Source organism: Bifidobacterium [indicum] DSM 20214 = LMG 11587 (assembly GCF_000706765.1).
In the GTDB taxonomy this organism is placed as follows: domain Bacteria; phylum Actinomycetota; class Actinomycetes; order Actinomycetales; family Bifidobacteriaceae; genus Bombiscardovia; species Bombiscardovia coryneformis.
Genome location: NZ_CP006018.1, coordinates 1,381,955 through 1,438,442, shown reverse-complemented (window position 1 = coordinate 1,438,442; position 56,488 = coordinate 1,381,955). Strand labels below are relative to the sequence as shown.

The following is a 56,488-nucleotide window of genomic DNA, read 5'->3' as shown; positions in this document are numbered from 1 at the left end:
CACTACGAAGGTGGCACCCCAGAGACCTCGTCCCTCTTCAAGGACATGACCGAGCTGATTGCCCCCAAGATCAACGACTTTACGATTGAACGGAAAATCGTTCTTGGATGCTACATCGAGCCCTCCGCCCAGCTGCTGGGGGAGAGCCTGACCATCCTGGACAGGATGGAGGCCGGGCCGACCGGCAATGATCTGCTGGATGCCATGGCAGGAGACCAGGAGGCCTCTGCCAGGCTCAGGGGCGAGTCCGTACCTGAGTACAGTCCTTTCGATGCCGACCCGCACAGTGAATTCGAGGCCGGAGACGTTGATAACCAGGTCAGGTATGCCGCCCAACTGGTTGGCTCGGGCCACAGCGTCCTCCTGGATGAACAGACCGGTCGGGAGAGCGCGGAAGATGCCCTGGCCATCGCAGCCCGCTGTGTCGCGGCGGGGCGGACGGTTCTCTACGTGCCCTGTGTGGTTGAGCAGAAGCGTCGGTTCCAGCACCGGCTTGAGGCCAACGGCATGGCTGATATGGTCCTTGATATGACCGACGGTCAGTTCAGTCAAGCCCTGGATCGACGTCTGATTGATGCTGTGGGCTTCAAGCCCGGTAAGGCGACCGAACACTTCGACCAGGTGGCCGACGAGTTGGTGGGCGTGCGTACCCGGCTCACCCGGTACCTGGGCGACCTGCACGGTGTGGACACGGGTTGGGGAGTCTCGGCCTACCAGACCATCCAGAACCTTGCCCAGATTGCCAACCTTCCCTCCCATCCTGTGACCAGGGTCCGCCTGAGTGCGGCTACGGCCCACTCCCTCCAGGCGCAGATGGATGTCTGGGCCGAGAAGTTGGAGCGTGCGGCTCAGCTGGGTGAATTCACCATCGGGCCCGACGACACCCCCTGGTTCGGGGCCACCCTGACCAGCGAGAATGAGGCCGTGGACGCCTATGCCAGGGTCGTCCGCCTCCTTCAGCGGCTTCTGCCCGCCACCCGTGAGCAGGTCAAGTCCACCGTGGAGACCTGCGGTTTTCCGGTGCCTGCCACTGTTCGTGACTGGGGGAAGCAGGTGGTTGTCCTGAAGAACCTGCGCCGGGTCCTCGACGTGTTCCAGCCAGCCATTTTCGAGCGTGATATTCCGGCCATGATCGAGGCCACCAAGTCCAAGGCCGACCGAAAGGCCAACGGAACCAATCTTGGCTTCTGGGAACGCCGTCGACTGGTCAAGGAGGCCAAGAGCCTGCTCAGGCCGGGTGCCCAGGCCGAAGACCTGCATGCGGCACTTCAGGTGGTGGCCAAGCAGGCCGACCAATGGCGCACCTTTGTTCCCCATGGCGGCTGGCCCGTTCTTCCGCCCAAGCTGGATACGATAATCGACACCCAGGATGCCCTGATCCAGGACATGACGGCCCTGGATACGGTCCTGACCACCACGCCCAGCGGCGGCGACCTGGAAATCATGGAATTCAACAAGGTGGAGGAGAGGCTCAAGGCCCTCTTTGATGACCACCTGTCCCTGGATACCCTGCCGGAGCGTTGCTCCCTGGAAGGGGAGTTCAAGGCTGTTGGGCTGGATGATCTTGTTCAGGACCTCCGCACCCGGCAGGTGGAGCGCGAGGCCGTCCGAGGAGAGCTGGGGCTGGCCTGGTGGACCACGGTCTTCGATGACATCATGCACTCCTCCCAGATCATCTCCAACCAGGATGGCTCGGCCCTGTCCAATGCCGCCGAGCGTTTCAACCAGGTTGATGCACAGCACGTGGACAGTGTTGGACCCATGGTGGCCCAGGAGAGCGAGAAGCGTCTTTCGGAGCTGCTCTTCTCCCGCACCCAGGAGGCCAACCAGTTCCATACCATGCTGGCCGGGAACCCCAGCGCATCCCTGTCGGCCTTCCAGCAGGCGCATCCCGGCATTCTGGCAGCTACAAAGCCCATCATCATCGCCACCCCTGCAACCCTGGCCACCCGGACCAATCCGACTCAGCTGGCCGATACGGTCATCATCGATGCCGGGGCCCATATGCCCTCCATCCAGGTCCTGACCGTCCTGGCCAGGGCCGGGCAGGTGGCGGTCATCGCCCATCGTCCGACCATTACCTCGGAGGGTCTCCTCCAGCTGGTCGACCAGCTGGTTCCGGTCCAGGCCCCCGCCCGCCCGTCCAGACGCAGCCCGCTCCTGTCCGGCTTCCTCCAGGGGCATGGGTATGGAACCCTTCCCGCTTCGCTGCCTTGTGAACGATCCTGCGGAAGGGTCAGGCTGACCAGGGTCGAAGGTACCGGTGTGCCAGTCATGGCGACCGGCCTGGTCGAGTCCAACCAGCAGGAGGTGATGGCCGTTGTGGACCTCCTCCGGCAGCGGGCGGCCTCCTTCTCCATCGTGCCTGCCTCATACATCCTGACTGTCGTGACCCTCTCCTCCAACCACCGTTCCAGGTTGGGGGCCGAGTTGAAGGCCGCGGCCGCCAAAGATCAGGCTTTCGGCAAGTTCCTCCGACATGTACGCATCATCGGTATCGATGAGGTATGCGGGGCCAAGGCCACGGATGTGGTGCTGACCCTGGGCTTTGCCAAGACCTCCCATGGTCGTCTCCTGCAGCAATTCGGCGAGCTGGAGGGTGACGGCGGCAGCGGAATGCTCCTGGATGCTCTGGCCTTGGCTGACCGTGACCTGGATATCATCACTGCGTTCGAATCCCAGGACCTGGAGGACGATCGTCTCCACCAGCCTGGCCCCAAGCTCCTGAAGGAGCTCCTGGCCTGGGTTGAGGGCCTGGGTGATGAAGAACCCCAGCCGGGTTCGGCATCCGAATCGACCAACGTCCTCTTCCGTGACCTGGCCCAGCGTCTGCGCTCGCGTGGATTGGATGTTGCGGTCGACTACGGATATGAGGATTCCCCCAGGATTCCGCTGGTGGTTGGTCTCAAGGACAAGCCCTACGCCCTGGCCGTCCTGACCGATAATGTCGAATTCATGCATACCCAGTCCACCCGTGAGCGCCATCGCTTCAACACGGAGGACCTGCAAAGGCTGGGTTGGTCCGTCATGACCGTCTGGAGCGTCTCGACCTTCGTCAATCCGGATAAGGAAGCCGACCGTATCGTCGCCCGCTTGGCGGATATCTACCAGCAGGCCCACTGATGGTAGAAGCGGAAAGTCCTGGTCGTCCCCGCCGACACCGTCGTGTGGTGCGCACGGGGACGGAACGGTTCGATGCCGACAGCACCTTCATGGATTCCACGGATAGGCAGACCGAAGAGGACCGACGGAGCGAGGATGACCGTCGCATCCTGGACGAGCTTCCTCCCCACTGGGGTCTCTTCCCGGCTGAGGGCAAGGACTGAGCATCGGATGGCCGACTCTTTGTCTGCGGGCCGCTCTCCGGACCGGGAGTCCGTTTGAGTACTGAAAGTCCCTGCCTGCAACCGGTTGTTCTGGTTGCAGGCAGGGACTCTTTTTGAAATCCGGCCCCCGTCGGGAGCGTTCCCCTCGGGGCTCACCTTGCCATGATTCCAGGCTGTTTGAAATTCACAGGCTGGATTCGGGACGCTCTGCAGCATGCTCACCCTGGTTTTCATCCGTCCGGGTTGCGCGGATGTCGGCGGCAATCTGCTGCAGGAGCTGGAGGGTCTGGTCCTCGGTGGAGGGGGTTCCGGGCTTGTCCTTGACCCCTGAGGCCGCCCTGCTGATCTGCCGCAGCTTGTTGATCGGCAGGATGATGCAGAAATAGACGGCAAGGGCGATGAGGAAGAAGTTCAGCAGGGCCGTGAGCACCGCACCGAAGGATATGGTGGCGTTCCGGTAGGTGATGGTCAGTAGTCCCGACAGGTCCGGCTTGCCGAAGATCATGGCGATCAAGGGGCTGATCAGGTTGTTGACGATGGAGTTGACGATGGTGGTCACGGCGGAGCCCATGACCACACCGACGGCCATGTCGATCATCGACCCCCGGGAGATGAACTGCTTGAACTCTCCCACCACGCCCTTGTTGCTGACCTCGGAGATTTTCCTGGCCGCCTGTGCGGTCTCCTCGACTGCGAAATGATTGATTGAGTCCATGACTTTCCTCCCTATCCTTCACTGTGCTCAAGGCACATGTGTCTGGATTCCTGTTTTCATTATCGGTGTCATGGCCTCGGGATGGTGCTTATTGTCTTCGGAGGGTGTCGGACCGGGGCCCTCGATACCGTCCCCGTTCTTCAGGCGGACGGCCACCAGGGGAGTGTCCGGGTCCATGGAGAGGACCCTCACAGCATCATCGGGCTCCATCGCCATGGTGACAAGTCGAGCCTCCTGCTTGGGCGTGGAGGTGTCCGGGCCGGTGGTTGATGAGGTCTTGGGCTTCGGGGGGAGGTTGAGAATCAGTGCCTGCTGTGATAGGACGCATGGCCCGTCAGAACCGGAGTCGCCGGTTGCCGAAGTGGGGTGGACGACAAGATTCGAAGGGACTGCTTCCTGAGGCTGACAACCGTGGGGAGCCAGCAGCTTGACCTGGTCGCCCGGGTCCAGGGAGTCGGTGCTGCTGGACAGGTGGAGGCTTACGGAGGTCGTCCCGGGTGGTTCCGGATAACGGCCGGCGACCATAACATCCAGAAGTGGGCGGTCTCGGGTGACGGATACCCGGGTGATTTGGCCCAGGACCTGGTCGGGTGAGGAAAAAGAGCCGGGCAGATCGTAGGAGCCGGTCATGGTTCTGGTCGAGACCATGGATGTGGTGATTATATCGCCGCGGGCTATGTCAGAGACTGCAACAAGAATCTCCCGGTGTCCCATCAGGCCCATCAATATCTGCAGGAGTGAAAAGACCGCCAGACCCAGGCAAAATGAGGCGCCCAATCGGCGTACCGTATGGAGGCGCCGTCGAACGGCCAGTTGGTTGTCTGTCCGACCGGAAGGGCCGTGTGCCCTGGAGAGATGAAAATCAGCCATGGACCCAGGCTGTCAGGTGATTACCTGATTTGCCGGGTTCCATGGCTGATGTGGTCAAGTATGACTGGAAGTGCTACTTGCCGGAGTCGGAGGACCCCGAGGCCCCATCGGTGCGATAGAAGCCGTGCCCCTTGAACTCGATGGGAACAGCGGAGAAGACCTTGCGGACCTGTTCCTCATTGCACTTGGGGCAGATGGTGATGGGGTCGTCGTCGAAGGACTGCTCCTCCGTGAAGTCGTAACCGCAGTTCTTGCAACGGTAATGATAGGTAGGCACCGTTCGTTCCCTCCGCTGGTAATCGTTCTCTACACGAGTCTGGTCAACACCCACATCCTAGCGGTACTGGCGACCATAGGCGGTGGGTTCTGACTCTTCCGACCCTTATTATGACCCGAAAGACGCTCGACGTGACCGGCCTGCCGCTGTAAGCGTGAATCCCGTCGGTGTCAGGACGGCATCGACAGGCAGGTCATGGGGCAGGTGGGGGAGAGGATCCGTGACCAGCTCCTCCTCCCAGCAGATGCCCACAACCAGGGCTCCGTCCGTCCGATTTACCAGGGCCCGGTCGTACCAACCGCCGCCCCGACCCAGCCTGGTCCCCAAGGTGTCTATGGAGAGGGCGGGTACCAGAATCAGGCGGGCTCCGGCCAGGCTTTCGGCAGGTAGGCTGACGCCCTCGGGTTCATCGGGCCGCCAGCCGCCGATGGTCTCCATCCGGCCCAGGTCGGTCGGTCCGCTCATGAGGCCCCATCCGACCTCCAAGCCGGTGCCCAATTTGGGTATGAGGACCTGATAGCCGCAATCCAGGAGGGTCTTGAGGAGGTCGTCCGTAGGAACCTCACCCCGTATGGAAGAGAAAGCAGCGGCCCTCGGGATGTCGCCAAGGACGGCTTCCTCCCTGCCGTGATCTGACGCATCCATCCGGTCTTCTTCTTTCGATGCAACCATCGGGAGAACCGATTCGAGCAACTGCACGGCCAGATTCCGACCAGCCTTAGAGAGTCGGTCGTCGCTGATGTGGTGCCGCTCCGACAAGCGCCTCTTGCGCAGGGCGTTCTTGCAACTCCCATTCTGGTCCATGACCCCACCGTGTGGGGTTTGGGCGCTCGCGCCCATCCTCCCCGTGCTCGGGTCGTTCTCCACTGGCATGGCTTCTCCTATCCGGTGGTTGACGAAACGCGACCGGAGACGTGAGCGGCAACATGACAGTGTGCCGGGCCGTCAGGGTCATAAGGACCGTTTTATCAGGAGATTCCCACGATTGGTAGCCCCCAGCGGTGGCCGGACGAGGATACCGGTGAGTTCGGGGCGATTTGGCGATCGTTTGGTGAGACCATGGAGATATGTCCGTCCTCCAGTCCTTGCGTGATGCCTGGCATGGCAGTCAGTCCCGTGATCAGGCCCGTGCCCTGATTCTCCCCGATCGGCTCACTGCGCCACCGGGGCACGGTGATTTTTGCCTGAGACCCATCCGGGAGAATGACCAGGAGGAGTGGAACCGGGTGCGGTGGGATAACCGGGACTGGCTTGCGCCTTGGGAATCCGGCGACCCCACGCACGGCCCCGGCATGAGTTACGCCCAATGGATGAGCTCCCTGGAGCGGTCCAGGCGTGAGGGAAGTTCGGCCCTCTTCCTGATGGAGTTTCAGACCAGGCTGGTCGGGCAGGTATCACTTGGGGCAATCTGCTACGGGGCCATGCGAACGGCTGTGGTGGGCTATTGGGTCGCCGAGAAGTGGATCGGTCATGGTTTCGCACCGCTTTCCCTGGCCCTGCTGGCTGACTGGGCCTTCCGGGCCGATACGGGCCCTCATCTGCACCGCATAGAGGTGGCCATTCTGCCGGAGAATCAAAGATCCCTTGCCGTGGCACGCAAGGTGGGTCTGAAGCCTGAGGGGCTGAGAAGGGGATACATGTATGTGAATGGGGCCTGGAGGGATCATCTGACTTTCAGTCTTTTGTCGGAGGATTACGATCCGCGGATTCTGGACCGGCTTTAGGGCCGTTCATGATCCGTCCCATTCGTCCAGGAAAGGTCCAGAAGGCCGACACGCCTCGCCTTCCCGGTCTATTTGGGGTATGCCGTCAACTAACGTAGGGCCTTATGGTTTACGAATCGCTCAGCAGCATCGTTATGGTGGTGATTGCGGCGATTCTGGTACTGGCTTGGTTGCCGGGGCGGACCGTAAGAGGTATGAAACGGGCCTCGGAGCACCGTCAGGACAAGCTGTCCACCTCCCTTCACATGGTTGGGGAGCAGGACGGCATGCGGTTCGGTGATGCCGGGCCGCAAACAGCGAAAGGGTTGGTCATGCAGCAGAAGCAGCAGGACAAAGCCTCGCTGGGTGAAGCCCAGCGAATCCGGCGCGTTCGGCAGATGCGCCGGGAGGCGATTCGCAGGCGGCGCATTCTGGTCGTCTCCCTGCTGGTGGTGACGGCCCTGGTTGCCGGGTTCTCCTTCCCTATGGAGTACAGCTTCTGGTTCATGCTCATTCCCCTGGCTCTGACGGTCATGGTTCTGATTGCCGGGGCCCATGCATCGGCTCAGGCCCGTGCCTGGGAGGCCAACCTGGCCCGGCGCAAGGCCCTCCAGCGTCGCCAGCGAGCCGCCAGCCTGACGAAAGGTGGCGGCCGTCCTTCCGGCAGGGCCGCCGTGGCTCCGGCTGATGGCGGGGAGTCCGTGGGGTCGCCCTCGGAGATTGCAACGGATGTCCTTGACCAACAGGAAATCAACCGGACCATTGCCAAGGCCCGCGAGGACAAGCGCGCTGCCCTGAGTGCCCGTAAGCGCAAGACCGAAAATGCGGCGACGAATACCGGGACCGGCGAGAAGGGTGCAACCAAGGGCGGGAAGACCCCGTCGGCGGATGCCAAGATTGCCGATCGCTCCGAGCACCGTGGCGGTGTACGGAATGCTGCTGAGAGGAACTCCACTTCAAGTGCCGAGAAAGCAGGGCAGCCTGCCGGGGCCGGGAAAACGGGGAAGGCTGCACGGAAGGCAGGAAAAGGTACGGTCTCTCTTCGAGGACAGCAGGTCAACCTGGAGTCCTTCACTGCTGCTGCTGCTGCTCAGGTATCGGGCGACGCGGGTCAGGATGCCACCCACGAACTGGAGCGGATCAAGCCCTCTCCTGCCCTGGACGCCTTTGAGATGGCCGCATCCCAGGATTTGATTTCCTTCTCCCTGGGTTCACCCCGGAATGGATCGATGCCGGAGTCCGAAGGGCCGCAGAGTCTGGAGATCAAGTCCACAAGGCAGGTCTCCAAGGCCGAGCCAGCCAAGGCGGAAACCCGAGGGAAGAAGGCAGGGAAGCGAAAGAACGCCGACCGTGCAGGCAAGACCGGAACCGGCTCTTCCGAAAAGGGCCGGGTGGATATGCCCAAGGACTTCCATCAGCGTGAGATGGAGGCCGACGTGGAGGTTCCCAAGCAGAGCTCGGACTCGCTCTCCATCGGAGTCGAGGCCATCCTGGCCCGTCGGCAGCCGTCCAGGCAGGACTGAGTGCCCGACCCTGCGGTGACTGTTCACTGTCGGCATTAGCACTCAAGTTGGCAGAGTGCTAATTTCGCGCTACGATGACAGGTAGCGCAAAGGAATGCGTGGTGAGTGTTCGTCAGCCTCTCATCGACGTTCCGGCGTGGGTTTATTGGCTGTTCTCACAGATGTAGGGAGGTCCACAGTGTCGATTGCACTCACACCGTTGGAAGATAAGATCGTCATCAAGCAGGCTGAGGCGGAGACCAAGACCGCTTCGGGTCTGGTGATTCCTGATACCGCCAAGGAGAAGCCCCAGCAGGGCGAAGTCCTGGCTGCCGGTCCCGGACGCCGTGATGACAAGGGGGAGCGTATCCCCATGGATGTCAAGGTTGGCGACAAGGTTCTGTATTCCAAGTACGGCGGCACCGAGGTCACCTATGGTGGTGAGGACTACCTGATCGTGTCCGCGCGCGACGTGCTGGCCATCCTCAAGTAGGCTGGACCTTATCGATTTTTCTGGCCGGGTGCCCTGAGGGGCCCCGGCTTTTTCGTATCCGGGCGCCGTCCGGGTCCGCCATGCGAGCCCTGTGGTGTCGTAAGTGGTCCTGAAGCTTGTGCCCGGCGCATGGCTCGCTACCATGGTGGCCATGGCATACAGACATCGCTCTTCCATTGACGCCCTGCCCGGCTACAGGCAGGGCAAGGCGGCTCCGGTCACCCCGGGACTGACCCCCTATAAGATCTCCAGCAATGAGAACCCCTATCCTCCTCTGGCCGCTGTCAGGGAGGCCGTGTCGGACCGGGCCCTGGTGCACCTGAACCGCTATCCGGATATGCGTGGGACGGTGCTCGTCGAGCGCCTGGCCCGCCTGCACCAGGTTGCCCCGGAGAACATCCAGCTGGGGTGCGGGTCGACGGAGGTCATCACCCAGCTGGTCAATCTTGTGGCCGGCGAGGGGGATGAGGTGATGTATCCCTGGCGGAGTTTCGAGGCCTATCCCATCATCGTGACCGGTGCCGGAGCCACCTGCGTGCCGGTGCCGTTGAACGACAGGGGCGGGCACGACATCGAGGCCATGATTGCCTCTCTGACCGACAGAACGCGCCTGGTCATCGTCAATAATCCCAACAATCCTACGGGTACTTCGGTTTCGCAGGAGGAGGCGCTGCACCTGCTTGAGGCGGTGCCCGATGATGTCCTGGTTCTCTTCGACGAGGCGTATTTCCAGTTCAATGACGATCCCGCCCAGGCCAAGGGGCTGGAACTCATGCGGAATCATCCCAATGTGGTTGTGGCAAGAACCTTTTCCAAGGCCTATGGCTTGGCCGGCCTGCGCATCGGCTACGCTGTGGCACCGGCCGAGGTGGTCCAGGGACTGAGCAAGGTGGCCCTGCCCTTCGGTGTCAGCGACATGGCCCAGGAGGCCGCCATGGTCAGTCTCGATGTGTCCGACCAGCTCCGGGATCGCGTGGAAGGCATCATGAAGGAACGAGCCAAGGTGGTTGCCGCCCTGGAGGGGCAGGGATGGTGGATTCCCCGCTCCCGGGCCAACTACTTCTGGTTGCCCCTGGGTGGGGCCACGGACCAGGCCTATGAGAGCTTCCTTGCCAACGGTCTCGCGGTCAGGGCCTTCCCGAACGAAGGCATACGCATAACCATCGGGGAGGCCGAGGCCAACGACCGGGTCATCCGGGTCTGTGCCGATCTTAAGGAGCAGGGGCTGATCTGAGGATTTGTGGGAGCCGCGGGCGGTCAAGGGAGACCGCCCGGCTCTGTATGCGCTGGCATGGCCCTTTTCTGTCCTTCGCTTTTCCCCCTCTGTTTATGGCTTGTGGAACAGGGATGCCAGGTCCCGAACAGCCAATCTTTGAGGGGTCGAAGTTTTTGTTAGGTTTCTCACAAGCTGCCATAAACACCCGCTTTTAGGCTTGTGTCCGCTCTTGGGAGCCTATATATTGTGGTTGCCTGCACTGGAGATAACAATATCTAGTGCCTGTACGGCAGTAGCCCTATCCATATCCGTCTGTTGCAGGGTACGTCCAAGGACTGCTGCGGACGAGAACCATATGAGCGGGGGTAGAAGACGTTATGAAAGGTAGGACGGACATGAGTGCGAAAATCGAGACCGAGGCAGCCGGGGCCTATGCGGATGATGCGATGATGAAGGCCTCCATTACCCCGCCCGAGTACCGGGTCAATCCCGAGGGCAGGGTCCGACCGGTCAATTGGAACCACATCACCGATGAGAAGGACCTGGAGGTCTGGAATCGCCTGGTCTCCAACTTCTGGCTCCCCGAAAAGGTTCCTCTGTCCAATGACATTCCCTCCTGGAATGGTCTGACCGAGCATGAGCGGCAGACCACGGTCCGGGTCTTCACCGGTCTGACCATGCTGGATACCACCCAGGCCACCATCGGAGAGCTGGTTCAGATAGATCATGCCCGCACCGAGCAGGAGCAGGCCATCTATACCAATATCGCCTTCATGCAGTCGGTCCATGCCCGGTCCTACTCGTCGGTCTTCTCCACCCTCTGCTCCAGTGACGAGATCGACAGGGCCTATCGCTGGGCCGTGGCCAATGACGTCCTCCAGGAGCGGGTCCATGCGGTCCTGCAGGAGTATGTCAGCGATGATCCGTTGAAGCGCAAGGTGGCTTCCACCATGCTCTCCTCCCTCATGCTCTATGCCGGGTTCTATCTGCCGCTGTATTTCTCCAGTCACGCCAAGCTGATGAACACGGCTGATATGATTCGCCTGATTCTGCGCGACAAGGCCATTCATGGCTACTACTCCGGTTATAAGTTCCAGCGGGGCCTGGAGGATAGGACCGAGGGTGACCGCGTCATGCTGGAGAAGTTCACCAATGACCTTCTCGACAGGCTCTATGACATGGAGATGGTCTACTCGGGCCAGATCTATGAGGGGTTCCCCTTTGTGGACGATGTCTTCGCCTTTGTTCGGTACAACGCCAACAAGGCGCTGATGAACCTGGGCTATCCGGCACGGTTCGGATCGGACCAGACCGCTGTCAGTTCGGAGATTCTGGCCGCACTGTCTCCGTCGGCCAATGAGAATCACGATTTCTTCTCCGGGTCCGGGTCATCCTATGTCATGGGACATTCGGAGTCCACGGATGACGGCGACTGGGATTTCTGAAATATTGCCCGGGATGGGCATCTATGTGAGATGAAGAACAGTTGGCACAATATGTGGTGCTCGTTTTGCGGCGAGTCCCCATATATAGTAGTTGAGGCTTCCTGATTTGAAGGCAGGGAGCACGCAGGTTTTATCCGGGGAGATCCGGAGGCTTCAGGAGGTCATCGTATGTCGGATATGGCGAAACCGGGTCCAGTCGGGTCGGGGGGCCAGGGGGAGGTCAGCCCTCCGGAGCTGGCTGCAAAGGGGGACCGTGTAGGGTCGGTGGTCTATTTCTCCTCGGCCTCGCAGAACACGGCCAGATTCATCGCCAATTGCCATCTGGAGGATGAGGGGATTGATGTGTTCCGAATCCCCCTCCGTCCCAAGGATCCTGAGCTCAAGGTGAACCAACCTTACATTCTGGTGGTGCCGACCTATGGTGGCGGTTCGGCCAAGAAGGCGGTCATGCCCCAGATAAAGCGCTTCCTCAACGATCCGCAGAACCGGGCCTGCATCCGTGGGGTCATCGCTTCGGGCAACACCAACTTCGGCGACGCCTTCTGCATGGCCGGTGACATCATCTCACGCAAGTGCCAGGTGCCCTTCCTCTACTATTTCGAACTCATGGGCACCAAGGAAGACGAAGACAAGGTCCGTAAGGGTGTGCTCGACTTCTTCCACAATCATCCTGAATAAAAACAACAAGACACCGATACAGACAAGCCAGGAAAGGACGCAGATGGGCGCCTACGACGATACTTCGCTCAGTTTGGACAAGACGGGGACCCGTGAGGAGCAGGACCATGATCCAGCGCATGACTATCATGCGCTGAACGCCATGCTCAACCTCTATGACGCGGATGGCAGGATCCAATTCAACAAGGACAAGGAGGCCGAGCGCCAGTATGTCACCCACCATGTGGCTGCCAACACCATGGCCTTCCCCTCCACGGCCGAGCGGCTCAGGTATCTGCTGGATAACGAGTACTACGATCGGAAGGTCTTCGAGCGTTACACCCCCGAGTTCCTGGACAGGATCTACGACCACGCAGCCAAAAGCGGATTCGAGTTCGATACCTTCCTGGGTGCCTTCAAGTTCTATACCTCCTATGCGCTGAAGAGCTTTGACGGCAAGCAGTACCTTGAGGACTTCCCCCAGCGTTCAGTGGCCGTGGCCCTGGAGCTGGCGGATGGTGACGAGGACGCGGCAATCAAGTATGCGGATGAGATCATCTCCGGCCGCTTCCAGCCCGCCACGCCCACCTTCCTGAACCTGGGCAAGGCTCAGAGGGGGGAGCCGGTCTCCTGCTTCCTGGTGCGTATCGAAGACAATATGGAGTCCATCTCCCGTGGCGTCAATGCCGCCCTCCAGCTCTCCAAGCGCGGCGGCGGCGTCGCCCTTCTCCTCAGCAATCTGCGCGAGATGGGCGCACCCATCAAGCACATCGAGAACCAGTCCAGCGGCGTGGTGCCGGTTATGAAGCTCCTGGAGGACTCCTTCTCCTACGCCAACCAGCTTGGTGCCCGTCAGGGTGCAGGTGCCGTTTATCTTTCGGCCCACCATCCCGATATCATGCGCTTCCTGGATACCAAGCGTGAGAACGCGGACGAGAAGATTCGCATCAAGTCCCTCGCCCTGGGCGTGGTCATTCCCGACATCACCTTCGAGCTGGCCAAGCAGAGGGCCCCCATGGCCCTCTTCTCCCCCTACGATGTGGAGAGGATCTACGGGAAGCCCTTCGCGGACATCTCCATCAGCGAGCACTACGATGAGATGGTCAAGGACAAGCGAATCCACAAGAAGTACATCGACGCCCGTGACTTCTTCATGACCCTGGCCGAGATCCAGTTCGAGTCCGGTTACCCCTACATCCTCTTTGAGGACACGGTCAATAAGGCCAACCCGATTGACGGGCGCATCACCATGTCGAACCTCTGCTCGGAGATTCTTCAGGTCCAGGAGCCCAGCACCTATACCGAGAACCTTGACTACGACCATGTCGGTCGCGACATTTCCTGCAACCTGGGGTCCCTCAACATCGCCAAGGCCATGGATGGTGGTCTGGCCGACACGGTGGAGACCTCGGTGCGGGCCCTGACCTCGGTGGCGGACCATACCAACATCGAGGCCGTCCCCTCCATCAAGCGGGGCAACGATGAGGGTCACGCCATCGGTCTGGGGCAGATGAACCTCCATGGATTCCTGGCCCGTGAGGGAATTCACTACGGGTCCGAGGAGGGGTTGGACTTTACGGACATGTACTTCATGACCGTTGCCTACCACTCTTACAAGGCCTCGCATAGGATTGCCGTCGAGCGGGGGAAGGCCTTCGATTCCTTCCCCAGGTCCGACTATGCCAAGCCGGCCGGGCAGGGGAACTACTTCGATAAGTACACGGATGGCCGCAGGTCCCTGGAACCCAGAACCCAGCGGGTCAAGGATCTCTTCAACCAGTACGGGGTGGAGATTCCCACCGTCGAGGATTGGAAGCAGCTCCAGGCGGACATCCTCAAGGACGGCATCTACAACCAGAACCTCCAGGCCGTTCCCCCCACCGGTTCGATTTCATACATCAACCACTCAACCAGCTCCATCCACCCGATTGCCTCCAAGATCGAGATTCGCAAGGAGGGTAAGATCGGGCGCGTCTACTATCCGGCTCCCTATATGACCAATGAGAACCTTGAGTACTTCGAGGATGCCTATGAGATTGGTTGGCAGAAGATAGTGGATACCTATGCCGAGGCCACCCAGCATGTGGACCAGGGGCTCTCGCTGACCCTCTTCTTCCCCGATACGGCCACCACCCGTGACCTGAACAAGGCCCAGATCTACGCCTGGCGCAAGGGGATCAAGACCCTCTACTACATCCGCATCCGCCAGCAGGCCCTGGAGGGTACCGAGGTCGAGGGCTGCGTCAGCTGCATGCTCTGACCCCTGCGGGTCCGCCACCTCGGACCGCTACCGTGACCGGCTCCGCCCCTTTTGGGACGGGCCGGTCGCCCTCTGTCATGGCCCTGCATGTCGGTTCGTCCGATAGACTGGTCATTCCACCCGATGCCCGCCAGGCCGCGCCCCCGGTCGTCGGAATCAAACGTTGACTTATATAGAAGTAGTCAGGGCCGGTTTTAAGCCCGTCCCACCCAATAAAAGGAGCGTCATCATGGTCCCACCTATTTCCATCCCGCGCCAGCCGCTGAAACTGATCGATCGGGTCACCGCCATCAACTGGAACCGCCTGGAGGATGATAAGGACCTGGAGGTCTGGGACCGTCTTACCGGTAACTTCTGGCTGCCCGAGAAGGTTCCGGTCAGCAATGATCTGCCCTCCTGGCAGGCCATGACCGAAGAGGAGCACACGCTGACCATGCGTGTCTTCACCGGCTTGACCCTCCTCGACACCATCCAGGGCACGGTGGGCGCCGTCAGTCTGATCCCTGATGCCCTGACCCCGCACGAGGAGGCTGTCTACACCAACATCTCCTTCATGGAATCGGTGCATGCCAAGTCCTACTCCTCCATCTTCTCCACCCTGGCCTCCACCCCCGAGATCGATGCGGCCTTCCAGTGGAGCGAAGAGAACGAGTTCCTTCAGCGCAAGGCCCAGATCGTTCTGAACTATTACGAGGGTGACAACCCCCTGAAGCGCAAGGTGGCCTCCACCCTGCTGGAGTCCTTCCTCTTCTATTCCGGCTTCTATCTGCCCATGTACTTCTCCAGCCATGCCAAGCTGACCAACACGGCCGACCTGATCCGCCTCATCATCCGGGACGAGGCCGTGCACGGGTATTACATCGGGTACAAGTACCAGAAGGGCCTGGCCAAGGTCTCCGAGTCCGAGCGACAGGTCATGAGCGACTATACCTACGAACTCCTGGGTGACCTTTACGACAACGAGGTGGAGTACACGGAGAGTCTGTACTCGGGTGTGGGCCTGGTCGACGATGTGGAGAAGTTCCTGCGGTACAACGGAAACAAGGCGCTGATGAACCTGGGCTATCCCGCCCTCTTCCCCGCCGACACCACCGATGTGAACCCGGCCATCATCGCCTCGCTGAGCCCCAACGCCGACGAGAACCACGATTTCTTCTCCGGTTCCGGGTCCTCCTATGTCATGGGGAAGGCCGTGGAAACCGACGACGACGATTGGGACTTCTGAGTTCTGAGGATATTGCTCCAAGCAACCTGCGACACGGGGTTGGTTGGACTTGCGAAAAAAAACAAAACGTGTCATTATAGGCAAGTTGTCGTACGGAACCTTGGTTTTAGTGCGGCATGGCGGATTTCCCAAGCGGTCAAAGGGAGCTGACTGTAAATCAGCCGCGTAATGCTTCAGTGGTTCGAATCCACTATCCGCCACGCCTCGGTAGCTCAGTGGCAGAGCACTTCCTTGGTAAGGAAGAGGTCGTGAGTCCGATTCTCACCCGAGGCTCTCTGGCGGGGTAGCTCAGCTGGCTAGAGCGTACGACTCATAATCGTAAGGTCAAGAGTTCGAGTCTCTTCCTCGCTACTGTGGCCGACATACGTCGGTCGTGCAACGACTATAGAGGTGAACCATGGCAAAAGCCGCAGATATCCGTCCTGGCATTACGCTGGCGTGCACCGAGTGCAAGGAGCGTAATTACATTACGACCAAGAACCGTCGTAACACTCCTGACCGTCTGGAGCTCAAGAAGTTCTGCCCGCGTTGCGGCAAGCACACGCTGCATCGCGAGACCCGTTGATTGCATAGCGCTTACGGAAAAGGACCCGGTCATCTGGCCGGGTCCTTTCATATTCTCCCTGGAATGGGATTTGGCGATCCTGGTCGCCTGGCTCAGTCCCAGTCCTGATAGGCCACGGCGAAGGCCTGATCCAGGTCGGCGATCAGATCGTCGGGGCTCTCCAGACCCACGGATATTCGAATCAGATCGTCACTCACTCCGGCGCTGAGGCGGTATGGCCCGGGGACCTCGCGGTGGGTGATGCGCGCCGGGTCCACAATCAGGGTCCTGCAGTCACCGATGTTGGGCATGTAGGCCAGGAGATGGACCGAGTCCACGATTCGCTTCACCTGCTCATATCCACCCCGGACCTTGAAGGAGAGGATCGTGCCTACTCCCTTGGGCAGCATGGTCGAGGACAGACGGTCCTGCAGGTCCGCATCGCCCCTGTGCCGGCCCTCGGGAATGCCCGAGTAGTTGACATACTCCACCTGGGGGATGCTCAAGAGGTGACGGGCCAGGGTTTCCGCCGTCCTCACCTGGGTGGTGACCCGTTGGGCCAGGGTCTCCAGCCCAGTCAGCTGCAGGTAGGCCGTGAAGGGGCTCATGACCGCCCCGAAGGTGTGGAGATACTTGGTGTGGACCCTGTTGAGGAAGGCCAGGCTGCCGAAGGCATCGAGGAAACTGACCATGGATCCGCGGCGCTCGTCGCTGATGATCAGCTCAGGCTGGGTCATTTGAGGGTACCGTCCGTTGCCCCAGTCGAACCGTCCGGCATCGATGACCACGCCTCCCAGTGCGTTGCCGTGCCCTGCGACCCCCTTGGTGGTGGAGTGGACGACTATATCAGCCCCGAAGTCAATGGGATTGAGCAGGTATGGGGTGGGGACCGTATTGTCGATGATCAGGGCGATCCCGTGCCGGTGAGCCAGGTCCGCCAGTCCCGGTATGTCGGCTATCGCCGTGGACGGGTTGGATACGGACTCGGCGAAGATGGCCCTGGTGTCATCCCTGATGAAGGATTCCACCGCATCGAGATCGTTGATGTCTTCGACGAAGTCGGTCTCGATGCCGAAGTTGGGGAAGAAGGTCTTCATGGCATCCACCGAGGTTCCGTAGAGGTCGACCGGTGAAATCAGCCTCCCGCCACCTTCGGCCGCACAGAGGAGTGCCGATGATACGGCGGCCATGCCCGAGGCCATGGCCACGGCCCCCTTGCCTCCCTCCAGACTGGACATACGGTCCTCCAGGACCTTGACCGTCGGATTGGACAGGCGTGAGTAGGAGAACCCTTCGATTTCGCCGGCAGCCAGGGCATCGCCCCGGTTGGCGGTGACCATGTCAAAGGCGGCCGACTGGTAGATGGGAACGCTGGCCGAGCCCCCTCCCTGGCTTCGACAGTCGTAGCCGCCATGGACGGCCCTGGTCGCAAATCCTTGGCTCATGGCGGTCAACCCCTCTTCATGTGATGGAAGCACCCATTTCACTCATTTATCAAACCCTCTTCAGGCGGCTGCGGCAACGGCACCACCATAGATGTTCCTTATAGGGCGTTATCGAGGGCGTATATTTCGTCAGTCGGACCATCCGGTGGGGGAGTGGTCGTGAATGGTAAGCCGATTGATGCTGCAATCGGCGGCCGCCTACGTGTCTGGAGCCACTCTCCGGTGCGCGATGATACAGTGAAAGACATGCCAGAAGCATCTTCCACCAAGGCCTCCACTCCAACCTTTGCCGATATCACCACCATGGGTGTGGGAGGGCGGATTGCATCCTTCGTCCAACCCCATGACAGGGTCGGGCTGATCGAAGCGGTGGAGAACGCCGATTCCAATGGTCTGCCGCTCTGTATGATCGGCGGCGGGTCCAACCTCCTGGTTTCGGACAAGGACTTCCCGGGGGTGGTGGTGCGCGATACCCGACAAGGCATCTCGGTTCCTGACGAGGTGGCGCCCCCGGAGGGTGGGGACCCCACTGTCCACATCAATGCCCCGGCCGGGACCAACTGGGATGACCTGGTCTCCTACTGTGTCCGGATGCATCTGATCGGTATCGAGGGACTGTCGGGGATACCCGGAACGGTCGGCGCCTCGGTTGTTCAGAACATCGGTGCCTACGGACAGGAGGTCGGCGGCCTTGTCGACTCTGTCGAGGTCTGGGACCGTCGGGACAAGGTAACCGCCTATCTCAAGGCTGCGGATCTGAACTTCGGCTACAGGACCTCCCTTCTCAAGCAGACCATGTATCAGGCCCCGGCCGTTCCCGATGACCACTTCTTCCCGACACCACGGTATGTGGTCCTTTCGGTCACCCTGGTCCTGCGGCACGGTTCGTCCGCCCGGGTGGGCTCAGCCCAGCTGGCCAAGGCCCTGGGTGTGGAACCCGGGTCCTCCCTTCCTTTGGAACGGATTCGCCAGGCGGTGCTGACCGTCAGGGCAGGCAAGGGGATGCTGGAGGACCCCTATCGCTATCTGACCGACTGGATGGGAGGTTGCCGAAGGGCGTCCGATCTGGAAGAGGCCTTGGCCGCTGTCCAGGGTGACCTCCAAGGTCCACGGGGTGAGCGGGTGCTCCTTGACCGCCACAGTTGCGGCAGCTTCTTCACCAATCCGATCGTCACCCGTGAGGTTGCGGATGCCCTGCCGACGGATGCCCCACGCTATTTCGTCGACGCCGTACACAGCGACCCGGCTGCCGGTCCATCCTTGGTCAAAACCTCGGCGGCCTGGCTGATCGACCATTCCGGTTTCCATAAGGGATTCTCTCTCGGGGAGGGGTCTGCTGCCGCCCTGTCCGACATGCACACCCTGGCCCTGACCAACCGGGGAGGGGCCGGGTCCGATGATCTGGTGGCCCTTGCCCGGACCATCCAGGAGGGGGTGGATCGCACCTTCGGCATCCACCTGGTTCCCGAGCCCGTCACTCCTGGCATCAACCTGGCTTGACAGCCCCGGCGAATACTGCGCGTACGGGCGAGAGCCGTGTGGATGCCGATTTCGCGCGGCCCTCGTCTCTCTTCGGTTTTCTCGTGTTTCCCGCCCCTGAGCCTTATGTGCCTGCGGGTCTGATTTCCTCTCCTGCCATAGCTGTCGGGGCAAGCAACAGCTGGCAACTTATTCCTCCGCCATCCTTCGGCCGCATAGCTTGAAAACAGCAGCGGACGTGTCAGGTCGTCCCCGCGTCGGCGCGGGATGTGACGGACCTGTTGGGTCCATCGGTCCTTGGCATGGAGGAATGGTATGGCGGCTTCCCACGACATGGTTGTCAGCGGTGTCCGTCCCGGAAAGGTCCTTCTGGTTGGCGAGAGCATGGGGCTTTTCTCGGCAGGTGAGGAAGGCCCATGCAGTGAGGTTGGGTCCTTCAGGGCATCAGTGGCCGGTGCGGAACTCAACGTTGCGGTCGGCCTGGAGCGGCTGGGTCAGCACCCGGTCTATATGACACGCCTCGGTTCCGATCCGATCGGAGATCGGATTCGATGCTTCATGCGCCAGAACGATCTGGATACCTCATTGGTGGGTACGGATGCCTCCCGTTCCACCGGCTTCATGATGAAGTCCAAGGTAGAGCGGGGCGACCCCAAGACCTACTACTTCCGCAAGGGGTCGGCGGCTTCGGCCATCAGCCCCTCCGATATCGGATCCATCGATTGCGCGGGTATCTCCCTGATGCATATGACCGGCATCCTACCGGCCCTTTCCACCAGCACCATGGAGGCGAGCGAGGCCCTGATGGATATGTCCCGGGCAAACCGGATCTTCATCTCCTTCGATCCGAACGAACGCCCGGCCCTATGGAAGAGCGACGGGCATATGAGACGGACCCTCCTGTCCCTCTGTGCCAAAGCAGACCTGGTCCTGCCGGGCATCTCCGAAGGCAGGCACCTGTTCGGCCTGGACAAGGTCCGCGATATCGGCCAGGCCTTCATCGACAACGGTGCCCGTTACGCGGTCGTCAAGGACGGGCCGGACGGGGCCTACGCGACGGACGGCCACGAAGGGGTCTACGTTCCGGGTTTCAAGGTGGATGCGGTGGTGGACACGGTCGGTGCCGGTGATGGTTTTGCGGCAGGTGTCCTCTCTGCACTCCTGGAGGGCAGGCCCCTGTCGGAGGCTCTGGAGCGCGGGTGTGCCATCGGCGCCATGCAGACCCAGGTGGTCTCCGATAACGAGGGTCTGCCCACAAGGGCCGAACTGGACGACTTCATGGCCCGCCACGAACGGGCGGATGTCGCGGACGGGACGATTGAGCCGGTCTTGGTCTCCCCGGATTGAGACCCCGCAGAGGAATAAGAGACGAATCCGATTCCACTGAAGAAGGAAACAAGCATGAACGATGTCGAAAAGGCGGCCGTTGCGGAAGACGGAACAGGACTGATCGATCTGATTCGCCGGATCAAGGTGGTCCCCCTGGTCACCCTGCATTCGGTCGAGGAGGCGGTCCCTCTGGCCAAGGCTCTGGCGGCCGGTGGGGTGCCCATCGCCGAGATCACCTTCCGCTCCCCGGCGGCCCTTGAAGGGATGAGGGCCATCCACGACCAGGTGCCTGAGGTGACCCTGGTGGCCGGAACCGTGCACACCGTCGACCAGGCCCGCCAGGCGGTCCGGGTCGGTTGCCGTGGAATCGTCTCGCCGGCTTTCAGCGACGCCGTGGTCGACTGGTGCCTGGGGTCCCTGATTCCGGTGCTGCCCGGAACCGCGACCCCGAGCGACATAGAAAAGGCCTATGACCGCGGTCTGCGCTTCACCAAGTTCTTCCCGGCCGAGGCCTACGGTGGCGTCGGAACCCTCAAGGCGCTCTCCGGTCCTTTCGCTGAGATGAGCTTCCTGCCCACGGGGGGAGTGGGGTTGAAGAACGTTCGCGAGTACATGGCCCTACCCAATGTCTTCGCCGTAGGCGGGAGCTTCCCCGTGCCGTCCCCGGCTCAACGCCGGGGCGATTGGAAGGCCGTTACCGAAGCCTGCGTCCAGGCCCGGCAATTGGTGCAGGACTGACGGGAACCATCCTCCTGGGGTTGACCGGACCTGAGTCGTTCCCCACAAGACCAGTCGGCAACATCAGGCGCAAGCGGATACTTCTTCAACGGTTGTTCCGGTAGGCATCCCAAACGCCGAGCAGATACTGGATGCCCATGGCACGGTCATAGAGGCCGTACCCTGGGCGGGGTCTGCCGGCCTCGGTGTTCTCGCTCCACAAGTGCCGCCCATGGTCGGGGCGGATGTATCCCTGGTAATCAGCCTCGGCGTAAGCCCGCATAATGCCGACGGTGTCCACGTCGCCCTCACTGGCCCGGTGGCCCACCTCGAAGAAAGACCCCTCCTCGTCGGTGAAACGGATGTTGCGGACGTGGCTGAAGTGAATCCTGTCCATGAAGGTCCTGACCGCGTCGACTGCGTCATTCCCCCTCCTGGAGGAGAAGGAACCCAGGCAGAGGCAGAGACCGTTGTAAGGACTGGGATTCAGATCCAGTACCCGCTGGATCCCCTCCTTGCTGGAGACCACGCGCGGCCATCCGAACAGGTCGAAGGCCGGGTCGTCCGGGTGAACGGCCAGCCTGACGTCGTAGCGCTCGCAGGTGGGAATCACGGCATCCAGGAAGTACTTGTAGTTGGCGTACATAAGCTCATGGTCCATCCCCTGGTATGCCTCCATCAGCTCGGGGAGATGGGCCAAACGCTCGGGCTCCCAGCCAGGTACGGTCAGGGCCCCGGCTCCTTTGAGGGTCTCGTCGATGATGCCCTGGGGGCTGAGCTGGTCCACCTGGTGCTGGTTGTAGTACAGGGCCGTCGATCCGTCGGGGCAGGGATGGAACATCTCCGTGCGCAGCCAGTCGAAGACCGGCATGAAGTTGTAGGTAACGACCCTGACCCCGGCCTTGCCCAGGTTGGCCACGGTTTCGATGTAGGCATCGATGGCCTGGTCACGACTCATTCCCAGGACCGTCGACCCGGTCTTGATGGATTCATGGACATTGACCGATTCGACCACATCGGCGTTGAAGGTCTTGGTTATGCCGGCTGCGCGGTCCCTGGCGGAAAGCCCGGTTATCGTGGCCATGGCCTCTTCGATTTCGCCCGGCTGCCAGACCTCCCCGGCCTGCTTGTGGTGGAGGGACCAGACGATGGTTTCCACTCCCGGAATCTGGCGGATGTCATCCAGGCTGATGGTGTCGTTGCCTTCGCCGTACCAGCGGAATCCCATATGCATGTTGCTCTCTCCTTATGGTGGGTCAGGCGGTCCTGACCCTTGTTTCCTGTCCGTGCGACCAGTGGGCCGGGGCCGGAAGGGTTTCGGAATTCACCAGGTGCGTGCGACCTGGTGGAGGGTGCCAGCCACCGCACCCGCGCCCTGGCACATGGCGGCCAGGGCGTCGGTGATTTTGCCTGCCAGCGGAGTGGTGTTCAGATCGGTGCCGAAGACGGATATGTCGGCCAGGATGGGCCGGATGATTGTGGACAGGGTCTCTCTCCCGGCAGAGCCGTTCAGGGGGATGCCGGAGAGGATGCCTTGGAGTTCCTTGAGGCGGGGGTCGGGACTGAGCTTGACCGTCCTCCCGGCGTCGTCGGTTCCCTGTCCGTCCGAGCCGACCAGGAGCCGCAGCCAGGCGGCGATGATCAGGGGGATGGCTTCCAGGGCGCTTGCATCCAAACCATCGGTGCGTAGGTACTTGCTGATGGTGTTTCCGTACCTGACCGGCATCTTCTGGGAGGTGTCGGTGCATATACGGGCGGGCGTATCGGGCAGACCGGGATTGGGTATCCTGATCTCGATTACCCGGCGGAGGAATTCCTTGGGGGAGAAGATGCCCGGGTCCTCGACCACCGGGAGCCCTTCCACATACCCCAGCCGGGTGACCAGGGCCTTGAGGTCCGGGTCGGCGATGGTCTCCGACATGGTCGGATACCCCAGGAGCATCCCGAAAACGGCCAGTGCCGTGTGGAGCGGGTTCAGGCAGGTGGTGACCTTCATCTGGTCGGCGGCGTTGACCGTATCCTTGTCGGTCATGTAGACCCCGGCCTTCTCCAGGAGCGGTCGGCCTGCGGGGAAGTCGTCTTCAACCACCCAGTACCAGGTCTCCTCGGTGTTGGCATAGGGGGCCATGGCGGTCCCCCCTCTGGTTCGGAAGGGTGACATGTCGGCCATGCCCATGGCCTCAAGCCTTCGTCCCACCTCCTGGTCGGGGTTGGGGGTGATCCTGTCAATCATGGTCAGGGGGAAGGTTATCCTCATGTCGTCATCGAGGTAGCCCCCGAAGTCCCGCCCGGCCAGTCCTCTACTGATCCACTCGTCGGCCATTCGCCTGACCGCCTGTCCGAACCTCTCCCCATTCCGGGAGAAGTTGTCGGTGCTGACCAGGGCCAGGGGGAAGGCTCCGGCCTGGTAACGCTCAAGGAGGAGGGCCGTGATGACTCCGATGGCGCTCTTGGCCTTGGTCGGACCCCCCTCGAATTCGGGGGCGATCCAGGGCAGTGCATGCCCCTTGGAATCCACCAGTGCATAGCCCTTCTCGGTGATGGTCGTGGTGACCATCTGCAGGCCGGGATCGCGGAAGACCTGCCTGAGGTCCTGGAAGGATTCGGGGTTCTCTCCCAGAGGGTAGGTGCCCGCCACGGAAGCGATCAGGGCGGCATCCATGGACCCGTCCGCCCTCAGGATGACCTGGAGAAAACGGTTGTCGAAGGGGGTATAGGCCTGGTCGATGATGGACGGGTCGAAGGACTCGGCCACCAGGATTCCCCGATCGGTGGCGCCCAGGTCCAGGAGCCTCTGGGCGATTGGGGCGTGAACGGCCCTGAAGAGGTTGCCGGCCCCGAAATGGACCCAGACGGGTGACTGGTTGGTGGCCTGGCGCATTGCGGTGGTATCGAATGCAGGCAGGGTTACTCCGGCTTCCTGCCAGGCTGCGGTCTCGCTGTTCATATCGTCGTCCAGGTGAAGCATCGGCGCCTTCCTTTGCTCAAAGAACCTTCCGTTGGAGCCGGACGTCGCCGTCTTGACCCCTGTCCTACCGAAGAAACCTATCAAGTCGATCCGCGCATGTTCACGGAGTTGCCGTTTGTTTCCCATGATGGTCGTTTCGGTTGCCATGGATAGGGCTGCGGCATTTATACTTGGATGCAGGAAGACTCGAAGACGCTGGCGTGCATTTCGGGCACCAGGGGCAGGCGCGGGAAGGCTGATTGGGACAGATGAAGACCGAAGCGGGTTCGGAGAAGGGCTCCTCCAAGGTCACCATATATGATGTGGCCCGTCAGGCCGGTGTATCACCCTCGACCGTTTCACGCACCTTTTCCCGCCCGGATCGGGTCAGCATCTCAACGGCGCAGAGGGTTCAGCAAGTCGCTGATGCCCTGGGCTACCACAGCGATATGGTTGACAGCCGTTCGGGCTCCCAGGGTAGGGGACTGGTGGCGGTCATCGTGCCCGACCTGGGCAACCAGTTCTTTACCGGAGTCATCCGCAACATCCAGGACGAGTGCGAGCGCTTCCGCTTCGAGACCATGATCCTGGAAACCAGGGAATCCATCACCAAGGAGCGCCGTATCGTCGATACCGTGGCACCTGTGGTCTCCGGAATCATCCTGGTTTCCCCGAGGATGCCGGACGCCATGATACGCAAGTGCGCACAGTTGCGCCCCCTGGTCAGTGTCAACCGTGACGTCCGGGGTGTCTGCAGCATCAGCATCGACGTTTCCAAGGGGGCGTGCCAGGCGGTGGACCATCTGCACACCCTGGGTTATCGAAGTCTGACCTACTTGGACGGGCCGGCGGCCTCATGGTCGGGAGGCATCCGCTGGCGGCAGATATTCAGCGAGTGTGAGGCCAAGGGGATAACCGTCAAGCGCTCGATGCCCTGTGCCCCGACCTTCTACGGTGGCTATTCCTTCGCCGAAAAATATCTGGATGACCCGACGGGCGCGGTCATCGCCCACAACGACCTGATGGCGATCGGGCTGATCGTGGCCCTGAGGAGGCTTGGCTGCGAGTGCCCCCGGGATGTTTCGGTCATCGGGTTCGACAATGACACCATGTCCATGGTGAGCACACCGCCCCTGACCACCATCCACATGTCCCTGTCCGCCCTGGGGCGAGGGGCGGCCGATCTTCTCATGAGCCGTCTGGCAGGGGCCGCCTCATCCACGCCCGCTCCTACAGTCCCTGCCCACCTGATTATCCGGCAGAGTACCGGCGCCAAGTCGGATAAGTCCTAGGGGTGGGGCAGGAACCAGGGCCGGAATACGGCTGGGAGGGGCCCTGGCAAATCATGGCAACTCCACACCCAAGGTCGTCCGGGCGCCGATAGGCTGACAGGTGGTATACGAGAGTTTTGTTCCTTGACGGCTCCAATCGCCCATATGGTCTGTACGGCCGGTTTACAGGCAGCCGGGGAACTGGAACGCCGGACCTGCCATTTTCGACTAAGGAGTTTGTAGTGGCTTTCCTGGATGATGACTACCTGCTCGGGACGCAGTTGTCCCGGGAGCTGTTCCATGACGTGGCCGAGGGCCTGCCCCTGGTGGACTATCACTGCCATCTGCGTGCCAAGGAGATCTATGAGGACCCCCATTTCGACAATATCGTCGATGCCTGGCTGACCGATGGACACAATTACGGCGATCACTACAAGTGGCGGTTGGAGCGGGCAAACGGGGTGCCGGAACGTCTGATTACCGGAGACGGCGATCCCTGGGATAAGTTCCTGGCCTACGCCCGCACCATGGAGCAGGCTGTGGGCAGTCCCGTCTATATCTGGACCCACATGGAACTGCGCCGGTACTTCGGCATTTCAGAGCCCTTGACCGTCGGGACCGCCAGGTCCATCTTCGAACGGACCAACGAACAACTGGCCGATCCGGGCTTCTCGCGTAGGGCCCTCCTGCGCAGGATGAAGGCCAAGGTCATCTGCACCACCGACTCTCCCGAGGACAGTCTGGAATACCATGAGCGGTTCGGCGATGAGGGGGAGTCCTTCAGGATGGTACCGGCCTTCCGCCCGGATGAGGCCCTGAATCCGGTCAGCAGCAGGTATGGGAGATGGGTCGGCACCATGGAGTCGGTATGTGGAAGGTCCATGAACAGCTTCGGTGACCTGGTCGATGCCCTGCGGGAAAGGGTGGACTACTTCCATGAGCACGGTTCCCGGCTGGCTGACCACGGTGTGGATGCGGTGGAGTTCGCCCCGGCCGCGGGCGAGGAGCTGGACGTCATCTTCAACAAGGTCAAGGCGGGTCGGGAGCTCGACGGGCGTGAACGGGCCCAGTACCGTGCCGCCCTCCTTCTTGAGCTGATGCGAATCTACAAGAACAAGGGCTGGACCATGCAGATCCACCTTCACGCAAGCCGCAACAACAACTCCGAGGCCTTTCGGAGGCTGGGCGCCGATACGGGGTACGATGCCATGGCCGATGGCGCGGTGGCTGCACCCTTGGTGGGCCTTCTTGACCAGGCGCAGAGTTCGGGAGTGCTGCCCAAGACCATCATCTATTCCCTCAATCCCAATGACTACATGGCCATAGCCACCGACCTTGGTTGCTTCGGCGGCGAAGACCGTGGTCAGCTTCAGCTGGGCAACGCCTGGTGGTTCAACGACACAATCACCGGGATGCGCCGTCAACTGGAGGTCGTGGCCGAGACCTCCCTCCTGGGCAATTCCGTAGGGATGACCACGGACTCCCGCAGTTTCCTCTCCTTCCCCAGGCACGAGCTCTTCCGCAGGGTGCTCTGCGGTCTTCTGGGTGACTGGGCCGCCCAGGGCATCGTCCCCGACGACAAGGGGTATCTGGCCCCTCTGGTTCGCGCGGTCTCCTACGAGAATGCCCTGGCGCTCTTCGACGACTGACCGGGACCGCAACGGTGCTCGTCCTTGAGGCCCGAGAGCCGGAAAACCACCCCGGGCAGGGATGGCGATAGGCCGGTTACAGGGGATTTACGGTTTCGTGGTGAACGATTCCTCTCCCGGAATGGCCTGTCGTTCAGGACCGGTCTTATGCCTCGAATGGACTTTTGCTTGCGCCCTGCCCCCTGGGGGGTACTATCCGGTAGTGAACAAGGTCCCTGGTTGCGGGTCCCCATCTCCTATGGTGACGGGCCGGGGCCACTGGCGTGCACCGTGAGTCACGATTGGAAGAACGATGGAACTTTTCAGGAAAAAGTCGGTTGAGCAGACCCTTGCCGAAACCGGCGAGGAGGGACGCTCCCTGAAACGAACCCTGTCCACCTGGGACCTGGCCATCATGGCGGTGGCCGTGGCGGTCGGTGCGGGTATCTTCTCGGTGGGTGCCCAGGCGGCGGCCTTCCATGCCGGTCCAGCCGTCATCATCTCCTTTGTCATCGCGGGTGTCGTCTGCGCCTCTGCCGTCATGTGCTATGCGGAGTTCGCCTCGATGATTCCCGTATCGGGGTCCGCCTATACCTTCACCTACACCACAATCGGCGAGCTGGTGGCCTGGATCATCGGCTGGGATCTGATCCTGGAAATGCTGATGGCCGCCTCGGTCATCTCCAAGTACTGGGGTGTCTACCTGAACGACTTCATCCACCTGATGGGTGGGGAATCCTTCTCCACCAGTTTCCATCTTGGTTCCTTCGAGATTGATCTGGCTCCTCTGGTGGTCGTGACCCTCTTCACGGTTCTCCTCGTTTTGGGCACCAAGTTGTCGGCACGGTTCGACGGGGCCCTGACCGTCCTGAAGATCGGCATCGTGGTCTTCGTCATCGTCGTCGGCTTCTTCTACATCAAGGCCGAGAATTACCATCCCTTCATCCCACCTGCCGAACCCGCAGCCGACGTGCCTGGAGCCACGGTCTCGGGCATCATGGGCCAGCCCCTCTGGCAGTGGGCATCGGGCATGCAACCGACCATCTACGGCATATCCGGCATCCTCTCCGGGGCTGCCCTGGTCTTCTTCGCCTTCGTGGGCTTCGATATCGTGGCCACCACGTCCGAGGAGGCCAAGGAACCGCACAAGACCATCCCCAGGGGCATCGGTCTGGGCATGCTGATTGTCATCGTCCTCTACATCCTGGTCGCCATCGTCACCACGGGCATGGTCTCCTACAAGGACCTGGCCCAATCCAAGAGCCCCTCACTGGCCACCGGCTTCGAGATGGTGGGAGCCTCCTGGGCAGCCAAGATCATCTCCTTCGGCATCGTCATCGGCCTGACCACCGTGGTCATGGTCCTCCTGCTGGGATTGACCCGTATCGTCTTCGCCATGAGCCGTGATGGTCTCCTGCCCAGGTCCTTCTCCAAGACGGGCAAGCACGGCACCCCCGCCCGCATCCAGATTGCCGGGGGCATCCTGGTTGCCATTGTGGCCTCCTGCTTCCAGATCGATGTCCTCTCCGACATGGTCAACATCGGCACCCTTTCCGCCTTCCTCCTGGTGGCCATCTCCCTGCCCATCATGCGCAAGCGCCGCCCCGACCTGCCACGGTCATTCAAGATGCCCGGGAATCCCTGGGTCCCCATCCTGATTGCCCTGGCCTGCCTGTGGCTCATGCTCAATCTGACGGTTCTGACCTGGATTCGTTTCGTGGTCTGGCTGGCCTGCGGCTTTGCCATCTACTTCTGCTACTCCTATAGGCACTCCCGCCTGGGTCAGCACCGCTTGTCCGGCGAAGTCCCCGAGTCCACCTTGGCGGGCATCGAGGATTAGGGTCCCAGACCGGAGGTAGACTGAACCCAGTTATTCAGGAGGTTTACCTATGACGTACGTCATCGCCCAGCCCTGTGTTGATGTCAGGGACAAGGCATGCGTGGACGAATGCCCGGTCGACTGTATCTACGAGGGAGTGCGCTCGCTCTACATCAACCCCAACGAGTGTGTTGATTGTGGTGCCTGTGAACCCGTCTGCCCGGTTGAGGCTATTTTCTACGAGGATGATCTTCCTGACGAGTGGGCCTGGTACAAGGATGCCGCCAACGACTTCTTCGCCGAGGTCGGAGACGCCGGCGGGGCTGCTGCGGCCGGGGCCTACGATCACGATCCCGAAAAGGTGGCGGCTCTACCTCCTCAGAAGTGAGGCCAACCGGGTCGCAAGGCCCGTTCCGTAATCTACATTCCAGGGGGTTCCGTGGGTTTTCAGACCTTTTCCTCTCCCTACGACTGGTCGCGCATAGATCGTTACCGCCGGATTGCATCGGCTGTGCCCGGAGGTGTGGCCGATCTCTCGGTCGGGTCTCCTGTGGATACTGTTCCGGACTCCGTCCAGGACGCCCTGGCCCGTTCCGCAGACGGAAAAGATGCCCACGGATACCCCGCAACCATCGGCAGTCCTGTACTTCGCCAGGCCTTGAAGGACTGGTTCAGGAGTGAGCGCGGCGTCGATCTGGACTCCTGCGGGGCATCCCTTTTGCCTACGGTCGGGTCCAAGGAGGCCGTCTCCCTCATGGCCTCGCTCCTCCATCTGGGGGAGGGGGACGTGGTGGTCCAACCCGCAGTCTCCTACCCGACCTACGCCATAGGTACCCAATTATCCGGTGCTCGCGTGGTCACGGTGGACGACCCGGCCGATGTGGAATCCTGGGTGTCCATCCCCGGGGTCAGGGCCATCTGGGTCAACTCCCCGTCCAATCCGACCGGTGCTGTGCTCGATGCCGAGGATCTTGCCGCCATTGTCCGCGCGGCCCGCTCCATCGGTGCTGTCGTGCTGAGTGACGAGTGCTATGCCCTCCTGACCTGGACTCCTGGGGGTCCGGCAGGGGAACCTGCCCCCTGCATCCTCGATCCTGAGGTCTGCCAGGGGTCTGCTGATGGTCTGATATGCCTCTATTCCTTGTCCAAGCAGTCCAACATGGCCGGCTACCGCTCCGCCTTCATGGCGGGCGATCCGAATCTGCTCGGACCGATGACCACCTACCGCAAGCAGATCGGGATGATTATCAGCGGCCCTGTTCAGGCGGCCATGGTCGCGGCTTTGGCCGACCGGCAGGAGGTCCGTATTCAGCGTGACAGGTATTTCCGCCGCCTCAGTATCCTGGTCGATGCCCTGCGGTCATTCGGGTATCAGGCGACCATGCCCCAGGGTGGCCTCTACCTTTGGGTCAGGTCCCGTGGCGGGGATTGCTGGGAGGATATGGAGACCCTGGCGAGTCTGGGTATCCTGCCCAGCCCGGGGGAGTTTTATGGGGATTCCTCCCATCTGCGTCTCTCCACGACTGTCAGTGATGCCGTCATGGATCAGGTGGCGGACCGGCTCGGCAGCTGACATGGGCCTGGTCATTGGTTCATCGAGGGCCACGGTTGCAGGCAATGACTGATGCGGTCATCTGCCCGTTTGCATGGTGTATTCCTCCGGGCCACTACACGCCCAGGTTCACCGACCCCCTGCCATACCGGTTCCGGATGGTGTCGATGGCGGCTTCGGCGTGGTCCATTCTCTTGGCGCCCGAACCTGCCTTGTGGTCGTCCTCCTCGATGACATCCTCCAAGGATGGTTGAATCGGGGTTTCTTTAACCTTGCTCAGTCCTGAGGCGCTCACGCCTGCCAGCCGAATCAATCGAGGAAGGGGAGTGGTCATCGGCGCCAGGTCGGGGATGCCCAGCATCCGTTTGAGGAGCTCAACCGCCCTGGGATAGATGCGAGTGGCCGTACTGACGGGGGTCTGAAGGGTCCTGGCCTTGGTCATATACCGCAGATCGTCGAAGCGCAGTTTGACGGTGATGGTCCGGGCGACCAGGTCCTGGGCTCTGAGACTGGTCGCCACCTCGTCGCTGCATGTCCGCAGGAGACCACAGACCTGCTCCATGCTGGTCGTGTCATGCATGAAGGTCCGCTCGGCGCCGATGGACTTCTCGGGTGGGCGGTGACGCACCTTGCTTTGATCGAGACCATGGGAGGAAAGGTAGAGCATCCTTGCCGAGATTTTCGACCCGGTAGCCCTGGTCAGGTCGTGCTCGCTCATTTTGGCCAGGTCCGCCACGTCCTTGACGCCCCAGGCATTGAGTCGCTTCTCCAGGGCTGGTCCGATTCCGGGAATCCCCCGCAGGGGCATGAGCTGGACGAAATCGGCCTGCCGGTCCTTTGGGATGAGCAGCATCCCATCGGGTTTGGCATTGGTTGAGGCCATTTTGGCTACCAGCTTGTTGGATGCGATGCCTACGGAACAGGTCACGTTGAAGTTCTCGGCCACGGTGCTTCGGATCCATCGGGCGATGTTCGTCGGCGAGCCCCATCTCATCAGGGCGCCCGAAACATCCATGAAGCACTCATCCACCGAAACCTGTTCGATCCGGTCGGTGATGCGCGAGAACACGGTCTTGAAGATCTCATGGGAGATGTAATGGTAATAGGCCATATCAACGGGGAGGAAGATTCCCTGTGGGCAGAGCTTGCGTGCCCTGCTGACGGCCATGGCCGAGTTTATCCCGTAGACGCGGGCCTCATAGCTGGCGGCTGATACGACGGATCGTGTGCCGGTGCCGATGATGACCGGTTTTCCCTTGAGTTCCGGATACCGGGCTACCTCGCAGGAGGCGTAGAAGGCATCCATGTCGATATGCAGTACTGTGCACCCGGTCTCGTCGTGTCCCCAGTCCTTCTTGGCGGCCGCCAGCCTTGGTGCAGTACTCATAGCTCCATGATAGGCAAAGTTCAGTGATAACACCCGATAAAAGGCCCCGTGTATGGGTGAAAGCGTCACCCGGGAAGAATCCGGCGAGTCCAATCTTGGAGAGATGGTATTCTAGTGATTTGTTCTGGCCTTATCCGAATCTCTTTTCGGATTCCGGTGATAGGGTTGGATGCAGGGAGACGTGCCTGAGTGGCCGAAAGGGGCACCCTGCTAAGGTGTTGACTGCGCAAGCGGTCCAGGAGTTCGAATCTCCTCGTCTCCGCATGATTGCCGGGAACCGTCCGAGAATGACGGTTCCCGGTTTTCCATATTCAGGCCTACCGCCATGGGGCATGCGAACCCGGGAATCAGGTCAGCGGAACAGGGCTTTGTACCGTCTCCAGTTCAGTTGGAGGAGCTCCTCCTTGGAGGAGATTGCTTAGGCTCCTGCCGAATTCCTCGGTCTGGTTGAGGGGAATGTCGTATGTCAGGGTCACGTTGTCTGTGAATGTCTCTTCGGCGACGGATCCCCCAACGGACTCCACAAGACGGAGCATGGGGCCGTGGTCGGGGTAGGCGATGGATATTCGGTACCTGCGTGAGGTCACTATCCTGGCCGGATGGGCAGCCTTCAGAGCCAGGGAGGCGGCCGAGGAGTAGGCGCGTATCAGTCCGCCCGAACCCAGGAGTATGCCGCCGAAGTACCTGGTTACGGTCACCACGCAGTCGGTAAGGTTCTGGCGGCGCATCACCTCCAGGATGGGCTTGCCTGCCGTGCCTGACGGTTCGCCGTCGTCACTCAGGCGCTCGCTGGTGTGGCCTTCCGGGCCCCAGACGGCACAGTGGCAGACATGCCTGGCCTTGGGATTGGCTCTGCGGACCTGCTCCACGAAGTCCAGGGCCTCATCCTGGTTCCCGATGTGGCAGGCGCTGCCGATGAACTCGGACTTTCTGTCGACCAGGGACCCCATGGAGGGGTTGTCGGATGGGTCCAGGATGGTCTGCATGGTGGTCCCTTCCTCCGGCGGTCCGCTTCTGAGAGTTCTGGCTATATGGTAGGCGGGGGTGGGGGACCACCGCTCTCCTCGGGGGAACACCCTATGACCGGGCCGCGGAATCGTAGATCGTTCCCGCAATTTGCAGGTGTGTCCAGGAAATCACGGAGTGGACTTAAGCTGGCACCATGACCAATCCCCAGGAACAGCCGGAATCGGAATCCCCGGCCCAGACAGGTACCGACCAGGGGGAGGACCGCAATTCCCATGAGGCGCTGACGGTCTTCTATGAGCGGTTGAGGCACTCCACGGACTCCGAAGAGCTGCATGAATTTGCCCGCCGTCCCCTGCCCGACCGCTCGGACCAGGCGGCATTCTCCCGATTCACGGCCCTGCTGGAGGCTGTCGCAGGTAATGACCACACGCCGGTCGATGACAGGGTCTTCCTGGCTGAGACCATGCCCTTCCCGAATATCCTGGTCAAGCTCTCCAAGGATGCCGACCCGAAAGTGCGCCAGGCGGTTGCGTCCAACAGGGACGACAAGAACTGGTTGGTGGGCATCCTGACCAAGGATGAGAACCCCCAGGTCAGGGCCGCCGCTCTTACCAATCCGATGGCCTCCTGGAAGATGCGGTTGGAGGGGGCCCAGGCTTCGACGACCGATGCGGACACCCTTGATTACCTGGGTGGCCTGGGAACAAGCACCGAAGAGGGTGCCCCCTTGATTCTGGCCTCCATGGTGCGCAGGGCGGTGGCCCTGAATCCCAACACCCCTATGGAGACCGTGAAGACCCTGGCACAGGATGATCGGGTTGAGGTTGCCAATGCGGCGCAGAAGCGGTTGGACCAGTAATCTTCGACTCGCGTTTTGACGAACAGCCGTCAGGCGTTACAATTGTGGATTGTTGTGTTTCCCTAAGGGGTCCTCAAAGCGCTTTTCCCACTCGCCGTCTAGGACTTTCAGGGAGCCCACGGATAATATGGCCTCTCATCGGTATGGCATCATGCCGGGTGGGAAGCCCGAAACACAATGCAAGGAAAAGGTTGAATCGTGAAGACTTTCACCCCGAAACCAGCCGATCTGACTCATGACTGGTATATCGTCGACGCCACCGATGTGGTGCTTGGTCGTCTGGCTGCGCAGGTGGCCGACCTTCTGCGTGGCAAGAACAAGCCCACGTTCGCACCCCATGCCGATTCAGGCAACAACGTCATCGTCATCAATGCGGCCAAGGTCGCTCTGACCGGCGACAAGAGCGGCAAGGTGCTCTACACCCACTCCGGTCGTCCCGGCGGTCTGCGTCGCGACTCCTACGGCGAGCTGCTCCAGCACAACCCTGAGCGCATCATCACCACTGCCGTCAAGGGCATGCTTCCCAAGAACAAGCTGTCCAGGGCCCAGCTGACCCGTCTGCGCGTCTTTGCAGGTGAGGAGCACCCCCACACCTCGCAACAGCCCGTTCCCTACGAGATTCACCAGACCTCCCAGCAGGCCAAGTAGAACCAGAGGAGATAGATCACCATGGCTGAAAACAACAACAGCTCCGCGGTTCTCGAGTCTGAGGAGACCGCAGCTTACACTTCGGAGACCAACGCCGGTGCAGGTACCGGTACCTCCGCCATCGAGCCCGGATATGGCACCGGCCGCCGCAAGGAGGCTGTCGCCCGTGTACGTCTGGTTCCCGGCTCCGGCAAGTGGACCATCAATGGGCACACCCTGGAGGAGTACTTCCCCAGCCGTCTGCACCAGCGCGAGGTCAACTCGCCGATCGTTCTGCTCAAGCTTGAGAACAAGTTCGACATCATCGTCCGCGTTGACGGCGGCGGCGTGACCGGCCAGGCGGGCGCAATCCGACTGGGTGTGGCCCGTGCCCTGAACGCCATCGACCGTGATGCCAACCGCCCGGCCCTGAAGAAGGCCGGATTCCTGACCCGCGATGCCCGTGTCGTGGAGCGCAAGAAGGCCGGTCTGCACAAGGCTCGCCGTGCACCTCAGTTCTCCAAGCGCTGACCTTCGGTCAACACTGCAATCCCCGTGGTCTTCGGACCCGGGGATTTTTCATATCCTGTCCGCTCCAGTCTGAGCCGAGGAGGCTTGTTGCATGTCGCCAGCAAAAGCGAACGTGGAAATTAACGAAACCTGTTCTGTATTGACCAGAAAAAGAACGAATATCCACACGACACGCGACAAGTGAACGTCGCCGCGCACACAATCGGGTTTGGTAGCCCCTCTTCGCTATATTGTGACCTTGGTCACTATGCCGGGTTTGAGTGTTCACCCGGTAGGCACCGGATCATCCGGTTTTCGTATGTCTGACAACTGCTCATCAAGGGAGGGCAAGTGGTCTCGGAAAAGAACAATGCGCACATCAATAAGGGGGCTTCCGCAAAGCAGGGAGAAGCTGTGGTGGTCAGCCCCGACAAGGAGGTTGATGTTCTGGTCACCAGGGCTCAAGCAGCTCTGAAGAAATTCGAGGAGCTCGATCAGGCCCAAGTCGACCGCATCGTCGCCAAGGCCTCGATCGCGGCCCTCAACAAGCACCTGGTCCTGGCCAAGATGGCCGTCGAGGAGACGGGGCGTGGTCTGGTCGAGGACAAGGCCACCAAGAACATCTTCGCCTGCGAGCATGTGACCAACCACCTGGCCAAGCAGCGCACGGTGGGCATCATCAACGAGGATGATGTGGACGGCATTGTTGAAGTGGCTGAGCCCGTTGGTGTCGTGGCCGGTGTCACCCCGGTGACCAATCCGACCTCCACTGCCATCTTCAAGTCTCTGATCGCCCTGAAGACCAGGTGCCCGATTGTCTTCGGCTTCCATCCCTTCGCTCAGAAGTGCTCGGTCGAAGCCGCCAGGATCGTTCGTGACGCAGCCATCGAGGCAGGTGCTCCGGAGGACTGCATCCAGTGGATCGAACACCCCTCGGTCGACGCCACCGGTGCCTTGATGAAGCACCCGGGTGTGGCCACCATCCTGGCCACCGGCGGTCCGGGCATGGTCAAGGCCGCCTATTCCTCGGGCAAGCCTGCCCTGGGTGTCGGGGCCGGGAACGCTCCCGCCTATATCGATAAGGATGTGTGCGTTCCCAGGGCCGTCAATGATCTGATCCTCTCCAAGCACTTTGATTACGGCATGATCTGCGCCACCGAGCAGGCCATCATCGCCCACCAGGACGTCTACGACCGGGTGATCGACGAGATGAAGCGCCGCCGTGCCTACTTCGTCAACAGGGAGGAGAAGGCCAAGCTGGAGCAGTACATGTTCGGTGTCACTGCCTATGCCGGCAAGGATGCCCCCGCCCCCAAGCTGAATTCCGTGGTGCCCGGGAAGTCTCCCCAGTTCATCGCCCACCAGGCAGGCTTTGAAATTCCCGAGGATGCGACCATCCTGGCTGCCGAATGCCAGGAGGTCGGTGGGATGGAGCCCCTGACCCTGGAGAAGCTGGCTCCGGTCCAGGCTGTTCTCAAGGCCCGCAACAAGGAGGACGCCTTCGCCAAGTGCGAGCAGATGCTCCGCCACGGTGCCGGACATACGGCCGCCATCCACACCGACAACGAGAAGCTGGTCCGCGAGTATGGTCTGCGCATGCATGCCTGCCGAATCATCTGGAACCAGCCCAGCTCCCTGGGTGGCATCGGCGACATCTACAACTCCATCGCTCCCTCCCTGACCCTTGGTTGCGGCTCCTACGGCGGCAACTCCGTGTCGGGCAACGTACAGGCGGTCAATCTGATCAACGTGAAGCGCATAGCGCGGAGGAACAACAACATGCAGTGGTTCAAGGTGCCGCCCAAGACCTACTTCGAACCCAACTCGGTACGGTATCTGCGCGACATGTTCGGCATCCACCGCGCTGTCATCGTCTGCGACAAGGTCATGGAGCAGCTGGGCATCGTCGACAAGATCATCGATCAGCTGCGTGCCCGTCCCGAGCCCGTTACCTTCCGCATCATCGACTACGTTGAGCCCGAGCCAAGCGTGGAGACCGTGGAGCGCGGTGCCGAGATGATGCGCGACGAGTTCGGCCCCGATACGATCATCGCGGTGGGTGGCGGCAGCCCCATGGATGCAGCCAAGATCATGTGGCTCCTCTACGAGCGTCCGGAGATATCCTTCGCCGACGTGCGTGAGAAGTTCTTCGACATCCGCAAGAGGGCCTTCAAGATTCCGCCGCTGGGTTCCAAGGCCAAGCTGGTCTGCATCCCCACCTCGTCAGGCACCGGCTCGGAGGTTACCCCCTTCGCGGTCATCACCGACCACAAGACCGGCTACAAGTACCCGATCACCGACTATGCCCTGACCCCCAGCGTGGCCATCGTCGACCCGGTCCTGGCCCGGACCCAGCCCAAGCGGCTCGCCTCGGACTCAGGTTTCGATGCCCTGACCCACTGCATGGAGGCCTTCGTATCGGTCTACGCCAACGACTACACCGACGCCATGGCCCTACGGGCAGCCAAGCTCATCTGGGACAACCTGGCCGTTTCGGTCGGTACAGAGGGCGGCCGGACCAAGACCCGGGCCCAGGAGAGGATGCACAACGCGGCCACCATGGCAGGCATGGCCTTCGGTTCGGCCTTCCTGGGTATGTGCCATGGCATGGCACATACCATTGGGGCACTGTGCCACATCGCGCATGGACGGACCAACTCCATCCTCCTGCCCTACGTGATTCGCTACAACGGGCAGATTCCGCAGGAGCCCACTTCCTGGCCCAAGTACAGCGAGTACATCGCGGCCGAGCGTTACCAGGAGATGGCACATGTGCTGGGCATCGAGTCCTCCACCCCCGAGGAGGGTGTGGAGCTCCTGGCCCGGGCCGTTGAGGACTACCGCGACCAGAAGCTGGGCATGGACAGCTCCTTCCAGGCTGCAGGTGTGGATGAGGACTACTTCTGGAGTGTCCTTGACCAGATAGGCATGCGTGCCTATGAGGATCAGTGCACCCCGGCCAACCCCCGCATTCCTCAGATCGAGGACATGAAGGACATCGCCATCGCCGCCTACTACGGTGTTCCTCAGGAAGAGGGCCATCGTCTGCGCGTCAGCAGGGAGGGCGAGGCAGCTACGGAGGAAGCTTCGCAGCGCATCTGACCCTGTCAAAGACAGGTTGATTGGTCGGCCTCTTCACCGGGATCTAACTCACGGTGAAGAGGCCGACCATTTTCATGCGCGAGGCGCTGGTATGAGCTGTTTTATGATCAAGACCAAAGCGACACGCCCGGATTATGCTAGGGGTGGCCTCGTGGTTAAATATGAAAGTTGCCTGTTTTGGGCTCGCACTTTGTAATTCAAAATAGCGGGTACAGCTCGGGACCTGACCCCACTGGGTTCCGGACGGCTGTGCATGGATGCGGTTTTGGCTTGTCGGGTGGAATTCCCGCTGAGCCCTGCCGATCAGTGCCCTGCAACAGGCTGGATAACCAGTCATATAGATCGCTAGAAAGGGCGGACGGCAATGGCGGGACAGAAAATCCGCATCAGGCTAAAGTCCTATGACCATGAGGTCATCGACCAATCGGCGAAGAAGATCGTCGAGACGGTGACGAACGCGGGCGCAACTGTGGTTGGCCCCGTTCCGCTGCCGACTGAGAAGAACGTGTATGTCGTCATCCGTTCTCCTCATAAGTACAAGGACTCCCGCGAGCATTTCGAGATGCGCACTCATAAGCGTCTCATCGACATCGTGGATCCCACGCCCAAGGCTGTGGATTCTCTGATGCACATCGATCTGCCGGCGGACGTCAACATCGAAATCAAGCTGTAAGGGAGGAGGAAACCGTATGGCTGAAGATCAGAGGAACCGAAAGGCCCTCCTGGGCCGCAAGCTGGGCATGTCCCAGGTCTGGGATGAGAACGGCTTCTTCGTCCCGGTGACCCTGGTGGATGTTTCCACCAACGTGGTGACCGCGGTCAAGAACGAGGAGACGGACGGCTACAAGGCCATCCAGATCGGCTACGGCCAGATCGATCCCACCAAGGTGACCAAGCCCCTGGCTGGCCACTTCGCCAAGGCCGGTGTGACCCCTCGTCGTCACCTGGTCGAGGTCCGAACTGGTGATGCCGATAGCTACCAGCCCGGCCAGGAGCTCGGTCTGGAGCTGCTGCCCGAGGGCAGCGAGGTCGATGTGACCGGCACCACCAAGGGCAAGGGCTTCGCAGGCACCATCAAGCGTTGGGGCTTCAAGTCCTATCGCCGTACCCACGGCTCGCACAAGAACGAGCGTCGTCCCGGTTCTGTCGGCGCATGCGCCACCCCCAGCCGCATCCTCAAGGGGAAGCGGATGGCGGGCCGCATGGGTCACGACACCTCGACGGTCCAGAACCTGACCATCGTCTCCGCGGATACCGAGAAGGGCGTCATCGCCATCAAGGGTGCCGTCCCCGGCCCCCGCGGTGCCATCGTCCTGGTCCGTTCGGCAGTGAAGGGAGCCTGAAATCATGGCTAAGTTGACTCTGAACATCACGGACGCCAAGGGCAAGGCAGCCGGCAAGGTTGAGGCCCCCGAGGACATCTTCGGCATCGCCGAGGATGACGTCCAGGCCCACGTGCCGCTGATCCACCAGGTCGTTGTGGCCCAGCTGGCCGCGGCTCGCCAGGGCACCCACTCGGTCAAGACCCGCTCCACCATCTCCGGTGGCGGTCGTAAGCCTTGGAAGCAGAAGGGAACCGGTCGTGCCCGTCAGGGTTCCATCCGCGCCCCTCAGTGGGCCGGAGGCGCTGTGGTCCACGGACCCCAGCCCCGCGATTACTCCCAGCGCACCCCCAAGAAGATGAAGGCTGCAGCATTGCGCTACATCCTCTCCGACAGGGCCAACGCAGGGCGTATCCACGTGGTTGATTTCGGTATCGGTGAGACTCCGTCCACCAAGGCGGCCAAGGCAGCTCTCCTGCCCCTGGTCGAGAACCGCTTCACCACCATCGTGCTCTCCCGCGAGAACATCAACGAGTGGCTCTCCGTGAGGAATCTGCCCACCGTGCATGTGCTCTTCGCCGATCAGCTCAACACCTACGACGTGGTCACCGCCGAGGATGTCGTCTTCAGCAAGGACGGCTTTGAAGCCTTCCTCGCTTCCAGGGGCGACGCCAAGTCCGAGACCGTCAAGGAGGCCTGATTTTCATGGCAGCAATCCATAAGCCCGCGCACGATATCATCCTGCGCCCTGTCGTCTCCGAGAAGAGCTATGCCAACTCGGATCGCGGCCAGTACACCTTCGTGGTGGATCCCTCCGCCAACAAGGTGGCCATCAAGCAGGCCATTGAGCAGATCTTCAATGTGAAGGTCACATCGGTCAACACCCTGAACCGCAAGGGCAAGCGTGTTCGTACCCGTGCAGGGTACGGCCAGCGTGCCAGCGAGAAGCGCGCCATCGTCAAGGTGGCCGAGGGGCAGTCGATCGATGTCTTCGGTAGTGGTAACTGAAGGCTAGCCGAGAAAAGTTAAGGAAGAACTACATTATGGCTATCCGTACATATAAGCCGACGACCGCGGGCCGTCGCAACGCTTCGGTTTCGGACTTTGCCGAAATCACGCGCTCCAAGCCCGAGAAGTCGTTGGTTCGCAAGCTCAGCAAGACCGGTGGACGCAACTCCTATGGTCGTGTGACCAGCCGTCACCGTGGTGGTGGACACAAGCGCCAGTACCGTCTCATCGATTTCCGTCGCTGGGACAAGGACGGCGTGCCCGCCAAGGTTGCCGAGATCGAGTACGACCCCAACCGTTCGGCCCGTATCGCCCTCCTGCACTTCGCGGATGGTGAGAAGCGCTACATCATCGCCCCCCAGGGCGTCAAGCAGGGTGATGTCATTGAGACCGGCCCCAAGGCCGATATCAAGCCCGGCAACAACCTGCCGCTGCGCAACATCCCCACCGGTACCGTGGTCCACGCCATCGAGCTGAGGCCTCTTGGCGGCGCCAAGATCGCTCGTTCGGCCGGTGCGGCCGTTCAGCTGGTCGCCAAGGATGGTGCTTACGCCCAGCTGCGTATGCCCTCCGGAGAGATTCGCAACGTGGATGCACGCTGCCGCGCCACTGTGGGTGAGGTCGGTAACTCCGATCATGCCAACATTCAGCTCGGCAAGGCTGGTCGCGCCCGTTGGCTCGGTCGTCGACCGATCACCCGTGGTGAATCCATGAACCCCGTCGACCACCCGCATGGTGGACGCACACGCGGTGGTAAGCCGCCGGTGTCTCCTTGGGGCAAGGGCGAGGTCCGCACGCGCAAGCCCAAGAAGGCATCCAACAAGATGATCGTGCGCCGCCGTCCAAATGGTAAGAACCGCAAGTAAGGGAGTGCCGAAGAGATGACTCGTAGCATCAAGAAGGGCCCATTCGTCGACGCCCACTTGCAGAAGAAAGTCGACGAGCAGAACGAAAAGGGAACCAAGAACGTCATCAAGACCTGGTCCCGTCGTTCCATGATCACCCCGGACTTCATCGGGCACACCTTCGCTGTGCATGACGGTCGTAAGCATGTCCCGGTCTTCGTGACCGAGGCCATGGTGGGCCACAAGCTCGGCGAGTTCGCCCCCACGCGCACCTTCAAGGGGCACGTGAAGGACGACAAGAAAGCACGCCGCTGAGGCGAGGGAGAGTAGAGACACATGGAAGCTAAGGCAATTGCACGTCACGTCCGCGTGACGCCTCGCAAGGCTCGCCGCGTCGTCGACCTCATCCGAGGCAAGCAGGCGACCGAGGCCGTGACCATTTTGAAGTTCGCCCCCCAGGATGCGGCCGTTCCGGTCCGCAAGTGCCTGGAGAGCGCCATCGCCAACGCCCGTGTCAAGGCGGATAGGGCCAATGAGCCCTTCCGTGAGAACGAGCTTGTGGTTCGTGAGACCTATGTGGACGAAGGCACCACCCTGAAGAGGTTCCGTGCCCGTGCCCAGGGTCGTGCGGCCCGCATCAACAAGCGGACCAGCCACATCACGGTCGTGGTGGCCGACAAGGAAGGAGCCCGGTAATGGGGCAGAAAATCAACCCGTTTGGGTACCGACTCGGCATCACCGAAGAGCACCGCAGCAAGTGGTACTCCGACTCCAGCAAGCAGGGGGAGCGTTACAGCGACTTCGTGCTTGAGGACGACAAGATCCGCAAGGAGATGAACAAGGACCTGGAGCGCGCAGGCGTTTCCAAGATTGTCATCGAGCGGACCCGTGATCGTGTGCGCGTCGACATCCACACTGCCCGTCCGGGCATTGTGATTGGTCGCCGCGGTGCCGAGGCGGAGCGCGTCCGTGCCAAGCTGGAGAAGATCACCGGCAAGCAGGTTCAGCTGAACATCTTCGAGGTGAAGAACGCCGCGATTGATGCGCAGCTGGTTGCTCAGGGAATCGCTGAGCAGCTGACCAACCGCGTCACCTTCCGCCGCGCCATGCGCAAGGCCCAGCAGGATGCCATGCGCGCCGGGGCCAAGGGCATCAGGATCAAGCTCTCCGGCCGCCTGGGTGGAGCCGAAATGAGCCGCTCGGAGTTCTACCGCGAGGGCCGTGTGCCCCTGCAGACGCTCCGTGCCCTGATCGACTATGGCTTCTTCGAGGCCAGGACCACCTATGGTCGCATCGGCGTCAAGGTATGGATCTACAAGGGCGATATGACCGAGCGTGAATTCGAGGAGCAGCAGGCTCAGCAGAACAACCGCCCGGGTCGTCGTGGAGACCGCCGTCCCCGTCGTGGTTCCCGTCCCACTGAGGGACGCACCAGGCGTGAGCAGGACGCAGCCCAGCAGAACAGCGGTGTGGCGACTCCGCCAGCGGCAGCTGAAGAGCAGACCGCAGCGGCACCCGTCGCAACTGAAGCAAAGGAGTGAGCTGTGCTTATCCCAAAGAGGACTAAATACCGCAAGCAGCATCGTCCGGTTCGTTCGGGCATGTCCAAGGGCGGCAACGAGATCGCCTTCGGCGATTTCGGCATTCAGGCTCTGGCTCCGGCTTACCTGACAAACCGCCAGATCGAGGCGGCCCGTATCGCCATGACCCGTTACATCAAGCGTGGTGGTCGAGTCTGGATTACGGTCTTCCCCGATCGCCCCCTGACCAAGCACGCCCTGGGATCCCGAATGGGTTCCGGTAAGGGTGCGCCCGAGTTCTGGGTGGCCAATGTCCGTCCCGGCAGGGTGCTCTTCGAAATCGGTGGCGTCTCTGAGGAAGTGGCCCGCGAGGCCCTTCGTCGTGCCGTCGACAAGCTCCCTATGAAGTGCCGGATTATCGCACGCGAAGGCGGTGACATCTGATGTCAGTCGGAACAGCCGAATATTCCATCAAGAATCTGAACGAGAAGACCGATGCGGAGATCGAGGACTTCCTGAAGAAGTCAAAGGAAGAACTCTTCAACCTGCGCTTCCAGTCCGCTACGGGCCAGCTGGAGAACACCTCCCGCCTCAAGGCCGTCAAGCACGACATCGCCAGGATGTACACGGTGCTGCGTGAGCGCGAACTGGGCATCAGCCAGGCGCCCTCCGATGCAAAGGCCGATAGCAAAGCTGAGGAGAAGTAAGCATGGCTGACAAGCAGGAGCGCAACTTCCGCAAGGTACGCACCGGATATGTCGTCTCCGACGGTATGGACAAGACCATCACCGTCGAGCTGGAGCAGCGTTCGACCCACCCCCTTTACGGGAAGGTCGTTCGTAGCAACCGCAAGGTCAAGGCTCATGATGAAAAGAACGAGGCGCATGTTGGCGACTTCGTGAGTATCATGGAGACTCGGCCTCTGAGCAAGACCAAGCGCTGGCGTCTCGACTCCATCGTCGAGCGCGCCAAGTAACAAGTTCGGCCAGGCTCCGCATCCATCCGCCTTTGGCAGGGTGTCTGCGGAGAACCAGCGCGGCTAAGGAGAATCAATGATTCAGCAGGAATCGCGGCTTCATGTCGCCGACAACACGGGTGCCAAGGAGATTCTGGCCATCCGCGTGCTCGGCGGGTCGAAGCGTCGCTATGCCGGCATTGGTGATGTAATCGTCGCCACCGTCAAGGATGCCATTCCCGGCGGGTCGGTCAAGAAGGGCGAGGTCGTCAAGGCGGTCGTCGTCCGTACAGTCAAGGAGCACCGTCGTCCCGACGGCTCCTACATCAAGTTCGACGAGAACGCGGCGGTCATTCTGGGTAATGGCCGCGAACCCCGCGGTACTCGTATCTTCGGGCCGGTCGGTCGTGAGCTGCGCGACAAGCGCTTCATGAAGATCGTGTCCCTCGCACCGGAGGTGATCTGAGATGGTAGCCAAGATCAAGACAGGCGACCAGGTCAAGGTCATCCGTGGCAAGGATCGCGGCAAGGAAGGAAAGGTCGTCAGGATTCTTCCCAACGACCGTCTGATCGTCGAGGGCGTCCAGATCGTCAAGAAGCACGTCAAGGCGACTCAGCAGGGTCAGGAGTCGGGCATCGTACCGACTGAGGCCCCGATCCACCGCTCCAACGTGATGGTCATCGATCCGGACACCAAGAAGCCGACCCGCGTCGGTGTCAACATCAAGGAGGAGGCGCGCGACGGTAAGGTCAAGATCGTGCGTACCCGCTTCGCCAAGAAGTCAGGCAAGGAGCTGTCATGAGCGATACAACCGTTGAAGCACCGGCAGTCCCTCGTTTGAGGCAGCAGTACAACGAGCAGATTGTGCCCGCACTGAAGAAGGAATTCAACTTCTCCAACCCCATGCAGGTCCCGAAGGTCGAGAAGATCGTCGTCTCCATGGGTGTAGGTGCAGCAGCTCGTGACTCCAAGCTGATCGAGGGTGCGGTCAAGGACCTGACGGCCATTACCGGCCAGAAGCCCAAGATCACCAAGGCCAAGAAGTCCGTTGCGCAGTTCCACCTGCGTGAGGGCCAGGCCATCGGCGCCTACGTCACCCTGCGTGGCGAGCGTATGTGGGAGTTCCTGGACCGCTTGCTGACCCTGGCTCTGCCCCGTATCCGTGATTTCCGCGGCATCAGTGGCCGTCAGTTCGATGGTCAGGGCAACTACAACTTCGGCCTCACGGAGCAGTCCATGTTCCATGAGATCGATCCCGATCAGATCGATCACCAGCGTGGTATGGATATCACCGTGGTGACCTCCACCAAGAACGATCAGGAGGCCAGGGCACTGCTGAAGCAGCTCGGCTTCCCCTTCAAGGAGAACTGATATGGCAAAAACCGCTCTGAGAAACAAGGCGGCACGCAAGCCGAAGTTCAAGGTGCGTGGCTATACGCGCTGCCAGGTCTGCGGTCGTCCTCATTCCGTCTATCGCAAGTTCGGCCTCTGCCGCATCTGCCTTCGCGAGAAGGCCCATCGCGGTGAGCTCCCCGGAGTTACGAAGTCCAGTTGGTAAAGATCGACGCTGAAGGTCCGCGGCTGCTGCAGGAATCTGCACGGCGGCGGAAACCACGGCGAGGAAGGGCATAAGCCCACATGACAATGACAGATCCCATCGCAGACATGCTCACACGTCTGCGCAATGCGAGTGCGGCCAAGCATGAAACAGTCGACATGCCGTACTCCAAATTCAAGGCGAACATCGCGCAGATTCTCAAGCGTGAAGGCTACATCGCCGACTTCCGGGCCAAGGAAGCACGGGTTGGGCAGGATCTGGAGATCACGCTCAAGTACGGCCCCGACGGACGTCAGTCCATCCAGGGCATCAAGCGCGTCTCCAAGCCCGGTCTGCGCCGTTACGCCAAGTCCGATTCTCTGCCCATGCCCCTGGGCGGGCTGGGAATCGCCATCATCTCGACCAGCTCGGGACTGATGACCCAGAAGGAATGCCTCGACCGAGGCATTGGTGGCGAAATCGTCGCCTACGTGTGGTGAGAAAGGAGAGCTGAACATGGCATCGCATATCGGTAAGCTCCCCATCGCCGTACCGGCAGGTGTGGAAGTCTCCATCAATGGCCAGGAATTCGCGGTCAAGGGTCCCAAGGGCTCCAGCAGCTACACCATCCCCGACGGGGTGGAAGGCAAGGTCGAAGACAACCAGATCATCATGGTTCCGGTCAATGATGAGCGTCCCACCAGGGCCAAGCATGGCCTGAGCCGCTCCATCGTGGCCTCCATGGTCGAGGGCGTCTCCAAGGGGTACAAGAAGCACCTGCTGATCGTAGGTACCGGTTACCGCGTGGTGGCCAAGGGCAAGAGCCTGGAGTTCTCTCTCGGTTATTCCCACACCATCACCGTGAACCCCCCGGAAGGCATCACCTTCGAGACCCCGAACGCCAACGAGGTGATTGTCTCCGGCATCGACAAGCAGGCCGTCGGTCAGGCTGCGGCCAACATCCGCCGCCTGCGCGCCCCCGAACCCTACAAGGGCAAGGGCATCAAGTACGCCGATGAGCACATCATGCGCAAGGCCGGAAAGGCTGGTAAGTGATATGACAGTCACGATTCTAGGTAAAGGCAAGAAGGTAGCCCGCCTGCGTCGTCACGCCCGTCTGCGCAAGCGCGTGGTGGGAACCGCAGAGCGTCCTCGTCTGGTGGTCACCCGTACCAACCGCAACATGATCGCCCAGATCGTCGACGACTCCAAGGGTGTCACCCTGGTGAGCGAGTCGACGATGGCCTCGGATTATTCCTCCTTCGAGGGAACCAAGACCGAAGCAGCCCGCAAGGTGGGCGAGCAGATTGCGGCCAAGGCCAAGGATGCCGGCATCACCGCCGTGGTCTTCGACCGTGGCGGCAACAAGTACCATGGCAGGGTTGCAGCGGTTGCAGAAGGCGCCCGTGAGGGAGGTTTGGCACTGTGAGCGACAACGAGAACACGAAGGAAACAACCCAGGTGACTGAAGATTCCAAGAACACTCAGTCCAGCCAGGGTGGCAGGAACGACCGGAACGATGACCGCCGTGGTGGTCGCCGTGGCGGTTCCCGGGATGGTCGTCGTGACGGTCGCCGTGGCCGTCGCGATCGTGACGATAACCGGGATGATCTCCTGGACAAGGTCGTGACCATCAACCGTGTGTCCAAGGTCCACAAGGGTGGACGTACCTTCAGCTTCGCGGCCCTCGTGGTCGTGGGTGATGGCAAGGGCACCGTCGGTGTCGGCTACGGTAAGTCCCGTGAGGTTCCGGCAGCCATCGCCAAGGGTCAGCTGGACGCCAAGAAGCACATGTTCACGGTTCCCCGCATCCGTGGCACCGTCACCCATCCGGTGATTGGCCACGATGCAGCAGGTACCGTCCTCCTGAGGCCCGCGGCCCCCGGTACCGGCGTTATCGCCGGTGGTCCGGTCCGCGCCGTCCTGGAGTGCGCCGGCATCACCGACATCCTCAGCAAGTCCATGGGTTCGGCGACGGCCGTCAACATGGTTCGCGCCACCGTGGATGCCCTGAAGCAGCTGGAGGAGCCCGAGGAGATTGCGGCCCGCCGTGGTCTGCCCCTGGAAGAGGTTGCACCCGATTCCCTGCTCCGCGCGCGTGCCGCCGGCATTGCCGAGGCCCGCAAGGAGCGTGAAGAGGCCAAGGACAAGGCTAACGACGACGCTAAGGCAGGTGAGTGATGGCCAAGCAGATCAAGATCACACTGACCAAGGGCCTCGTGCACACAACTGCACGCCAGAAGGAAAACGTCAAGTCCCTGGGTCTGCACAAGATCGGGCAGTCCGTCATTCGTGAGGACACGCCCGTCTACAGGGGCATGGCCAACAAGGTCCGCCACCTGGTCACCGTAGAGGAGGCTGACTGACAATGGCTAGCGAGAAGCAAGAGCCCACGATTCTGCAGATGCATGATCTGCGCCCGGCTCCCGGAGCCAAGCGTGACCGCATTCGCGTGGGTCGAGGCGAAGGTTCCAAGGGTAAGACCTCGGGCCGTGGCATGAAGGGCACCAAGGCGCGCTATCAGGTGCGCCCCGGATTCGAAGGCGGCCAGCTGCCTCTGTACATGAGGCTGCCCAAGCTGCGTGGATTCCGTAGCCCCTTCAAGAAGCAGTATCAGGTTGTCAACCTCAACGCATTGAGCGAGCTCTTCCCCAAGGGCGGCGAGATCACGGTCGATGATCTGGTCAAGGGCGGGGCGGTCCGCAAGGGCTGCCCGGTCAAGGTCCTCGGCGAAGGTGAGGTCAAGTCGGCCTTCACCCTCAAGGGCATGAAGGCTTCGGCCACTGCCAAGAGCAAGATCGAGGCGGCAGGCGGGTCCATCTCCGAAGACTGAAAGTCGGAGGGGACATAACCTGCCTGGCAGGAATGGTTCATCGGTCCTCCCCGTTCTACGGGTGAGGGCCGATTCCAATTTCGAGCCGGTATGACTGACCCATCGGTTATGCTGGATTGAGCAAAAGATGAGCGCGGCTTTAGGGCAGGTCTCAGGCGCGGTAGGGAAGGAACATAGGTGAGGACGTTAATCCAGGCCTTCAGGACCAAGGAGTTGAGGAAGAAAATCCTCTTCGTCTTCGGTATCATCATCATCTATCGGATCGGTTCTTTCATACCGACCCCCGGAGTGGACTACCCTGCGGTGCAGAAGTGCATTACGACAGCGGGCAACGAGGACTTCATCGGCCTGGTCAACCTCTTCTCGGGCGGAGCCCTGCTCCAGCTCTCCATCTTTGCATTGGGCATCATGCCCTACATCACGGCTTCCATCGTGGTTCAGCTCCTGCGTGTGGTCATTCCTCGCTTCGAGGCCCTGCACAAGGAGGGGCAGTCGGGTGAGGCCAAGCTGACTGAGTACACCAGGTATCTGACCATCGGCCTGGCCATCCTCCAGTCCACGACCATCCTGGTCACTGCACGGTCCGGGGCCCTCTTCAACGGGGCCTGCCAGAGTCAGGTCATTCCTGACAGCTCTGTATGGAACCTGGTCGTCATGGTTCTGATCATGACCGGTGGCACCGGTCTGATTATGTGGATGGCCGAGCTCATCACCGAGAAGGGCATCGGCAACGGTATGTCGGTGCTCATTTTCACCTCCATCTGCTCGGGCTTCCTGCCCCAGCTCTGGAACATCGGATGGGGAACCACCGGCAAGAACGGCGACTGGACCAAGTTCGGCATCGTCGTTGCTGTTCTGGTCTTCATCCTTATCTTCGTCGACTTCGTGGAGCTGGCCCAGCGCCGCATCCCCGTTCAGTACACCCGCCGTATGATCGGCAGGAAGATGTACGGGGGATCCTCCACCTATCTTCCGCTGAAGGTCAACATGTCGGGTGTCATCCCGCCGATCTTCGCCTCTTCGATTCTGGCCATCCCCACCCTGATTGCGCAGTTCGGCAAGCCTGAGCAGAACTGGGTCAAGTGGATAGACGAGAACCTTGCCAACACCACGTCGGTCTGGTACATCGCCCTCTACTCGGTCATGATCGTCTTCTTCTGCTTCTTCTACACGTCGATTACCTTCAACCCGGATGAGACCGCCGACAATATGAAGGAGTACGGTGGCTTCATTCCCGGCATCAGGGCAGGACGTGCCACCAGCCAGTACCTGAGCTACGTCATGAACAGGCTCAACACCGTGGGCGCCATCTATCTGCTCTTCGTGGCTCTGATTCCCACCGTCCTGATCATGCTGCTCAAGATCAACTCGAAGCTGCCCTTCGGCGGTACCACCGTCCTGATCATCGCTGGTGTCGGCCTGGACACCCTGCGGCAGGCCAAGGCACAGACCGAGCAGTTCCAGTACACCGGGTTCCTCCTGGACGGGGACCACAAGGAAGGCTGATTCCTCCTGCCGGTTCCGATTCGATTCGGCCGAAGAAGAGTTGAAGGTCCGACCACCATGCCGGTGGCCGGACCTTCCTGGTTTAGGGAATGGCCGCTTTGGACCGTGCAACCGCTAACATACGTAGATGAGGGTTCTGCGCGGCTGACGCGTCGGGGACCGGATAGACAAGGACTCGAGCAAAGGACGAGGAATGGTACAGCGACTGTTGATCATGGGACCGCAGGGAGTGGGCAAGGGTACTCAGGCGGCCCTGCTCAGCAAGCATTACGGCATACCCGCCATCTCCACCGGTGACATCTTCCGATACAACCTGAAGAACGGTACGGAGCTGGGCATGCAGGCCAAGGCCTATACCGATAAGGGTGAACTGGTGCCCGACGAGCTGACCAACAAGATCGTCAAGGACCGGCTGGGTATGGAAGATGCCGCTCAGGGGTGGATTCTGGACGGCTACCCCCGCTCTTCCTCGCAGGTTGAAGCCTTGGACCAGATGCTCCAGGAGCTGGGTACCCCCCTTACGGCCGTGGTTGCCCTGGATGCCGATCATGACATCCTGATGAAGCGCATTGCCAAGCGTGCAGAGGAGGAGGGGCGCGCTGACGATACCCCCGAGGCCATCGCCAAGCGTCTGGATATCTACGCCGAGAAAACCGCACCTCTTCTGGACACCTACAAGTCCCGTGGTCTCCTGGTTGCAGTCGATGGACAGGGCGAGGTCGACAGGATCTCCCAGACCATCATCGAAGAGCTGGACAGGCGCTGACCTTTGAGGATGTGCGCCGCGATAAGCGGACACGTCCGTTTGCGCGGCGGGATGGATGAGCCATCCGGCTCCCGGCGGCTGGCCTCCAGTTCCGGCGTCATCTGACCGGCATATTCTTCAAGGAAGTTGCATGACCTGAACGGTCATGCAACTTCCTTTTTCGTAAATGGTTGAATACCAGCCCTAGTTACCCCAATAGGAAAGAACAAAGTGGTAGCGTTGATTCGTTCATTCCCATGCCTGCCGAATGCAGAAGCCGGTATGGATGAGACCGCACAGAAACCAGGGAGGGCAATTTGAAGGGTTCTACTACATCCGAGACGGAATCGGACAGGCAAGAACCGGCCCACCCGCAGCACACTGTCCGCACCATTCTGGGTTCTCTGCGCGAATACAAGAAGGCAAGCCTGCTGGCGCCGGGCTTTGTTTTCCTTGAAAGCGTTCTGGAGATAGTGATACCGACCATCATGGCCTCCCTGATTGATCAGGGTGTATCAGGACGCTCCATGCCGGCCATCATAAAATTCGGACTGATACTGCTGATCTGCTCGGCGGTCTCCCTTTTCTCGGGATTCATGTCCGGACGGTATGCGGCGATTGCATCCTCCGGCCTTGCGAAGAACGTCCGCAGTGACCTTTTCGCCCAGGTGCAGTCCTTCGGTTTCACCAACATAGACAGGTTCTCCACCGGGTCCATCATCACCAGACTGACCACCGACGTGACCAACCTGCAGAACGCCTACCAGATGGTTATCAGGGTCGGTGTCAGGGCACCGATCATGGTTATTGTGGCCTGGTTCTTCTCTTTCAGGATATCCAAACCCATATCGTTGGTCTTCCTGATCGTCATCCCCATCCTCGGCCTTGGCCTGATCGGTCTTTCCCTTCTGGTCCATCCGATATTCGAGCGGGTTTTCCACACCTACGACCGGCTCAACAATGTGGTGGATGAGAACCTTCAAGGCATCCGTGTGGTCAAGTCCTACAACCGGGAGGACTATGAGGAGGGCAAGTTCGGCAGGATTTCCCAGTCCATATACCAGGCCTTCTGCAAGGCCGAGCGGATTATGAGCCTGAATCCCGCCCTCCTCAACTTCTGCATCTATGCCTCTCTCCTGGTCATATCCTGGATGGGTGCCTCACAGATCGTGGCCTCCGGCAACAACGCCTCCCTGGGTCTGACCACGGGTGATCTGACTGCCCTGGTCACCTATGCCATCCAGATCATGATGGCCATGAACATGGTCTCCATGATTGTGGTCATGGTCGTCATCTCCCAGGCCTCCGCCGAGCGTATCTGCCAGGTCCTGCAAGAGGTGAGCACCGTGCAGGATCCCGCAGATCCCGTCATGGAGGTTGCCGACGGGTCCATCAGGTTCCAGGATGTGACCTTCCGCTATTCGGATCGGTCGGAGCGCCCCGTGCTGAGCCACATCGACCTGGACGTTCCTTCCGGCTCGACTCTGGGCATCGTAGGCGGGACAGGGGCCTCCAAATCCAGCCTGGTCCAGCTCATTCCCCGCCTCTATGACGTGACCGAGGGATCGCTTCAGGTAGGTGGTGTGGATGTGCGCCGGTACGACCTGACGGTCCTGCGCGACCAGGTGGCCATGGTGCTCCAGAAGAACGTCCTCTTCAGCGGCACCATTGCTGAAAACCTGCGCTGGGGCAACTCCCAGGCAAGCGACGAGGACCTGGTACATGCATGCTCTCTGGCCCAGGCGGATGGTTTTGTACGGGAGTTCCCTGACGGCTACCAGACCCGTCTGGACGAGGGGGGGTCCAACCTTTCCGGCGGACAGCGCCAGCGTCTCTGCATAGCCCGGGCCCTGCTGAAAAAACCGGACATCCTGATCCTGGACGACTCCACCAGTGCCGTGGATACCAAGACCGACCAGCTGATTCGCCAGGCGTTCAGGCAGGAGATTCCCGACACCACCAAGATCATCATCTCCCAGCGTCTGGCTTCGGTGGAGGACGCGGACATGATTCTGGTTTTGGAGGAGGGGAGGATCCTCGATAAGGGTACGCACCAAGACCTCCTGCGAACATGTCAGGAATACCGATCCATATACGAATCACAGACCAGGAACAAGGACGGGGAGGACAAGGACCATGAGTGACGGATCATTCAAGAACCGCAAGCCCCGCCTGGACAAGGCCGCACCGGGAACGACCCGCCGCCTCCTGGGTTATCTGATGGCCTACCGCTGGCAGATGGTCGTGATTGTGGTTTGCATCATCATCAGCGCAGGGGCCCAGGCGGCATCCGCCTTCTTCCTCCAGCCCCTGATCGATCACTACATCCTCCCCCTGGTGGGAGTCACCGACCCGGATTGGGGCCCCCTGATGCGGACCCTGATTCTGATGGGGTGCCTCTACCTGGTGGGGACCTTCTGCTCGTGGTTCTGGAATTGGCTCATAGTCGGGGTGGAACAAGGCACGCTGAAAACCATCCGCGACCAGATGTTCGCCCACCAGCAGGAGTTGCCCATCGGCTTCTTCGACACCCACGAACACGGTGACACCATGAGCCGATACACCAACGACACGGACACTCTCCGCCAGGCCATCTCCCAGTCCTTCCCTCAGATGGTCTCCTCGGTCCTCTCCGCCCTGGCCGCTCTGATCTCCATGCTCTTGCTGTCCATTCCCTTCACCATCCTGACCCTGGTCTTTGCAGCGGTCCTGATTGTGGTGGTCCGGGTCCTGGTTACCAGGAGTGGTCGGTATTTCGTTCATCAGCAGCGCTATCTCGGCCAGGTCAACGCCTTCGTCGAGGAGGCCGTAAACGGGCAGAAGGTCATCAAGGTCTTCAACCATGAGGAGGCCACGGCACAGGCCTTCGAGGCCCGGAACGAGGAACTCTTCCACGCCTCGGCCCAAGCCAACACCTATGGGAACGTGACCATGCCCGTCGTGGGCAACATGGGGTACCTGCTCTATGTCATCCTGGCCATCGTTGGTGGCCTCGCCGGCATTGCAGGTATGGGGAATGTGGGGCTGACCGGAAAGGGGCCGCTCACGTTGGGGACCATCGTCTCCCTCCTGACGCTCTCCCGGTCGTTCATCAATCCCATTGGTCAGGTGTCCATGCAGTTCAACATGGTCATGATGGCCCTGGCCGGTGCCTCCCGGATTTTCGACCTGATGGACGAGCCTGTGGAATCCGACCAGGGCTCGGTCAGTCTGGTCCATGTCGAGCTTGCCTCGGACGGGCGAACCATGACCCCTGTCGATTATGAGACCGGGCACTGGGCTTGGAAGCGCGCCGCTGATGATGACGGCAGGCGCTCGCTGGAGGCCGCCATGAAGCTCCCCGGCGATGCCCGGGATGTGGCCCTGAAGGCCAAGGACCAGGCCATCACCTCGGCCGACGGTAGATACACCCTTCTCCAGGGGGACGTGCGGTTCACGGATGTCGGTTTCGGCTATGATCCGAAAAACCCCGTCCTGCATGACATCACCTGGTTCGCCAAGCCCGGGCAGAAGGTGGCCCTGGTCGGAGCCACCGGTGCCGGCAAGACCACGATCACCAATCTGATCAACCGCTTCTATGACATCCAGCAGGGGCAGATACTCTACGACGGGATAGACGTGAGGAACATCCGCAAGCCGGATCTTCGCCGCTCCCTGGGCGTTGTTCTCCAGGATGTCAATCTCTTCACCGGCACCGTCCTCGACAACATCCGGTACGGGCGCCTGGATGCCACGGATGAGGAGTGCATCGAGGCGGCAAGGATGACCAATGCGGACAGTTTCATCCGGATGCTTCCCCAGGGTTACCAGACGGTTTTGGAGGGGGACGGGAGCGGCCTCTCCCAGGGGCAACGGCAGCTGATATCAATTGCCAGGGCTGCCGTTGCCGACCCGCCGGCCATGATTCTGGATGAGGCCACGTCTTCAATCGACACCAGGACCGAAGAGGTGGTCCAACGAGGTATGGATGCCCTGATGCAGGGAAGGACCGTCTTCGTCATAGCCCATAGGCTGTCCACGGTCCGGAACTCCGACGTGATCATGGTGCTGGACCACGGCCGTATCATCGAGCGCGGCAACCACGATGAACTGATTGCCAAGCGAGGGGAGTACTACCAGCTCTACACGGGTGCCCTGGAGCTGGAGTGAGATAGGTGTCCGACCTCATTGTGGTCGGAGGTGCCGAACGTAATGGAGGAGGCCGACCCTGATGAGTCGGCCCCCTCCATTGATATTTCCGGAGAATCAGGTAGCGGGTTCTTTGCTGTTCCGCTTCGGCAGGTCGGTTCAGAGCACGCCCTGGGCCACCATTGCGTCTGCGACCTTGGTGAATCCTGCCACGTTGGCACCCAGCATCAGGTCGCCGGGGGTGCCGTACTCTTTGGAAGCCGCATAGGACTTCTGGAAGATGTCGGCCATGATGTCCTTCAGCCGCTGGTCCACCTCGTCGAAGGTCCACTGGAGACGGAGGGAGTTCTGGCTCATCTCCAGGCCTGAGACGGCCACGCCGCCTGCGTTAGCGGCCTTGGCAGGACCATAGAGCACGCCATGGTCCTGATAGACGGCGATGGCCTCGGGGGTGGAGGGCATGTTCGCGCCTTCGCAGACCACGGTGCATCCGTTGGCAACCAGGGTCCTTGCGGATTCCTGGTCGATTTCGTTCTGGGTGGCACAGGGAAGCGCGATGTCACAGGGAACGGTCCAAACCCCCTCGCAACCCTCGTGATACTCGGCTCCGTCGACCCGGTCGGCATACTCCTTGATTCTGCCGCGGTGGCCCAGCTTGATGTCCTTCAAGATATCGAGATCGATACCGTTCGGGTCGTGGATGTACCCGTTGGAGTCGGATGCGGTCACCACCTCGGCACCCAGTTGCTGGGCCTTTTCAGTGGCGAAGATGGCCACATTGCCCGACCCGGAGATGGCCACGGTCTTGCCCTGGAAGGAATCCTGGCGCAGGGCCTTCAGTGCCTCCTGGGTGTAGTAGCACAGACCATAACCGGTGGCCTCGGTACGGGCCAGGGACCCACCGAATGTCATGTCCTTTCCGGTGAGGACCCCCGAGTACTCATCGCGCAGACGCTTGTACTGACCGAAGAGGTAACCGATTTCGCGACCGCCCACATTGATGTCACCGGCGGGGACATCGGTGAACTGGCCGATGTGGCGCTGGAGCTCGGTCATGAAGGCCTGGCAGAAGCGCATGACCTCGGCATCGGAGCGCCCCTTGGGGTTGAAGTCCGATCCTCCCTTGCCTCCGCCCATCGGCAGGCCGGTCAGGGAGTTCTTCAGAATCTGCTCGAAGCCCAGGAACTTGACAACCGACTCGGTCACCGTGGGGTGGAAGCGCAGGCCTCCCTTGTAGGGTCCGATGGCTGAGTTGAACTGGACCCGGTAACCCCGATTGACCTGGATTCCGCCCTGGTCGTCCGTCCATGCCACTCGGAACTTGACGACCCGCTCAGGCTCGACCAGGCGCTCCAGAACGCCATTGGCCTCGTATTCGGGATGCTTGGACACAACCGGTTCCAGGCTCTCGAACACCTCGCGGACGGCTTGGAGGAATTCGGGCTGGTCGCCGTCGCGGTGTTCTACCTGCTGGTAGACGCGATTGACGTATTCGTTGGTAAACACACAAGGCTCCTTAGTCTTGATGGTTCTTGACAGTCGGCTGCACGGCGGGAATCGTGTCCCCATCCGCTGTTGCCGGTTTGGCGAATCGGTTTCATTCTAAAGTCCGGCCTTGTGCGGAAACAAGGGTCAGGCCCTGAAGTGTCTGACATATGGGCGGTTATCTCTCGGCAGGCGGAATGTGTGGAAGCAAAACTTGAGTCCTGTACACTCAAGTTTTTGCCTCAGAGTGAAATCCGGGCATGATCTGGGTGCCTGGGGGATTGAATACAGTGACAGGCAACGAAGGGGCGAAGACCTCGGATGTCCCGCCATCCACGTGTTTCCGAGTGGGGGTGCGGGGCGGCTGCCGGGATATTCGGACAGATGGTACTGAAGGAGCGCAATGATGGCTATGTTCCCTGCATTGATGAACAACTCGATTTTCGGTGATTTCTTTGACGATCCCTTCTTCAACAACTGGCATGACTCCCGTCGCCAGGGCGATGGAAAGGGGCTTGCAATGAACAGTATCCTGATGAATACGGATGTCCGCGAGACGGAAGATCAGTATCGGATCGATGTGGACATGCCTGGATTCGACAAGAAGGACATCGCACTGCGCCTGGAGAACGGGTATCTGGTGGTCTCCGCCCAGAAGAGCGATGATCAGGGCGACAAGGACGACAAGGGGCGCTGGATTCGGCGTGAGCGGTACACCGGTTCATGCTC

59 protein-coding genes and 4 tRNA genes (2 of these 63 cut by a window edge) are annotated in these 56,488 nt (G+C 61.0%); 53 read left to right on the top strand and 10 right to left on the bottom strand.

What is annotated here, in order from left to right; all coding sequences use genetic code 11:
- Together BINDI_RS05825 and BINDI_RS05820 are read left to right on the top strand one after the other, a co-directional pair.
- Positions 1–3,123: the 3' portion of a PDDEXK-like endonuclease domain-containing protein gene (locus BINDI_RS05825; RefSeq protein WP_437123913.1), read on the top strand. The gene continues 528 nt to the left of window position 1, outside the view; 3,123 of the gene's 3,651 nt are visible here — the last part of the coding sequence; the start codon falls outside the window, past its left edge; its stop codon occupies positions 3,121–3,123.
- Positions 3,123–3,326, top strand: a complete 204-nt coding sequence (locus tag BINDI_RS05820; protein ID WP_033490697.1) for a hypothetical protein — start codon at positions 3,123–3,125, stop codon at positions 3,324–3,326. Before BINDI_RS05825 ends, BINDI_RS05820 begins: the two co-directional genes overlap by 1 nt.
- Positions 3,327–3,510: 184 nt before the next feature.
- Here the strand turns inward: BINDI_RS05820 and mscL are convergent, their stop codons facing one another.
- From mscL to BINDI_RS05800, 4 genes are all read right to left on the bottom strand, one after another.
- Positions 3,511–4,041 (bottom strand): large conductance mechanosensitive channel protein MscL, encoded by a 531-nt coding sequence (gene mscL, locus BINDI_RS05815; protein WP_033490696.1) that lies wholly within the window; start codon positions 4,039–4,041, stop codon positions 3,511–3,513.
- Positions 4,042–4,068: 27 nt separating this feature from the next.
- Positions 4,069–4,911, bottom strand: coding sequence for an SAF domain-containing protein (locus BINDI_RS05810; protein WP_041031344.1), 843 nt, complete (start codon positions 4,909–4,911; stop codon positions 4,069–4,071).
- A 73-nt stretch (positions 4,912–4,984) separates the two neighbouring features.
- Complete coding sequence (locus BINDI_RS05805; RefSeq protein WP_033490694.1) at positions 4,985–5,188, bottom strand: FmdB family zinc ribbon protein; 204 nt, start codon at positions 5,186–5,188, stop codon at positions 4,985–4,987.
- A gap of 108 nt (positions 5,189–5,296) precedes the next feature.
- Complete coding sequence (locus tag BINDI_RS05800; RefSeq protein ID WP_081830822.1) at positions 5,297–6,061, bottom strand: 5-formyltetrahydrofolate cyclo-ligase; 765 nt, start codon at positions 6,059–6,061, stop codon at positions 5,297–5,299.
- A 194-nt stretch (positions 6,062–6,255) separates the two neighbouring features.
- Between BINDI_RS05800 and BINDI_RS05795 the strand changes: the two genes are divergently transcribed.
- From BINDI_RS05795 to rpmG, 12 genes are all read left to right on the top strand, one after another.
- Positions 6,256–6,912, top strand: a complete 657-nt coding sequence (locus BINDI_RS05795) for a GNAT family N-acetyltransferase (protein ID WP_033490693.1) — start codon at positions 6,256–6,258, stop codon at positions 6,910–6,912.
- A gap of 104 nt (positions 6,913–7,016) precedes the next feature.
- The gene (locus BINDI_RS05790) at positions 7,017–8,414 is read left to right on the top strand and encodes a hypothetical protein (protein ID WP_148301991.1); all 1,398 of its coding nucleotides are present in this window, start codon (positions 7,017–7,019) and stop codon (positions 8,412–8,414) included.
- Positions 8,415–8,592: 178 nt separating this feature from the next.
- Positions 8,593–8,886 carry a co-chaperone GroES gene (groES, locus tag BINDI_RS05785; RefSeq protein ID WP_033490691.1) on the top strand — a complete coding sequence of 98 codons (294 nt, stop codon included), beginning with the start codon at positions 8,593–8,595 and terminating at the stop codon, positions 8,884–8,886.
- Positions 8,887–9,037: 151 nt separating this feature from the next.
- Positions 9,038–10,120, top strand: a complete 1,083-nt coding sequence (gene hisC, locus BINDI_RS05780) for a histidinol-phosphate transaminase (RefSeq protein ID WP_033491001.1) — start codon at positions 9,038–9,040, stop codon at positions 10,118–10,120.
- Between the two features lie 431 nt (positions 10,121–10,551).
- Positions 10,552–11,547, top strand: coding sequence for a class 1b ribonucleoside-diphosphate reductase subunit beta (gene nrdF, locus BINDI_RS05775; protein WP_051875816.1), 996 nt, complete (start codon positions 10,552–10,554; stop codon positions 11,545–11,547).
- Positions 11,548–11,724: 177 nt separating this feature from the next.
- Complete coding sequence (gene nrdI / locus BINDI_RS05770; protein ID WP_052108975.1) at positions 11,725–12,225, top strand: class Ib ribonucleoside-diphosphate reductase assembly flavoprotein NrdI; 501 nt, start codon at positions 11,725–11,727, stop codon at positions 12,223–12,225.
- Between the two features lie 43 nt (positions 12,226–12,268).
- Entirely contained in the window at positions 12,269–14,464 is a 2,196-nt protein-coding gene (nrdE, locus tag BINDI_RS05765) for a class 1b ribonucleoside-diphosphate reductase subunit alpha (RefSeq protein ID WP_033490690.1), read from the top strand.
- Between the two features lie 229 nt (positions 14,465–14,693).
- Complete coding sequence (gene nrdF / locus BINDI_RS05760) at positions 14,694–15,689, top strand: class 1b ribonucleoside-diphosphate reductase subunit beta (RefSeq protein WP_033490689.1); 996 nt, start codon at positions 14,694–14,696, stop codon at positions 15,687–15,689.
- A gap of 118 nt (positions 15,690–15,807) precedes the next feature.
- Positions 15,808–15,889, top strand: a tRNA-Tyr gene (locus tag BINDI_RS05755).
- 1 nt (position 15,890) lies between these two features.
- Positions 15,891–15,962 (top strand) — tRNA-Thr (locus tag BINDI_RS05750).
- Positions 15,963–15,966: 4 nt separating this feature from the next.
- Positions 15,967–16,040 (top strand) — tRNA-Met (locus BINDI_RS05745).
- 46 nt (positions 16,041–16,086) lie between these two features.
- Positions 16,087–16,254 (top strand): 50S ribosomal protein L33, encoded by a 168-nt coding sequence (rpmG, locus tag BINDI_RS07340; protein ID WP_081830819.1) that lies wholly within the window; start codon positions 16,087–16,089, stop codon positions 16,252–16,254.
- Positions 16,255–16,346: 92 nt separating this feature from the next.
- Here the strand turns inward: rpmG and BINDI_RS05740 are convergent, their stop codons facing one another.
- On the bottom strand, positions 16,347–17,678 hold the full coding sequence (locus tag BINDI_RS05740) for an O-acetylhomoserine aminocarboxypropyltransferase/cysteine synthase family protein (RefSeq protein ID WP_033490998.1): 1,332 nt from the start codon (positions 17,676–17,678) through the stop codon (positions 16,347–16,349).
- Positions 17,679–17,924: 246 nt separating this feature from the next.
- On the opposite strand from BINDI_RS05740, the gene BINDI_RS05735 reads away from it, so the two are divergent.
- The 3 genes from BINDI_RS05735 (at position 17,925) to eda (ending at position 21,224) form a co-directional block, all read left to right on the top strand.
- Entirely contained in the window at positions 17,925–19,178 is a 1,254-nt protein-coding gene (locus BINDI_RS05735) for an FAD-binding protein (protein WP_052108856.1), read from the top strand.
- Positions 19,179–19,472: 294 nt separating this feature from the next.
- Positions 19,473–20,504 carry a sugar kinase gene (locus BINDI_RS05730; RefSeq protein WP_052108855.1) on the top strand — a complete coding sequence of 344 codons (1,032 nt, stop codon included), beginning with the start codon at positions 19,473–19,475 and terminating at the stop codon, positions 20,502–20,504.
- Positions 20,505–20,558: 54 nt separating this feature from the next.
- On the top strand, positions 20,559–21,224 hold the full coding sequence (gene eda / locus BINDI_RS05725; protein ID WP_052108854.1) for a bifunctional 4-hydroxy-2-oxoglutarate aldolase/2-dehydro-3-deoxy-phosphogluconate aldolase: 666 nt from the start codon (positions 20,559–20,561) through the stop codon (positions 21,222–21,224).
- A gap of 85 nt (positions 21,225–21,309) precedes the next feature.
- Here eda and BINDI_RS05720 read toward each other — a convergent pair whose 3' ends face one another.
- Positions 21,310–22,437, bottom strand: coding sequence for a mannonate dehydratase (locus tag BINDI_RS05720; RefSeq protein WP_033490688.1), 1,128 nt, complete (start codon positions 22,435–22,437; stop codon positions 21,310–21,312).
- A gap of 90 nt (positions 22,438–22,527) precedes the next feature.
- Positions 22,528–24,171, bottom strand: a complete 1,644-nt coding sequence (locus tag BINDI_RS05715; RefSeq protein ID WP_033490687.1) for a mannitol dehydrogenase family protein — start codon at positions 24,169–24,171, stop codon at positions 22,528–22,530.
- A 248-nt stretch (positions 24,172–24,419) separates the two neighbouring features.
- On the opposite strand from BINDI_RS05715, the gene BINDI_RS05710 reads away from it, so the two are divergent.
- From BINDI_RS05710 to dapC, 5 genes are all read left to right on the top strand, one after another.
- Positions 24,420–25,442, top strand: coding sequence for a LacI family DNA-binding transcriptional regulator (locus BINDI_RS05710; protein ID WP_052108853.1), 1,023 nt, complete (start codon positions 24,420–24,422; stop codon positions 25,440–25,442).
- Positions 25,443–25,663: 221 nt separating this feature from the next.
- Complete coding sequence (uxaC, locus tag BINDI_RS05705; protein WP_033490685.1) at positions 25,664–27,070, top strand: glucuronate isomerase; 1,407 nt, start codon at positions 25,664–25,666, stop codon at positions 27,068–27,070.
- 292 nt (positions 27,071–27,362) lie between these two features.
- Complete coding sequence (locus BINDI_RS05700) at positions 27,363–28,889, top strand: amino acid permease (protein ID WP_033490683.1); 1,527 nt, start codon at positions 27,363–27,365, stop codon at positions 28,887–28,889.
- Positions 28,890–28,938: 49 nt separating this feature from the next.
- Entirely contained in the window at positions 28,939–29,256 is a 318-nt protein-coding gene (gene fdxA / locus BINDI_RS05695; RefSeq protein ID WP_033490682.1) for a ferredoxin, read from the top strand.
- Positions 29,257–29,307: 51 nt separating this feature from the next.
- Positions 29,308–30,441: a succinyldiaminopimelate transaminase gene (dapC, locus tag BINDI_RS05690; RefSeq protein ID WP_033490681.1), complete on the top strand. Its 1,134-nt coding sequence runs from the start codon at positions 29,308–29,310 to the stop codon at positions 30,439–30,441.
- A 94-nt stretch (positions 30,442–30,535) separates the two neighbouring features.
- Here the strand turns inward: dapC and dinB are convergent, their stop codons facing one another.
- A complete protein-coding gene (gene dinB / locus BINDI_RS05685; RefSeq protein ID WP_033490680.1) occupies positions 30,536–31,807 on the bottom strand; it encodes a DNA polymerase IV in 1,272 nt (423 codons plus the stop codon).
- Between the two features lie 175 nt (positions 31,808–31,982).
- Between dinB and BINDI_RS05680 the strand changes: the two genes are divergently transcribed.
- Positions 31,983–32,069, top strand: a tRNA-Ser gene (locus BINDI_RS05680).
- Positions 32,070–32,154: 85 nt separating this feature from the next.
- Here the strand turns inward: BINDI_RS05680 and BINDI_RS05675 are convergent.
- Positions 32,155–32,793 (bottom strand): IMPACT family protein, encoded by a 639-nt coding sequence (locus BINDI_RS05675; protein ID WP_033490678.1) that lies wholly within the window; start codon positions 32,791–32,793, stop codon positions 32,155–32,157.
- Positions 32,794–32,969: 176 nt separating this feature from the next.
- Here BINDI_RS05675 and BINDI_RS05670 point away from each other — a divergent pair, with 176 nt between their 5' ends.
- From BINDI_RS05670 to BINDI_RS05530, 29 genes are all read left to right on the top strand, one after another.
- On the top strand, positions 32,970–33,635 hold the full coding sequence (locus BINDI_RS05670; RefSeq protein ID WP_033490676.1) for an AbrB family transcriptional regulator: 666 nt from the start codon (positions 32,970–32,972) through the stop codon (positions 33,633–33,635).
- Positions 33,636–33,833: 198 nt separating this feature from the next.
- Entirely contained in the window at positions 33,834–34,283 is a 450-nt protein-coding gene (rplM, locus tag BINDI_RS05665) for a 50S ribosomal protein L13 (RefSeq protein ID WP_033490674.1), read from the top strand.
- Between the two features lie 21 nt (positions 34,284–34,304).
- Positions 34,305–34,793: a 30S ribosomal protein S9 gene (gene rpsI / locus BINDI_RS05660; RefSeq protein ID WP_033490672.1), complete on the top strand. Its 489-nt coding sequence runs from the start codon at positions 34,305–34,307 to the stop codon at positions 34,791–34,793.
- Positions 34,794–35,150: 357 nt separating this feature from the next.
- Positions 35,151–37,874: a bifunctional acetaldehyde-CoA/alcohol dehydrogenase gene (adhE, locus tag BINDI_RS05655; RefSeq protein ID WP_033490993.1), complete on the top strand. Its 2,724-nt coding sequence runs from the start codon at positions 35,151–35,153 to the stop codon at positions 37,872–37,874.
- Positions 37,875–38,238: 364 nt separating this feature from the next.
- Positions 38,239–38,547, top strand: a complete 309-nt coding sequence (gene rpsJ / locus BINDI_RS05650; protein ID WP_006295278.1) for a 30S ribosomal protein S10 — start codon at positions 38,239–38,241, stop codon at positions 38,545–38,547.
- A 16-nt stretch (positions 38,548–38,563) separates the two neighbouring features.
- Positions 38,564–39,217, top strand: a complete 654-nt coding sequence (rplC, locus tag BINDI_RS05645) for a 50S ribosomal protein L3 (RefSeq protein WP_033490670.1) — start codon at positions 38,564–38,566, stop codon at positions 39,215–39,217.
- A gap of 4 nt (positions 39,218–39,221) precedes the next feature.
- The gene (gene rplD, locus BINDI_RS05640; protein ID WP_033490669.1) at positions 39,222–39,896 is read left to right on the top strand and encodes a 50S ribosomal protein L4; all 675 of its coding nucleotides are present in this window, start codon (positions 39,222–39,224) and stop codon (positions 39,894–39,896) included.
- A 5-nt stretch (positions 39,897–39,901) separates the two neighbouring features.
- Positions 39,902–40,204 carry a 50S ribosomal protein L23 gene (rplW, locus tag BINDI_RS05635; protein WP_033490668.1) on the top strand — a complete coding sequence of 101 codons (303 nt, stop codon included), beginning with the start codon at positions 39,902–39,904 and terminating at the stop codon, positions 40,202–40,204.
- A 35-nt stretch (positions 40,205–40,239) separates the two neighbouring features.
- Complete coding sequence (rplB, locus tag BINDI_RS05630; protein WP_033490667.1) at positions 40,240–41,070, top strand: 50S ribosomal protein L2; 831 nt, start codon at positions 40,240–40,242, stop codon at positions 41,068–41,070.
- A gap of 15 nt (positions 41,071–41,085) precedes the next feature.
- Positions 41,086–41,364 (top strand): 30S ribosomal protein S19, encoded by a 279-nt coding sequence (gene rpsS, locus BINDI_RS05625; RefSeq protein ID WP_033490666.1) that lies wholly within the window; start codon positions 41,086–41,088, stop codon positions 41,362–41,364.
- A gap of 21 nt (positions 41,365–41,385) precedes the next feature.
- Positions 41,386–41,745 carry a 50S ribosomal protein L22 gene (gene rplV, locus BINDI_RS05620; RefSeq protein ID WP_033490664.1) on the top strand — a complete coding sequence of 120 codons (360 nt, stop codon included), beginning with the start codon at positions 41,386–41,388 and terminating at the stop codon, positions 41,743–41,745.
- A complete protein-coding gene (rpsC, locus tag BINDI_RS05615) occupies positions 41,745–42,590 on the top strand; it encodes a 30S ribosomal protein S3 (protein ID WP_033490662.1) in 846 nt (281 codons plus the stop codon). The genes rplV and rpsC overlap by 1 nt, the downstream gene beginning before the upstream one ends.
- Before the next feature lie 3 nt (positions 42,591–42,593).
- The gene (gene rplP, locus BINDI_RS05610) at positions 42,594–43,013 is read left to right on the top strand and encodes a 50S ribosomal protein L16 (protein WP_033490660.1); all 420 of its coding nucleotides are present in this window, start codon (positions 42,594–42,596) and stop codon (positions 43,011–43,013) included.
- Complete coding sequence (rpmC, locus tag BINDI_RS05605) at positions 43,013–43,276, top strand: 50S ribosomal protein L29 (RefSeq protein WP_033490659.1); 264 nt, start codon at positions 43,013–43,015, stop codon at positions 43,274–43,276. Before rplP ends, rpmC begins: the two co-directional genes overlap by 1 nt.
- Positions 43,277–43,278: 2 nt before the next feature.
- A complete protein-coding gene (rpsQ, locus tag BINDI_RS05600) occupies positions 43,279–43,545 on the top strand; it encodes a 30S ribosomal protein S17 (RefSeq protein ID WP_033490658.1) in 267 nt (88 codons plus the stop codon).
- Between the two features lie 76 nt (positions 43,546–43,621).
- Positions 43,622–43,990 (top strand): 50S ribosomal protein L14, encoded by a 369-nt coding sequence (gene rplN / locus BINDI_RS05595; protein ID WP_033490657.1) that lies wholly within the window; start codon positions 43,622–43,624, stop codon positions 43,988–43,990.
- Between the two features lies 1 nt (position 43,991).
- Positions 43,992–44,327: a 50S ribosomal protein L24 gene (rplX, locus tag BINDI_RS05590; RefSeq protein WP_033490656.1), complete on the top strand. Its 336-nt coding sequence runs from the start codon at positions 43,992–43,994 to the stop codon at positions 44,325–44,327.
- Positions 44,324–44,896 (top strand): 50S ribosomal protein L5, encoded by a 573-nt coding sequence (rplE, locus tag BINDI_RS05585; protein WP_033490654.1) that lies wholly within the window; start codon positions 44,324–44,326, stop codon positions 44,894–44,896. Before rplX ends, rplE begins: the two co-directional genes overlap by 4 nt.
- Position 44,897: 1 nt before the next feature.
- Positions 44,898–45,083 (top strand): type Z 30S ribosomal protein S14, encoded by a 186-nt coding sequence (locus BINDI_RS05580; RefSeq protein ID WP_015022346.1) that lies wholly within the window; start codon positions 44,898–44,900, stop codon positions 45,081–45,083.
- Positions 45,084–45,163: 80 nt separating this feature from the next.
- On the top strand, positions 45,164–45,562 hold the full coding sequence (gene rpsH, locus BINDI_RS05575) for a 30S ribosomal protein S8 (protein WP_033490652.1): 399 nt from the start codon (positions 45,164–45,166) through the stop codon (positions 45,560–45,562).
- A gap of 16 nt (positions 45,563–45,578) precedes the next feature.
- Positions 45,579–46,118, top strand: a complete 540-nt coding sequence (gene rplF / locus BINDI_RS05570) for a 50S ribosomal protein L6 (RefSeq protein WP_033490650.1) — start codon at positions 45,579–45,581, stop codon at positions 46,116–46,118.
- Between the two features lies 1 nt (position 46,119).
- Positions 46,120–46,491: a 50S ribosomal protein L18 gene (rplR, locus tag BINDI_RS05565; RefSeq protein WP_033490648.1), complete on the top strand. Its 372-nt coding sequence runs from the start codon at positions 46,120–46,122 to the stop codon at positions 46,489–46,491.
- The gene (gene rpsE, locus BINDI_RS05560; RefSeq protein ID WP_033490644.1) at positions 46,488–47,243 is read left to right on the top strand and encodes a 30S ribosomal protein S5; all 756 of its coding nucleotides are present in this window, start codon (positions 46,488–46,490) and stop codon (positions 47,241–47,243) included. Before rplR ends, rpsE begins: the two co-directional genes overlap by 4 nt.
- Positions 47,243–47,428 carry a 50S ribosomal protein L30 gene (gene rpmD / locus BINDI_RS05555; RefSeq protein ID WP_033490643.1) on the top strand — a complete coding sequence of 62 codons (186 nt, stop codon included), beginning with the start codon at positions 47,243–47,245 and terminating at the stop codon, positions 47,426–47,428. The genes rpsE and rpmD overlap by 1 nt, the downstream gene beginning before the upstream one ends.
- A 2-nt stretch (positions 47,429–47,430) precedes the next feature.
- Positions 47,431–47,895: a 50S ribosomal protein L15 gene (rplO, locus tag BINDI_RS05550; protein ID WP_033490642.1), complete on the top strand. Its 465-nt coding sequence runs from the start codon at positions 47,431–47,433 to the stop codon at positions 47,893–47,895.
- 177 nt (positions 47,896–48,072) lie between these two features.
- Positions 48,073–49,401, top strand: coding sequence for a preprotein translocase subunit SecY (gene secY, locus BINDI_RS05545; RefSeq protein ID WP_033490640.1), 1,329 nt, complete (start codon positions 48,073–48,075; stop codon positions 49,399–49,401).
- Between the two features lie 193 nt (positions 49,402–49,594).
- On the top strand, positions 49,595–50,167 hold the full coding sequence (locus BINDI_RS05540) for an adenylate kinase (RefSeq protein WP_033490636.1): 573 nt from the start codon (positions 49,595–49,597) through the stop codon (positions 50,165–50,167).
- 296 nt (positions 50,168–50,463) lie between these two features.
- Positions 50,464–52,290: an ABC transporter ATP-binding protein gene (locus BINDI_RS05535; RefSeq protein ID WP_033490634.1), complete on the top strand. Its 1,827-nt coding sequence runs from the start codon at positions 50,464–50,466 to the stop codon at positions 52,288–52,290.
- A complete protein-coding gene (locus tag BINDI_RS05530; RefSeq protein ID WP_033490632.1) occupies positions 52,283–54,295 on the top strand; it encodes an ABC transporter ATP-binding protein in 2,013 nt (670 codons plus the stop codon). Before BINDI_RS05535 ends, BINDI_RS05530 begins: the two co-directional genes overlap by 8 nt.
- A gap of 138 nt (positions 54,296–54,433) precedes the next feature.
- On the opposite strand, the gene gdhA is transcribed toward BINDI_RS05530, so the two are convergent.
- Positions 54,434–55,780 (bottom strand): NADP-specific glutamate dehydrogenase, encoded by a 1,347-nt coding sequence (gdhA, locus tag BINDI_RS05525; protein WP_033490631.1) that lies wholly within the window; start codon positions 55,778–55,780, stop codon positions 54,434–54,436.
- Between the two features lie 385 nt (positions 55,781–56,165).
- Between gdhA and BINDI_RS05520 the strand changes: the two genes are divergently transcribed.
- Positions 56,166–56,488 carry the 5' portion of an Hsp20/alpha crystallin family protein gene (locus tag BINDI_RS05520; protein WP_033490992.1) on the top strand. 139 nt of this gene lie beyond the right edge of the window, so 323 of the gene's 462 nt are visible here — the first part of the coding sequence; it begins with the start codon at positions 56,166–56,168; its stop codon lies beyond the right edge, outside the window.

Bases quoted from the DNA above. Each gene is read 5' to 3' on its own strand.
- BINDI_RS05800 (WP_081830822.1), bottom strand. From the start codon at position 6,061: ATGCCAGTGGAGAACGACCCGAGCACGGGGAGGATGGGCGCGAGCGCC.
- BINDI_RS05820 (WP_033490697.1), top strand. From the start codon at position 3,123: ATGGTAGAAGCGGAAAGTCCTGGTCGTCCCCGCCGACACCGTCGTGTG.
- rpsJ (WP_006295278.1), top strand. From the start codon at position 38,239: ATGGCGGGACAGAAAATCCGCATCAGGCTAAAGTCCTATGACCATGAG.
- BINDI_RS05670 (WP_033490676.1), top strand. From the start codon at position 32,970: ATGACCAATCCCCAGGAACAGCCGGAATCGGAATCCCCGGCCCAGACA.
- rplO (WP_033490642.1), top strand. From the start codon at position 47,431: ATGGCTAGCGAGAAGCAAGAGCCCACGATTCTGCAGATGCATGATCTG.
- BINDI_RS05795 (WP_033490693.1), top strand. From the start codon at position 6,256: ATGTCCGTCCTCCAGTCCTTGCGTGATGCCTGGCATGGCAGTCAGTCC.
- BINDI_RS05580 (WP_015022346.1), top strand. From the start codon at position 44,898: ATGGCAAAAACCGCTCTGAGAAACAAGGCGGCACGCAAGCCGAAGTTC.
- rplD (WP_033490669.1), top strand. From the start codon at position 39,222: ATGGCTAAGTTGACTCTGAACATCACGGACGCCAAGGGCAAGGCAGCC.
- rpmC (WP_033490659.1), top strand. From the start codon at position 43,013: ATGTCAGTCGGAACAGCCGAATATTCCATCAAGAATCTGAACGAGAAG.
- rpmD (WP_033490643.1), top strand. From the start codon at position 47,243: ATGGCCAAGCAGATCAAGATCACACTGACCAAGGGCCTCGTGCACACA.
- rpmG (WP_081830819.1), top strand. From the start codon at position 16,087: ATGGCAAAAGCCGCAGATATCCGTCCTGGCATTACGCTGGCGTGCACC.
- BINDI_RS05810 (WP_041031344.1), bottom strand. From the start codon at position 4,911: ATGGCTGATTTTCATCTCTCCAGGGCACACGGCCCTTCCGGTCGGACA.
- hisC (WP_033491001.1), top strand. From the start codon at position 9,038: ATGGCATACAGACATCGCTCTTCCATTGACGCCCTGCCCGGCTACAGG.
- rpsQ (WP_033490658.1), top strand. From the start codon at position 43,279: ATGGCTGACAAGCAGGAGCGCAACTTCCGCAAGGTACGCACCGGATAT.
- BINDI_RS05710 (WP_052108853.1), top strand. From the start codon at position 24,420: ATGAAGACCGAAGCGGGTTCGGAGAAGGGCTCCTCCAAGGTCACCATA.
- rplX (WP_033490656.1), top strand. From the start codon at position 43,992: ATGGTAGCCAAGATCAAGACAGGCGACCAGGTCAAGGTCATCCGTGGC.
- BINDI_RS05790 (WP_148301991.1), top strand. From the start codon at position 7,017: ATGGTTTACGAATCGCTCAGCAGCATCGTTATGGTGGTGATTGCGGCG.
- BINDI_RS05540 (WP_033490636.1), top strand. From the start codon at position 49,595: ATGGTACAGCGACTGTTGATCATGGGACCGCAGGGAGTGGGCAAGGGT.
- rpsC (WP_033490662.1), top strand. From the start codon at position 41,745: ATGGGGCAGAAAATCAACCCGTTTGGGTACCGACTCGGCATCACCGAA.
- BINDI_RS05715 (WP_033490687.1), bottom strand. From the start codon at position 24,171: ATGCTTCACCTGGACGACGATATGAACAGCGAGACCGCAGCCTGGCAG.
- eda (WP_052108854.1), top strand. From the start codon at position 20,559: ATGAACGATGTCGAAAAGGCGGCCGTTGCGGAAGACGGAACAGGACTG.
- fdxA (WP_033490682.1), top strand. From the start codon at position 28,939: ATGACGTACGTCATCGCCCAGCCCTGTGTTGATGTCAGGGACAAGGCA.
- rplC (WP_033490670.1), top strand. From the start codon at position 38,564: ATGGCTGAAGATCAGAGGAACCGAAAGGCCCTCCTGGGCCGCAAGCTG.
- nrdE (WP_033490690.1), top strand. From the start codon at position 12,269: ATGGGCGCCTACGACGATACTTCGCTCAGTTTGGACAAGACGGGGACC.
- BINDI_RS05720 (WP_033490688.1), bottom strand. From the start codon at position 22,437: ATGCATATGGGATTCCGCTGGTACGGCGAAGGCAACGACACCATCAGC.
- rpsS (WP_033490666.1), top strand. From the start codon at position 41,086: ATGACTCGTAGCATCAAGAAGGGCCCATTCGTCGACGCCCACTTGCAG.
- rplN (WP_033490657.1), top strand. From the start codon at position 43,622: ATGATTCAGCAGGAATCGCGGCTTCATGTCGCCGACAACACGGGTGCC.
- rplB (WP_033490667.1), top strand. From the start codon at position 40,240: ATGGCTATCCGTACATATAAGCCGACGACCGCGGGCCGTCGCAACGCT.
- BINDI_RS05730 (WP_052108855.1), top strand. From the start codon at position 19,473: ATGGCGGCTTCCCACGACATGGTTGTCAGCGGTGTCCGTCCCGGAAAG.
- BINDI_RS05735 (WP_052108856.1), top strand. From the start codon at position 17,925: ATGCCAGAAGCATCTTCCACCAAGGCCTCCACTCCAACCTTTGCCGAT.
- rplW (WP_033490668.1), top strand. From the start codon at position 39,902: ATGGCAGCAATCCATAAGCCCGCGCACGATATCATCCTGCGCCCTGTC.
- nrdI (WP_052108975.1), top strand. From the start codon at position 11,725: ATGGCGAAACCGGGTCCAGTCGGGTCGGGGGGCCAGGGGGAGGTCAGC.
- rpsH (WP_033490652.1), top strand. From the start codon at position 45,164: ATGACAATGACAGATCCCATCGCAGACATGCTCACACGTCTGCGCAAT.
- nrdF (WP_033490689.1), top strand. From the start codon at position 14,694: ATGGTCCCACCTATTTCCATCCCGCGCCAGCCGCTGAAACTGATCGAT.
- BINDI_RS05530 (WP_033490632.1), top strand. From the start codon at position 52,283: ATGAGTGACGGATCATTCAAGAACCGCAAGCCCCGCCTGGACAAGGCC.
- rpsI (WP_033490672.1), top strand. From the start codon at position 34,305: ATGGCTGAAAACAACAACAGCTCCGCGGTTCTCGAGTCTGAGGAGACC.
- nrdF (WP_051875816.1), top strand. From the start codon at position 10,552: ATGAAGGCCTCCATTACCCCGCCCGAGTACCGGGTCAATCCCGAGGGC.
- rplF (WP_033490650.1), top strand. From the start codon at position 45,579: ATGGCATCGCATATCGGTAAGCTCCCCATCGCCGTACCGGCAGGTGTG.
- rplV (WP_033490664.1), top strand. From the start codon at position 41,386: ATGGAAGCTAAGGCAATTGCACGTCACGTCCGCGTGACGCCTCGCAAG.
- rplE (WP_033490654.1), top strand. From the start codon at position 44,324: ATGAGCGATACAACCGTTGAAGCACCGGCAGTCCCTCGTTTGAGGCAG.
- BINDI_RS05675 (WP_033490678.1), bottom strand. From the start codon at position 32,793: ATGCAGACCATCCTGGACCCATCCGACAACCCCTCCATGGGGTCCCTG.
- BINDI_RS05700 (WP_033490683.1), top strand. From the start codon at position 27,363: ATGGAACTTTTCAGGAAAAAGTCGGTTGAGCAGACCCTTGCCGAAACC.
- rplR (WP_033490648.1), top strand. From the start codon at position 46,120: ATGACAGTCACGATTCTAGGTAAAGGCAAGAAGGTAGCCCGCCTGCGT.
- BINDI_RS05740 (WP_033490998.1), bottom strand. From the start codon at position 17,678: ATGAGCCAAGGATTTGCGACCAGGGCCGTCCATGGCGGCTACGACTGT.
- dinB (WP_033490680.1), bottom strand. From the start codon at position 31,807: ATGAGTACTGCACCAAGGCTGGCGGCCGCCAAGAAGGACTGGGGACAC.
- mscL (WP_033490696.1), bottom strand. From the start codon at position 4,041: ATGGACTCAATCAATCATTTCGCAGTCGAGGAGACCGCACAGGCGGCC.